At 65.3% G+C, this 50,768-nt stretch carries 60 protein-coding genes, 1 tRNA gene and 1 pseudogene; 51 read left to right on the forward strand and 11 right to left on the reverse strand.

The features are described 5' to 3' along the window. The 36 genes from DT069_RS23375 to DT069_RS23550 form a co-directional block, all read left to right on the forward strand. On the forward strand, positions 1 to 114 hold a 114-nt coding region (locus DT069_RS23375), incomplete at its 5' end, for an EF-Tu C-terminal domain-related protein (protein ID WP_483887794.1). A gap of 120 nt (positions 115 to 234) precedes the next feature. Continuing rightward, positions 235 to 549 (forward strand): 30S ribosomal protein S10, encoded by a 315-nt coding sequence (gene rpsJ / locus DT069_RS23380; RefSeq protein WP_119462763.1) that lies wholly within the window; start codon positions 235 to 237, stop codon positions 547 to 549. A 12-nt stretch (positions 550 to 561) separates the two neighbouring features. Then, entirely contained in the window at positions 562 to 1,296 is a 735-nt protein-coding gene (gene rplC / locus DT069_RS23385) for a 50S ribosomal protein L3 (RefSeq protein WP_119462764.1), read from the forward strand. A gap of 6 nt (positions 1,297 to 1,302) precedes the next feature. Beyond that, positions 1,303 to 1,923: a 50S ribosomal protein L4 gene (rplD, locus tag DT069_RS23390; RefSeq protein ID WP_119462765.1), complete on the forward strand. Its 621-nt coding sequence runs from the start codon at positions 1,303 to 1,305 to the stop codon at positions 1,921 to 1,923. After that, on the forward strand, positions 1,920 to 2,252 hold the full coding sequence (locus DT069_RS23395; RefSeq protein WP_119462766.1) for a 50S ribosomal protein L23: 333 nt from the start codon (positions 1,920 to 1,922) through the stop codon (positions 2,250 to 2,252). Before rplD ends, DT069_RS23395 begins: the two co-directional genes overlap by 4 nt. 3 nt (positions 2,253 to 2,255) lie before the next feature. Then, entirely contained in the window at positions 2,256 to 3,083 is an 828-nt protein-coding gene (rplB, locus tag DT069_RS23400) for a 50S ribosomal protein L2 (RefSeq protein WP_119462767.1), read from the forward strand. 19 nt (positions 3,084 to 3,102) lie between these two features. Further along, on the forward strand, positions 3,103 to 3,381 hold the full coding sequence (gene rpsS, locus DT069_RS23405; RefSeq protein WP_119462768.1) for a 30S ribosomal protein S19: 279 nt from the start codon (positions 3,103 to 3,105) through the stop codon (positions 3,379 to 3,381). A 2-nt stretch (positions 3,382 to 3,383) separates the two neighbouring features. Next, on the forward strand, positions 3,384 to 3,764 hold the full coding sequence (gene rplV, locus DT069_RS23410; protein ID WP_119462769.1) for a 50S ribosomal protein L22: 381 nt from the start codon (positions 3,384 to 3,386) through the stop codon (positions 3,762 to 3,764). Beyond that, entirely contained in the window at positions 3,764 to 4,441 is a 678-nt protein-coding gene (gene rpsC, locus DT069_RS23415; RefSeq protein WP_119462770.1) for a 30S ribosomal protein S3, read from the forward strand. Before rplV ends, rpsC begins: the two co-directional genes overlap by 1 nt. A 34-nt stretch (positions 4,442 to 4,475) precedes the next feature. After that, positions 4,476 to 4,895 (forward strand): 50S ribosomal protein L16, encoded by a 420-nt coding sequence (gene rplP / locus DT069_RS23420; protein ID WP_119462771.1) that lies wholly within the window; start codon positions 4,476 to 4,478, stop codon positions 4,893 to 4,895. A gap of 3 nt (positions 4,896 to 4,898) precedes the next feature. After that, complete coding sequence (gene rpmC / locus DT069_RS23425; RefSeq protein WP_119462772.1) at positions 4,899 to 5,096, forward strand: 50S ribosomal protein L29; 198 nt, start codon at positions 4,899 to 4,901, stop codon at positions 5,094 to 5,096. A 12-nt stretch (positions 5,097 to 5,108) separates the two neighbouring features. Beyond that, positions 5,109 to 5,372 (forward strand): 30S ribosomal protein S17, encoded by a 264-nt coding sequence (rpsQ, locus tag DT069_RS23430; RefSeq protein WP_119462773.1) that lies wholly within the window; start codon positions 5,109 to 5,111, stop codon positions 5,370 to 5,372. Beyond that, positions 5,369 to 5,737, forward strand: a complete 369-nt coding sequence (gene rplN / locus DT069_RS23435) for a 50S ribosomal protein L14 (protein ID WP_119462774.1) — start codon at positions 5,369 to 5,371, stop codon at positions 5,735 to 5,737. The genes rpsQ and rplN overlap by 4 nt, the downstream gene beginning before the upstream one ends. A gap of 27 nt (positions 5,738 to 5,764) precedes the next feature. Further along, positions 5,765 to 6,088, forward strand: coding sequence for a 50S ribosomal protein L24 (gene rplX / locus DT069_RS23440; RefSeq protein ID WP_119462775.1), 324 nt, complete (start codon positions 5,765 to 5,767; stop codon positions 6,086 to 6,088). A gap of 11 nt (positions 6,089 to 6,099) precedes the next feature. Next, positions 6,100 to 6,639 (forward strand): 50S ribosomal protein L5, encoded by a 540-nt coding sequence (gene rplE, locus DT069_RS23445; RefSeq protein WP_119462776.1) that lies wholly within the window; start codon positions 6,100 to 6,102, stop codon positions 6,637 to 6,639. A gap of 24 nt (positions 6,640 to 6,663) precedes the next feature. After that, on the forward strand, positions 6,664 to 6,969 hold the full coding sequence (gene rpsN / locus DT069_RS23450) for a 30S ribosomal protein S14 (protein WP_119462777.1): 306 nt from the start codon (positions 6,664 to 6,666) through the stop codon (positions 6,967 to 6,969). Between the two features lie 15 nt (positions 6,970 to 6,984). After that, positions 6,985 to 7,383 (forward strand): 30S ribosomal protein S8, encoded by a 399-nt coding sequence (gene rpsH / locus DT069_RS23455; RefSeq protein ID WP_119462778.1) that lies wholly within the window; start codon positions 6,985 to 6,987, stop codon positions 7,381 to 7,383. A 10-nt stretch (positions 7,384 to 7,393) separates the two neighbouring features. Further along, on the forward strand, positions 7,394 to 7,927 hold the full coding sequence (gene rplF, locus DT069_RS23460; RefSeq protein ID WP_119462779.1) for a 50S ribosomal protein L6: 534 nt from the start codon (positions 7,394 to 7,396) through the stop codon (positions 7,925 to 7,927). A gap of 10 nt (positions 7,928 to 7,937) precedes the next feature. Next, the gene (gene rplR, locus DT069_RS23465) at positions 7,938 to 8,300 is read left to right on the forward strand and encodes a 50S ribosomal protein L18 (RefSeq protein WP_119462780.1); all 363 of its coding nucleotides are present in this window, start codon (positions 7,938 to 7,940) and stop codon (positions 8,298 to 8,300) included. An 8-nt stretch (positions 8,301 to 8,308) separates the two neighbouring features. Continuing rightward, positions 8,309 to 8,872 carry a 30S ribosomal protein S5 gene (gene rpsE / locus DT069_RS23470; RefSeq protein WP_119462781.1) on the forward strand — a complete coding sequence of 188 codons (564 nt, stop codon included), beginning with the start codon at positions 8,309 to 8,311 and terminating at the stop codon, positions 8,870 to 8,872. 3 nt (positions 8,873 to 8,875) lie between these two features. Continuing rightward, positions 8,876 to 9,073, forward strand: coding sequence for a 50S ribosomal protein L30 (rpmD, locus tag DT069_RS23475; protein WP_119462782.1), 198 nt, complete (start codon positions 8,876 to 8,878; stop codon positions 9,071 to 9,073). A gap of 71 nt (positions 9,074 to 9,144) precedes the next feature. After that, the gene (gene rplO / locus DT069_RS23480; protein ID WP_119462819.1) at positions 9,145 to 9,633 is read left to right on the forward strand and encodes a 50S ribosomal protein L15; all 489 of its coding nucleotides are present in this window, start codon (positions 9,145 to 9,147) and stop codon (positions 9,631 to 9,633) included. Positions 9,634 to 9,668: 35 nt separating this feature from the next. Then, positions 9,669 to 11,012 (forward strand): preprotein translocase subunit SecY, encoded by a 1,344-nt coding sequence (gene secY / locus DT069_RS23485; RefSeq protein ID WP_119462783.1) that lies wholly within the window; start codon positions 9,669 to 9,671, stop codon positions 11,010 to 11,012. A gap of 3 nt (positions 11,013 to 11,015) precedes the next feature. After that, positions 11,016 to 11,666: an adenylate kinase gene (locus DT069_RS23490; RefSeq protein WP_119462784.1), complete on the forward strand. Its 651-nt coding sequence runs from the start codon at positions 11,016 to 11,018 to the stop codon at positions 11,664 to 11,666. A gap of 102 nt (positions 11,667 to 11,768) precedes the next feature. Further along, complete coding sequence (rpsM, locus tag DT069_RS23495; RefSeq protein WP_119462785.1) at positions 11,769 to 12,137, forward strand: 30S ribosomal protein S13; 369 nt, start codon at positions 11,769 to 11,771, stop codon at positions 12,135 to 12,137. Between the two features lie 30 nt (positions 12,138 to 12,167). Further along, the gene (gene rpsK / locus DT069_RS23500) at positions 12,168 to 12,560 is read left to right on the forward strand and encodes a 30S ribosomal protein S11 (RefSeq protein ID WP_119462786.1); all 393 of its coding nucleotides are present in this window, start codon (positions 12,168 to 12,170) and stop codon (positions 12,558 to 12,560) included. A gap of 169 nt (positions 12,561 to 12,729) precedes the next feature. After that, positions 12,730 to 13,746 (forward strand): DNA-directed RNA polymerase subunit alpha, encoded by a 1,017-nt coding sequence (locus DT069_RS23505; protein WP_119462820.1) that lies wholly within the window; start codon positions 12,730 to 12,732, stop codon positions 13,744 to 13,746. 127 nt (positions 13,747 to 13,873) lie between these two features. Continuing rightward, entirely contained in the window at positions 13,874 to 14,296 is a 423-nt protein-coding gene (rplQ, locus tag DT069_RS23510) for a 50S ribosomal protein L17 (protein ID WP_119462787.1), read from the forward strand. A gap of 82 nt (positions 14,297 to 14,378) precedes the next feature. Further along, on the forward strand, positions 14,379 to 15,818 hold the full coding sequence (locus DT069_RS23515) for a DegQ family serine endoprotease (protein WP_119462788.1): 1,440 nt from the start codon (positions 14,379 to 14,381) through the stop codon (positions 15,816 to 15,818). 37 nt (positions 15,819 to 15,855) lie between these two features. After that, positions 15,856 to 17,187, forward strand: coding sequence for a replication-associated recombination protein A (locus tag DT069_RS23520; RefSeq protein ID WP_119462789.1), 1,332 nt, complete (start codon positions 15,856 to 15,858; stop codon positions 17,185 to 17,187). 10 nt (positions 17,188 to 17,197) lie between these two features. Further along, positions 17,198 to 17,578 carry a fluoride efflux transporter CrcB gene (crcB, locus tag DT069_RS23525; RefSeq protein WP_119462790.1) on the forward strand — a complete coding sequence of 127 codons (381 nt, stop codon included), beginning with the start codon at positions 17,198 to 17,200 and terminating at the stop codon, positions 17,576 to 17,578. Next, the gene (locus DT069_RS23530) at positions 17,575 to 18,588 is read left to right on the forward strand and encodes an RluA family pseudouridine synthase (protein WP_119462791.1); all 1,014 of its coding nucleotides are present in this window, start codon (positions 17,575 to 17,577) and stop codon (positions 18,586 to 18,588) included. The genes crcB and DT069_RS23530 overlap by 4 nt, the downstream gene beginning before the upstream one ends. A gap of 42 nt (positions 18,589 to 18,630) precedes the next feature. Beyond that, positions 18,631 to 19,347 carry an ATP12 family chaperone protein gene (locus DT069_RS23535; protein WP_119462792.1) on the forward strand — a complete coding sequence of 239 codons (717 nt, stop codon included), beginning with the start codon at positions 18,631 to 18,633 and terminating at the stop codon, positions 19,345 to 19,347. 187 nt (positions 19,348 to 19,534) lie between these two features. Further along, positions 19,535 to 21,067 carry an acyl-CoA carboxylase subunit beta gene (locus DT069_RS23540; protein WP_119462821.1) on the forward strand — a complete coding sequence of 511 codons (1,533 nt, stop codon included), beginning with the start codon at positions 19,535 to 19,537 and terminating at the stop codon, positions 21,065 to 21,067. A 287-nt stretch (positions 21,068 to 21,354) separates the two neighbouring features. Continuing rightward, a complete protein-coding gene (accC, locus tag DT069_RS23545; RefSeq protein ID WP_119462793.1) occupies positions 21,355 to 23,352 on the forward strand; it encodes an acetyl-CoA carboxylase biotin carboxylase subunit in 1,998 nt (665 codons plus the stop codon). 11 nt (positions 23,353 to 23,363) lie between these two features. Further along, on the forward strand, positions 23,364 to 23,657 hold the full coding sequence (locus DT069_RS23550; RefSeq protein WP_119462794.1) for an acylphosphatase: 294 nt from the start codon (positions 23,364 to 23,366) through the stop codon (positions 23,655 to 23,657). A 54-nt stretch (positions 23,658 to 23,711) separates the two neighbouring features. Here DT069_RS23550 and DT069_RS23555 read toward each other — a convergent pair whose 3' ends face one another. The 6 genes and pseudogenes from DT069_RS23555 to lipB form a co-directional block, all read right to left on the reverse strand. Then, positions 23,712 to 25,127 carry a tetratricopeptide repeat protein gene (locus DT069_RS23555; RefSeq protein WP_119462795.1) on the reverse strand — a complete coding sequence of 472 codons (1,416 nt, stop codon included), beginning with the start codon at positions 25,125 to 25,127 and terminating at the stop codon, positions 23,712 to 23,714. Positions 25,128 to 25,226: 99 nt separating this feature from the next. Further along, positions 25,227 to 25,442, reverse strand: a complete 216-nt coding sequence (locus DT069_RS23560) for a DUF1127 domain-containing protein (protein ID WP_119462796.1) — start codon at positions 25,440 to 25,442, stop codon at positions 25,227 to 25,229. A 146-nt stretch (positions 25,443 to 25,588) separates the two neighbouring features. Further along, positions 25,589 to 27,868 carry a CHASE2 domain-containing protein gene (locus tag DT069_RS23565; protein ID WP_119462797.1) on the reverse strand — a complete coding sequence of 760 codons (2,280 nt, stop codon included), beginning with the start codon at positions 27,866 to 27,868 and terminating at the stop codon, positions 25,589 to 25,591. Positions 27,869 to 27,939: 71 nt separating this feature from the next. Continuing rightward, positions 27,940 to 28,125, reverse strand: coding sequence for a hypothetical protein (locus DT069_RS25115; RefSeq protein WP_425450505.1), 186 nt, complete (start codon positions 28,123 to 28,125; stop codon positions 27,940 to 27,942). Positions 28,126 to 28,549: 424 nt separating this feature from the next. Then, positions 28,550 to 29,002, reverse strand: a pseudogene (locus DT069_RS25120) (FecR domain-containing protein); the annotation flags it as partial. Between the two features lie 319 nt (positions 29,003 to 29,321). Further along, positions 29,322 to 30,044 (reverse strand): lipoyl(octanoyl) transferase LipB, encoded by a 723-nt coding sequence (lipB, locus tag DT069_RS23575; RefSeq protein ID WP_119462799.1) that lies wholly within the window; start codon positions 30,042 to 30,044, stop codon positions 29,322 to 29,324. Between the two features lie 114 nt (positions 30,045 to 30,158). Here lipB and DT069_RS23580 point away from each other — a divergent pair. From DT069_RS23580 to mgtE, 3 genes are all read left to right on the forward strand, one after another. Continuing rightward, positions 30,159 to 30,245: transfer RNA gene (locus tag DT069_RS23580), tRNA-Leu, on the forward strand. Positions 30,246 to 30,489: 244 nt separating this feature from the next. Continuing rightward, positions 30,490 to 32,802 carry an NADP-dependent malic enzyme gene (locus DT069_RS23585; protein ID WP_119462800.1) on the forward strand — a complete coding sequence of 771 codons (2,313 nt, stop codon included), beginning with the start codon at positions 30,490 to 30,492 and terminating at the stop codon, positions 32,800 to 32,802. A gap of 21 nt (positions 32,803 to 32,823) precedes the next feature. Then, on the forward strand, positions 32,824 to 34,227 hold the full coding sequence (gene mgtE, locus DT069_RS23590; RefSeq protein WP_119462801.1) for a magnesium transporter: 1,404 nt from the start codon (positions 32,824 to 32,826) through the stop codon (positions 34,225 to 34,227). Between the two features lie 6 nt (positions 34,228 to 34,233). Here mgtE and DT069_RS23595 read toward each other — a convergent pair whose 3' ends face one another. Continuing rightward, positions 34,234 to 34,926, reverse strand: coding sequence for an outer membrane protein (locus tag DT069_RS23595; protein WP_119462802.1), 693 nt, complete (start codon positions 34,924 to 34,926; stop codon positions 34,234 to 34,236). A 188-nt stretch (positions 34,927 to 35,114) separates the two neighbouring features. Between DT069_RS23595 and DT069_RS23600 the strand changes: the two genes are divergently transcribed. Continuing rightward, positions 35,115 to 36,287, forward strand: a complete 1,173-nt coding sequence (locus DT069_RS23600; protein WP_119462803.1) for an isovaleryl-CoA dehydrogenase — start codon at positions 35,115 to 35,117, stop codon at positions 36,285 to 36,287. A 24-nt stretch (positions 36,288 to 36,311) separates the two neighbouring features. On the opposite strand, the gene DT069_RS23605 is transcribed toward DT069_RS23600, so the two are convergent. After that, positions 36,312 to 36,599, reverse strand: a complete 288-nt coding sequence (locus tag DT069_RS23605) for an antibiotic biosynthesis monooxygenase family protein (RefSeq protein ID WP_119462804.1) — start codon at positions 36,597 to 36,599, stop codon at positions 36,312 to 36,314. A gap of 116 nt (positions 36,600 to 36,715) precedes the next feature. Between DT069_RS23605 and DT069_RS23610 the strand changes: the two genes are divergently transcribed. After that, positions 36,716 to 36,901, forward strand: coding sequence for a DUF1272 domain-containing protein (locus tag DT069_RS23610; RefSeq protein ID WP_425450504.1), 186 nt, complete (start codon positions 36,716 to 36,718; stop codon positions 36,899 to 36,901). A gap of 36 nt (positions 36,902 to 36,937) precedes the next feature. After that, on the forward strand, positions 36,938 to 37,618 hold the full coding sequence (locus tag DT069_RS23615) for an SDR family oxidoreductase (RefSeq protein ID WP_119462806.1): 681 nt from the start codon (positions 36,938 to 36,940) through the stop codon (positions 37,616 to 37,618). Positions 37,619 to 37,645: 27 nt separating this feature from the next. Here DT069_RS23615 and DT069_RS23620 read toward each other — a convergent pair whose 3' ends face one another. After that, positions 37,646 to 38,032 (reverse strand): response regulator, encoded by a 387-nt coding sequence (locus tag DT069_RS23620; RefSeq protein ID WP_119462807.1) that lies wholly within the window; start codon positions 38,030 to 38,032, stop codon positions 37,646 to 37,648. A gap of 141 nt (positions 38,033 to 38,173) precedes the next feature. Here DT069_RS23620 and DT069_RS23625 point away from each other — a divergent pair, with 141 nt between their 5' ends. The 4 genes from DT069_RS23625 (at position 38,174) to DT069_RS23640 (ending at position 42,599) form a co-directional block, all read left to right on the forward strand. Continuing rightward, a complete protein-coding gene (locus DT069_RS23625) occupies positions 38,174 to 38,965 on the forward strand; it encodes a TIGR01458 family HAD-type hydrolase (protein WP_119462808.1) in 792 nt (263 codons plus the stop codon). Positions 38,966 to 39,068: 103 nt separating this feature from the next. Continuing rightward, the gene (locus DT069_RS23630) at positions 39,069 to 40,646 is read left to right on the forward strand and encodes a DegQ family serine endoprotease (RefSeq protein ID WP_425450503.1); all 1,578 of its coding nucleotides are present in this window, start codon (positions 39,069 to 39,071) and stop codon (positions 40,644 to 40,646) included. A gap of 31 nt (positions 40,647 to 40,677) precedes the next feature. After that, positions 40,678 to 41,763 carry a S1C family serine protease gene (locus tag DT069_RS23635; RefSeq protein ID WP_119462810.1) on the forward strand — a complete coding sequence of 362 codons (1,086 nt, stop codon included), beginning with the start codon at positions 40,678 to 40,680 and terminating at the stop codon, positions 41,761 to 41,763. 233 nt (positions 41,764 to 41,996) lie between these two features. Next, a complete protein-coding gene (locus DT069_RS23640) occupies positions 41,997 to 42,599 on the forward strand; it encodes a 2-hydroxychromene-2-carboxylate isomerase (protein ID WP_119462811.1) in 603 nt (200 codons plus the stop codon). A gap of 14 nt (positions 42,600 to 42,613) precedes the next feature. Here DT069_RS23640 and DT069_RS23645 read toward each other — a convergent pair whose 3' ends face one another. Together DT069_RS23645 and DT069_RS23650 are read right to left on the reverse strand one after the other, a co-directional pair. Beyond that, on the reverse strand, positions 42,614 to 43,417 hold the full coding sequence (locus DT069_RS23645; RefSeq protein ID WP_119462812.1) for an SDR family oxidoreductase: 804 nt from the start codon (positions 43,415 to 43,417) through the stop codon (positions 42,614 to 42,616). Positions 43,418 to 43,552: 135 nt separating this feature from the next. Further along, positions 43,553 to 44,509, reverse strand: a complete 957-nt coding sequence (locus tag DT069_RS23650) for a threonine dehydratase (RefSeq protein WP_119462813.1) — start codon at positions 44,507 to 44,509, stop codon at positions 43,553 to 43,555. Between the two features lie 158 nt (positions 44,510 to 44,667). On the opposite strand from DT069_RS23650, the gene DT069_RS23655 reads away from it, so the two are divergent. From DT069_RS23655 to DT069_RS23675, 5 genes are read left to right on the forward strand one after another with little or no spacing between them, the layout of a single operon-like run. Beyond that, positions 44,668 to 46,275: a carboxyl transferase domain-containing protein gene (locus DT069_RS23655; protein ID WP_119462814.1), complete on the forward strand. Its 1,608-nt coding sequence runs from the start codon at positions 44,668 to 44,670 to the stop codon at positions 46,273 to 46,275. Between the two features lie 5 nt (positions 46,276 to 46,280). Further along, the gene (locus DT069_RS23660) at positions 46,281 to 47,075 is read left to right on the forward strand and encodes an enoyl-CoA hydratase/isomerase family protein (RefSeq protein ID WP_119462815.1); all 795 of its coding nucleotides are present in this window, start codon (positions 46,281 to 46,283) and stop codon (positions 47,073 to 47,075) included. Between the two features lie 4 nt (positions 47,076 to 47,079). Continuing rightward, positions 47,080 to 49,089: an acetyl/propionyl/methylcrotonyl-CoA carboxylase subunit alpha gene (locus DT069_RS23665; RefSeq protein ID WP_119462816.1), complete on the forward strand. Its 2,010-nt coding sequence runs from the start codon at positions 47,080 to 47,082 to the stop codon at positions 49,087 to 49,089. Beyond that, positions 49,086 to 49,994 carry a hydroxymethylglutaryl-CoA lyase gene (locus DT069_RS23670; RefSeq protein ID WP_119462817.1) on the forward strand — a complete coding sequence of 303 codons (909 nt, stop codon included), beginning with the start codon at positions 49,086 to 49,088 and terminating at the stop codon, positions 49,992 to 49,994. Before DT069_RS23665 ends, DT069_RS23670 begins: the two co-directional genes overlap by 4 nt. 39 nt (positions 49,995 to 50,033) lie before the next feature. Then, positions 50,034 to 50,486, forward strand: coding sequence for a DUF1489 family protein (locus DT069_RS23675; protein WP_119462818.1), 453 nt, complete (start codon positions 50,034 to 50,036; stop codon positions 50,484 to 50,486). Positions 50,487 to 50,768: the final 282 nt, after the last annotated feature.

The following is a 50,768-nucleotide window of genomic DNA, read 5'->3' on the forward strand; positions in this document are numbered from 1 at the left end:
TCGATGGAGGTCCAGCTGATCGCCCCGATCGCGATGGACGAGGGCCTGCGCTTCGCCATCCGCGAGGGCGGCCGCACCGTCGGCGCCGGCGTCGTCGCCCAGATCATCGAGTAAGGCGAAGCCGACAGTACAAGAACTTAGGCAAGGCAAACGGAGCCGAAGCCGCAACATCGACCATAACATCGGCCACCGGCGTTCTCGACAGAGACGCCGGTCGCCCAACGGACGTTGACCATGGAGAGCCAGAATATCCGCATACGCCTGAAGGCGTTTGACCATCGCGTGCTCGACCAGTCGACGGGCGAGATCGTGAACACGGCGAAGCGAACCGGTGCTCAGGTGCGGGGACCGATCCCGTTGCCGACCCGGATCGAGAAGTTCACGGTTCTGCGCTCGCCGCACATCGACAAGAAGAGCCGCGAGCAGTTCGAGATTCGTACCCACAAGCGCCTGCTCGACATCGTCGACCCGACGCCGCAGACGGTGGATGCGCTGATGAAGCTCGATCTCGCCTCCGGTGTCGACGTCGAGATCAAACTGAAGAGCTAAGGAGTAGGATCGATGCGAGCCGGTCTCATCGCCCGCAAGGTGGGCATGACTCGCCTCTTCACGGAAGAGGGGGAGCATGTTCCGGTGACGGTGCTGCAGGTCGATAATTGTCAGGTGGTCGCCGTCCGTACGGCGGAGCACGACGGTTATACGGCGGTGCAGCTAGGCGTCGGTGCGGCGAAGGTCAAGAACGTATCCAAGGCGATGCGCGGCCATTTCGCCAAGGCCAAGGTCGAGCCGAAGCGCAAGGTAACGGAGTTCCGGGTCAGCCCGGATGCGCTCCTCGAGGTCGGCGCGGAGCTGACGGCGGATCATTTCGTCGCCGGGCAGTTCGTCGACGTCGTCGGAACCAGCATCGGCAAGGGCTTCGCCGGGGCGATGAAGCGCCACAATTTCGGCGGCTTGCGCGCCTCGCACGGTGTCTCGGTAACGCACCGCAGCCATGGTTCGACCGGTCAGCGGCAGGACCCGGGCAAGGTCTTCAAGGGCAAGAAGATGGCCGGGCACCTGGGTGATCGCCGCGTCACCGTGCAGAATCTCAAGATCGTCTCGACCGATGTGGATCGGGGACTGATCATGGTGAAGGGTGCAGTGCCCGGGGCCGATGGCGGCTTCGTGCTGGTGCACGACGCGGCCAAGCGCAAAGCGCCGGAGGGCGTGCCCTTCCCGGCTGCGCTGCGTGGCGGTGCCGCGGCCGAGGGAGCGGCGGAGGCCGGTGCCGAAGCCCCGGCAGAGCAGAAGGAATAACCGACGATGAAGTGCCCGGTAACGGACCTCGACAACAAGACGGTCGGCGAGATCGACCTCGACGAGGCGGTTTTCGGTCTGCCGGTCCGCAAGGACATTCTGGCGCGTATGGTGAACTGGCAGCTTGCGAAGCGGCGCGCCGGGACACACAAGACGAAGGGCGTCAGCGAGGTCAGCGGTACGACGCGCAAGCCGTACAAGCAGAAAGGCACCGGCCGCGCCCGCCAGGGCAGCTTGCGGTCGCCGCAGTTCCGCGGTGGTGCGACGATTTTCGGCCCGGTAGTCCGCAGCCACGCGCATGACCTGCCGAAGAAGGTCCGGAAGCTGGCCCTGAAGACTGCGCTGTCGAGCAAGCAGGCGGAGGGCAAGCTCGTCGTGCTGGAGGCCGCGAAGAGCGACAGCGGCAAGACGAAGGAGCTGGCCGGGCGGTTGGGCAAGTTCGGCTGGCAGTCGGTCCTGGTCATCGACGGTTCGGCGGTCGACGACGGATTCCGGCGGGCCGCGGCGAATATTCCGGGGCTCGACCTGCTGCCGCAGCAGGGCGCCAATGTCTACGATATCCTCCGCCGCGACGTTCTCGTCCTCACCAAGGACGCGGTAGAGCATCTGGAGGCACGACTGAAATGAGCAGCGGGGCACGACCGAAGAGTCAGCCGGTGAAGCTGAGCCAGGGGCGGATGTACGACATCATCCGGGCGCCCGTGGTGACCGAAAAGTCGACCATGGGGTCGGAGCACAACCAGGTAACCTTCCGCGTTCCGCTGGACGCGACCAAGCCGGAGATCAAGGCAGCGGTCGAGGGCGTGTTCAAGGTCAAGGTCAAGGCCGTCAACACGCTGCGTCAGGATGGCAAGGTGAAGCGGTTCCGCGGCCGGCCCGGAAGGCGGCCCGATTACAAAAAGGCGATGGTCACCCTGGCCGAGGGCAATTCCATCGACGTGACGACTGGGGTCTAAAGGATGGCACTGAAGCAATATAAGCCGACGACGCCGGGCCAGCGCCAGCTGGTCATCGTCGACCGCGCGGAGCTCCACAAGGGCAAGCCGGTCAAGGCGTTGACCGAGGGGTTGCACAAATCTGGTGGCCGCAACCATCACGGCCGCGTCACGGCCCGGCGCATGGGCGGCGGTCACAAGCGGCGCTATCGGCTGGTTGATTTCAAGCGGCGCAAGTTCGATGTGCCGGCGACCGTCGAGCGGCTGGAGTACGACCCCAACCGCACCGCATTCATCGCGCTGCTTCGCTATGACGACGGGGAGCTTGCCTATATCCTGGCGCCGCAGCGGCTGAAGGCGGGCGACAAGATTATCTCGGGCGAGCGCGCCGATATCAAACCGGGCAATGCGATGCCGCTGAAGAGCATCCCGGTCGGAACGATCGTGCACAATGTCGAGCTGAAGGCCGGCCGCGGCGGTCAGCTTGCCCGTGCCGCTGGGACCTATGTCCAGCTCGTCGGCCGCGACGCCGGCTATGCCTTGCTGCGGCTTGGTTCCGGGGAGGTCCGCATGGTTCGGACCGAGTGCATGGCGACTATCGGCGCCGTGTCGAACCCGGACCAACAGAACATCAGCCTTGGCAAGGCAGGTCGCCACCGCTGGCTCGGCAAGCGGCCGTCCGTCCGCGGCGTGGCGATGAACCCGATCGACCATCCGCACGGCGGCGGCGAGGGACGGACCTCGGGCGGCCGCCACCCGGTGACCCCCTGGGGCAAATCGACCAAGGGGAAGAAGACCCGCAGCAACAAGAAGACCGACCGGATGATCGTACGCCGGCGGCCCGCGAAGTAGATCGAGGAGGGCGACTAGAGTGTCCCGCTCTGTATGGAAAGGTCCGTTCATCGACGGCTATCTGCTGAAGAAGGCAGAAACCAGTCGCGCATCGGGCCGCAATGAAGTGATTAAGACCTGGTCCCGGCGCTCGACGATCCTACCGCAGTTCGTCGGCCTGACCTTCGGCGTCCATAACGGGCAGAAGTTCCTGCCCGTGCTGGTGACGGAGAACATGATCGGTCACAAGTTCGGCGAGTTTGCGCCGACGCGGACCTTTCATGGTCATGCCGCCGACAAGAAGGCGAAGAGAGGCTGATCATGAGCAAACCGGCAACGCCGCGTCGTCTCGCGGAGAACGAAGCCAAGGCGGTCGCCCGCATGTTGCGGGTCAGCCCGCGTAAGCTGAACCTGATCGCCGAGATGATTCGCGGCGAGAGCGCGCAGCCGGCGCTGGCGCAGCTCACCTTCTCGAAGCGGCGCATTGCCGGCGACGTGAAGAAGGTGCTGCAGGCGGCGATCGCCAATGCCGAGAACAACCATCAGCTCGACGTCGACCGGCTCTATATCTCTGAGGCGACGGTCGGCCGGAGCTTCGTGATGAAGCGCTTCCACGCCCGGGCCCGAGGCCGGGGCGCGCGGATCCTGAAGCCCTGGAGCAACATCACCATCGTCGTGCGCGAACGCGAGGAGACGGTCTAATGGGCCAGAAAGTCAATCCGATCGGACTGCGGGTCGGTATCAACCGGACCTGGGACTCGCGGTGGTATGCCGACGACGGCTATGCGTCGATGCTGCACGAGGACCTGCGGCTGAAGCGGTATCTGCAGAATCGCCTGGGCCAGGCCGGCATCAGCCGGATCGTGGTTGAGCGGCCGGCCAAGAAGGCGCGGATCACGATCCATACCGCGCGGCCCGGCGTCGTCATCGGCAAGAAGGGCGCGGACATCGAGAAGCTGCGTGGCGATTTGGCGAAGATGACGGGCGGCGAGGTGCATCTCAACATCGTCGAGATCCGCAAGCCTGAGATCGAGGCGAAGCTGGTGGCCGAGAACATCGCCCAGCAGCTCGAGCGTCGGGTGGCGTTCCGCCGGGCGATGAAGCGGGCCGTGCAGTCGGCGATGCGGCTGGGCGCGCAGGGCATCCGCATCAATTGCGGCGGTCGTCTCGGCGGCGCCGAGATCGCCCGCATGGAGTGGTACCGCGAGGGCCGGGTGCCGCTGCACACCTTGCGTGCCGACATCGATTACGGCGAGGCGACGGCGAAGACGACTTACGGCACCTGCGGCGTGAAGGTCTGGATCTTCAAGGGTGAGATTCTGGCGCACGATCCGATGGCTCAGGACAAGCGGGCTCAGGAACAGCAGGTCGGCCGCTAGGCGGACCGATTGATCCGGGCAAGGAAGACGAAAGATGCTGGCACCGAAGCGTACGAAATATCGCAAGGCCCATAAGGGCCGCATTCACGGCACCGCCAAGGGCGGGACCATGCTCAACTTCGGCACATACGGGCTGAAGGCGACGGAGCCGGGCCGTGTCACCGCGCGTCAGATCGAGGCGGCACGCCGCGCGGTCACGCGCCACATGAAGCGTGTCGGCAAGGTGTGGATCCGGATCTTCCCGGACGTGCCGGTCAGCAGCAAGCCGGCCGAAGTGCGCATGGGCAGCGGCAAGGGCTCGCCCGAGTTCTGGGCGGCGCGCGTGCATCCCGGCCGGATCATGTTCGAGATCGACGGCGTCCCGCGGGACACGGCGAAACGCGCCTTCGAGCTGGCGGCGGCGAAGCTGCCAATCAAGACGCGGTTCGTGGTCCGCGTGGGCGAGGAGGGCTGAGCTATGAAAGCTGAGGATCTACTGAACAAGACGCCGGACGAGCTGACGAGCGAGCTGGTGGCGTTGAAAAAGGAGGCGTTCAACCTGCGCTTTCAGCGGGCCAGCGGTCAGCTGGAGAACACCGCGCGGGTGCGCCAGGTGCGTCGCGACATCGCGCGCATCATGACGTTCATGAATCAGATGGCGCGCGCCGCGTCGTAGGAGAAGAAGACAATGCCGAGGCGCATCCTGCAGGGTACCGTGGTCAGCGACAAATCGGACAAGACCGTAATTGTCCGTGTCGAGCGACGGGTCACGCATCCGCTGTACAAGAAGATCATCCGCCGCTCGAAGAAGTATGCGGCGCATGACGAGAACAACGCCTACAAGGCGGGGGATATGGTGGCGATTCGCGAGTGCGCGCCCATTTCCAAGCGCAAGTGCTGGGAAGTGATCGGCACGGCGGAGGCTGGTGACCGCGAGGGTGCGCAGCCATGATCCAGATGCAGACCAACCTGGAAGTCGCCGACAATTCCGGTGCCCGTCGGGTTCAGTGCATCAAGGTGCTGGGCGGCTCGAAGCGGCGTTTCGCTTCGGTGGGCGATATCATCGTCGTCTCGGTCAAGGAGGCGATTCCGCGAGGCCGCGTCAAGAAGGGCGACGTACATCAGGCGGTGATCGTCCGCACGGCCAAGGAGATCCGTCGGCCGGATGGTAGCGCCATCCGTTTCGACCGGAACGCGGCGGTGCTGATCAACAAGCAGGGCGAACCGATCGGCACCCGCATCTTCGGCCCGGTGACACGCGAGCTTCGGGCTAAGAAGTTCATGAAAATCATTTCGTTGGCCCCGGAAGTTCTCTAAGGGCTTCAGGGAAGCAGGTGTTTTGAGATGGCGACGAAGTTCAAGATCAAGAAGGGCGACAAGGTGGTCGTGACGACCGGCCGCGACAAAGGCAAGTCCGGCGAGGTTCTGCGCGTGATCCGCGACGAGGATCGCGTCCTGGTTCAGGGCGTCAACCTGGTGAAGCGGCACATGCGGCAGTCGGCCCAGTCGGCCGGCGGCATCCTCGAGAAGGAGGCGCCTGTCCACATTTCCAACGTCGCGCATATCGACCCGAAGACCGATAAACCCACTCGTGTCGGATACCGGATTCTGGATGACGGCCGCAAGGTCCGCTTCGCCCGCCGGTCCGGCGAATCGATAGACCGATAGGCGGTGCAACAATGACCCGCTTGCAAGAGCAATACGCGAACGTCGTGCGGCCGGCGCTGATGGCCGAGTTCAACTACGGAAACCCGATGGAGGTCCCGCGTCTCGAGAAGATCGTCGTCAATATGGGCGTCGGCGAGGCGGTGCAGGACAGCAAGAAGCTGAACTCCGCGGTGAACGAGTTAGCGGTGATCACCGGCCAGAAGCCGATCGTCACCAAGGCGCGAAAGTCCATCGCCACCTTCAAGCTGCGCGAGGGGATGAGCATCGGCTGCAAGGTGACGCTGCGCGGCCAACGGATGTACGAGTTCCTAGACCGGCTGGTGACGATCGCGCTGCCGCGGGTTCGCGACTTCCGCGGTGTGCCGAGTTCGAGCTTCGATGGGCGGGGAAACTACGCCCTCGGCCTCAAGGAGCAGATCGTGTTCCCGGAGATCGACTACGACAAGATCGACAATGTGCGCGGCATGGATATCGCGATCGTGACCACAGCGAAGACGGATGCCGAAGCTAAGGCCCTGCTGAAGGGCTTCGACATGCCCTTCGTCAATTGACAGGGCGTTGGAGGATTAGAAGACATGGCTAAGAAAAGCGCCATAGAGCGGAACAAGAAGCGCCAGCGGATGGCGAAGCAGACGGCTGGCCGTCGTGAGCGGCTGAAGGCCGTGGCCGCCGACGAATCGCTGCCGATGGAGGAGCGCTTCACGGCACGGCTGAAGCTGGCGGAGATGCCGCGCAACGCATCGCCGGTGCGTCAGCGGAACCGCTGTGCCCTGACGGGCCGGCCGCGCGCCGTCTATCGCAAATTCATGCTGTCGCGGATCGCCTTGCGCGAACTCGCGTCGACCGGGCAAATTCCCGGCATGGTCAAGTCGAGCTGGTAGAGGAGGATTGCGTCCATGTCGATGAGCGATCCCTTGGGGGATATGCTGACCCGGATCCGCAACGCCCAGAGGGCCGGCAAGCAGGCCGTGTCGAGTCCGGCGTCGAAATTGCGAGCAAACGTGCTCGAAGTACTGAAGCGGGAAGGTTATATTCGCGGCTATACGCGTGGCGATGGTCAGGAAGGCGGCGCGGAGCTCAAGATCGAGCTCAAGTATCACGAGGGCGAGCCCGTGATCCGCGAGATCAGCCGGATTTCCAAGCCCGGTCGTCGCGTCTATTCGAAGATCGCCGACCTGTCGCGCGTTTATAACGGCCTCGGGATCTCGATCCTGTCGACGCCGCGCGGCGTGATGTCGGACAGCGAAGCCCGCGTCGCCAATGTCGGCGGCGAGGTGCTGTGCCGCGTATTCTGAGGAAAGAAGCATGTCTCGCATTGGTAAGAACCCCGTTGCCGTGCCAAGCGGCGTTACGGTCGAGATCGCCGGGCGCCAGCTCACGGCGAAAGGCAAGCTGGGCGAGTTGAGCCTTGTGCTCAATGACAATGTCGAGGCGCGGGTCGAGGATGGCAGCGTCTCGGTCAAGCCGGTCGACGACAGCAAGCAGGCCCGGATGATGTGGGGGACGACCCGCAATCTGGTGCGGAACATGGTGACCGGCGTCTCGCAGGGCTACACTCGGACGCTGGAAATCAACGGCGTCGGCTATCGTGCTGCGGTTCAGGGCAAGAACCTGCAGCTTCAGCTTGGCTTCAGCCATGACGTGATCTATCCCATTCCGGAGGGGATCACGATCAAGTGCGAGCGGCCGACGTTGGTTGCGGTGTCGGGCAACGACAAGCAGCGTGTCGGCCAGGTTGCCGCCGAAATTCGTGCCTTCCGCCCGCCGGAGCCCTATAAGGGCAAGGGCATCAAATATGACGACGAAACGATCCTCCGCAAGGAAGGCAAGAAGAAGTAGGACTGGAGCCATGTCGATAGCGCAAGAGCGTCGAAACCGCCGCCAGCGGCGGGTTCGCCTGCAGATCCGCCGCAAAGCCGCCGGTCGCCCGCGTCTTTCGGTGTTCCGATCGAGCAAGCATATCTATGCCCAGATCATCGATGACGGAAGCGGTGTCACCGTCGCCGCGGCCTCGACGATCGATCAGGGGATGAAGGGCAAGCTCAAGACCGGGGCCGACGTCGCCGCCGCCCAGGAAGTGGGTAAGCTGATCGCCGAGCGCGCGCTTGCCGCCGGCGTGAAGGAGGTCGTCTTCGACCGCGGCGGTTACCTGTTCCACGGCCGGGTCAAGGCCCTGGCCGACGCCGCCCGCGAAGGCGGCCTCTCGTTTTAGAGGAAGACATGGCAAGATCTCCAAAATCCGATCGTCGGGACCGTGACCGCTCCCGCGAGGAGAGCGAACTCGTCGAGAAGCTGGTCAGCATCAATCGTGTCGCAAAGGTGGTGAAAGGCGGCCGTCGGTTCGGCTTCGCCGCCCTGGTGGTCGTCGGCGACGGCAAGGGACGGGTCGGCCATGGTGCCGGCAAGGCGCGCGAGGTTCCCGAAGCGATCCGCAAGGCGACCGAGCAGGCCAAGCGCGGCATGATTCGTGTGCCGCTCCGCGAGGGCCGTACGCTGCATCATGACGTTCTCGGCCATTTCGGCGCGGGCCGGATCGTTCTCCGGGCGGCCGAGGCAGGGACCGGGATCATCGCAGGCGGGCCGATCCGTGCGATCTTCGAGGCGCTCGGAGTGCAGGACGTCGTCAGCAAGTCGGTCGGAACATCGAATCCGCATAACATGATCAAGGCCGCGTTCGACGGGCTCCGCCACAGCAGCTCGCCGCGAAGCGTCGCCGCACGTCGCGGCAAGAAGGTCGGCGATCTGATCGGGCGCCGCGAAGTCACCGCCGAGGCGCGGGAGTAGGTCATGGCTGAAGCGAAGAAATCGACGGTTCGGGTAGTGCAGATCGCGAGCCCCATCGGCCGCAAGAAGGATCAGCGGCAGACCCTGATGGGGCTCGGCCTCAACAAGCTGCACCGTAGCCGGGAGCTCGAGGATACGCCCGCCGTGCGCGGTATGATCGCCAAGGTCAGTCACCTGGTGCGGATCGAGCCGGCGGAGTGAGCCTGATCTCGGAAAACAGTTAGGACAGACGATATTTGCGTCTGGCAACGGCGGAACGAAGGACCTATCTCATGAGATTGAACCAGCTCTCCGACAACCCGGGAGCGCGCAAGGCGCGGATGCGGGTCGGTCGCGGCATCGGCTCCGGTAAGGGCAAGACGGGCGGCCGTGGCGTCAAGGGTCAGACCTCACGCACCGGCGTCGCGCTCAACGGCTATGAGGGCGGGCAGATGCCGCTGCATCGGCGCCTGCCGAAGCGCGGCTTCAACAACATCTTTCGCCGGGAGTATGTGGTGGTGAATCTCGGCCGCCTGCAGAGCGCCATCGACGCCGGCAAGATCGATGTCAAGAAGCCGGTCGATAGCGATGCCTTGCGTGCCGCGGGCCTCATCAACCGGGTGCGGGACGGTGTGCGTCTGCTGGCCAAGGGAGAGTTGAAGGCGAAGCTGACGATCGAGGTCGCCGGTGCCTCCAAGGCGGCGATCGCCGCCGTCGAGAAGGCCGGCGGCGCCGTCACAGTGACCGCTTCGAAGGCTGCTGCGGAAGCTCAGGGTGTCTGATTCGGCACCCGATTTCTCCGAGTAAGGACTGCTGAATGGCCTCTGCCGCCGAACAACTCGCTGCCAATATCAATTTCGGCGCCTTTTCGAAGGCGACCGAACTGAAGAATCGGATTTGGTTTACGCTGGGTGCGCTGATCGTCTACCGGCTGGGCACCTATATCCCGCTGCCGGGAATCGATCCGGTCATCCTGGATCAGATCTTCCAGCAGAATGCCGGCGGCATCATCGGCATGTTCGACATGTTCTCGGGCGGCGCGCTCGGCCGCATGTCGATCTTCGCCCTCAACATCATGCCGTACATCTCGGCCTCCATCATTATGCAGCTGATGACGAGCGTCTCGCCGACGCTCGATGCACTCAAGAAGGAGGGCGAGTCGGGGCGGAAGAAGATCAACCAGTACACCCGGATGGGCACGGTCCTTCTCGCCGCGGTGCAGGCCTACGGAATCTCGGTCGGGTTGGAGGGAATGCAGGCGGGCGGCGCGTCGGCGGTGATCGATCCGGGACTGTTCTTCCGTCTCACGGCCGTGATCACCCTCACTGGCGGGACGATCTTCCTGATGTGGCTCGGCGAGCAGATTACCGCGCGCGGAGTCGGCAACGGCATTTCTCTGATCATCTTCGCCGGCATCGTCGCGAACCTGCCGGCGGCTTTGGCCGGAACTCTGGAACTCGGGCGGACTGGCGCGCTCTCGACGCTGCTGATCATCGGGCTGCTGGTGATGGCGATCCTGGTGATCGCCGGCATCGTGTTCTTCGAGCGCGCCCAGCGGCGGATCATCGTCCAGTATCCGAAGCGGCAGGTCGGCAACAAGATGTTCGGCGGAGAGAGCTCGCACCTGCCGCTGAAGCTGAACAGCTCCGGTGTGATTCCGCCGATCTTCGCGAGTTCGCTTTTGCTTCTGCCGCTGACCATTGCCGGATTCTCAGGCAGTCAGGGGCCGGATTGGCTGCAGACGATCATCGCCAGCCTGGGGCATGGGCAGCCGCTCTATATCGCCTTTTATGTCGCGCTGATCATCTTCTTCGCGTTCTTCTACACGGCGATCGTGTTCAATCCGGCTGATACCGCGGACAATCTGAAGAAATATGGCGGGTTCATTCCCGGCATCCGGCCAGGCAAGAATACCGCCGAATATCTCGATTATGTCCTGACCCGGCTCACGGCAGTCGGTGCGCTCTATCTGGCCGTGGTTTGCATCCTGCCGGAGATCCTGATCTCCGAATACTCGCTGCCGTTCTATTTCGGCGGCACCAGCCTGCTGATCGTCGTATCGGTGACGATGGATACGGTGGCGCAGATCCATTCGCATCTTCTGGCCCATCAGTATGAGGGGTTGATCAAGAAGGCCAAGCTCAAGGGCCGCAGGGGCTAGGGAATGAATCTGGTTCTTCTTGGCCCGCCTGGCGCCGGCAAGGGCACGCAAGCCAAACGGCTCGAGGAGGCGCACAACCTGAAGCAGCTCTCGACCGGGGACATGCTGCGGGCGGCCGTCGCTGCGGGTGGCCCCCTCGGGCAGCAGGCCAAGGCGGTGATGGAAGCCGGCCAGTTGATGCCGGATGCGATCATTATCAAGATGATCGCCGAGCGGATCGAGCAGCCGGACTGCCGGAACGGGTTCATCCTGGACGGGTTCCCGCGCACCGTCGGCCAGGCCGAGGCGCTGGACGCGATGTTGGCGGAGAAGAAGGAGCGGCTCGACGCGGTGATCGAGATTGCCGTGGACGAGGCGGCGCTGGTCGAGCGGATCGCCGGTCGCTTCAGCTGCGCCAAATGCGGTGCCGGTTACCACGACAAGTTCCGGCGGCCGAAGACGGATGGGGTCTGCGACGTTTGCGGCGGGACCGAGTTCACCCGTCGAAAGGACGACAATGAGGAGACGGTTCGCGCCCGGCTGAAGGCCTACCGGGATCAGACGGCGCCGATTCTCCCCTATTACGAGGCGAAAGGCCTGCTTCGGCGGGTCGACGGCATGGCCGATATGGACAATGTGACAAAGCAGATCGAGGCAGTGTTAAAATCGGCTTAATCGGTTGACTTGAGGGCGACGGTTCCTATAATGCGCGCCCTCGGCCTCGCGTTGCGACCGAGCCATTTGGCCTGTTCCATTGAAACTTGAGGAGTTTTCGACGTGGCGCGTATTGCTGGCGTCAATATCCCGACGCAGAAACGGGTCGAAATCGGCCTGACCTATATTCACGGAATCGGCCGGACCAAGGCGAAGGAAATCTGCGACAAGGTCGGAATTCCAGAGGATCGGCGTGTCAACCAGCTGACCGACGACGAAGTGGTGCGGGTTCGCGAGATCATCGACCGCGATTATCGCGTCGAGGGTGACCTGCGCCGCGAAGTGGCGATGAACATCAAGCGATTGATGGATCTCGGCAGCTATCGCGGGCTGCGCCATCGCAAGGGGCTGCCGGTCCATGGCCAGCGCACCCACACCAACGCGCGTACGCGCAAGGGTCCGGCCCGGCCGATCGCCGGGAAGAAGAAGTAAGGCAGCAGCCTCTAGACAGCGGGATCGATAATGGCCAAACCAGCTTCGCCGCGTCTGCGGCGCCGGGAGCGGAAGAATATCACCTCCGGCGTGGCGCATGTGAACGCGAGCTTCAACAACACGATGATCACCATCACCGACGCCCAGGGCAACACCATCTCCTGGGCGTCTTCGGGAAGCCAGGGCTTCAAGGGATCGCGGAAGTCGACGCCCTATGCCGCGCAGATGGCGGCCGACAACGCGGCCCGCAAGGCGGCGGAGCATGGCGTGAAGATCCTTGAGGTCGAGGTGAAGGGGCCCGGTTCCGGACGCGAATCCGCGTTGCGCGCCCTTCAAGCGGCCGGATTTACCATTACTTCTATCAAGGATGTGACGCCGATCCCGCATAACGGTTGCCGTCCGCCGAAGCGTCGGCGGGTCTGATCGCATCTGTCGCTTTTATGCGGTGGGCGCCGCTCGACGGCGCCTTCAACCGCCACGTTGAGTTTTTTCGGGAGTTTTTCGGCCGGGCGCTGCGACATCCGGCGCGATGCCTAACCAGCAAGCCTGAGCGGATGAGAGAGCCGCGGAGAGAGCCATGAGATCACATGCCGTGATTCAGAAGAACTGGACCCAACTGATTAAGCCGAGCAAGCTGAACATCGACCCCGGGGCCGATGGGCGGCGCGAGGCCTTGGTCGTCGCCGAGCCGCTGGAGCGCGGCTTCGGCCTGACGCTTGGCAACGCGCTGCGCCGTGTGCTGCTGTCCTCTCTGCAGGGCGCCGCGGTCACGTCTGTTCAGATCGACGGCGTGCTGCACGAGTTCTCGTCGATTCCGGGCGTGCTCGAAGATGTGACGGACATCGTCCTCAACATCAAGTCGATCGCCCTGCGAATGCACGGCGAGGGACCGAAGCGGATGCGTCTTCGGGCCGAAGGGCCGGGCGAAGTCACGGCTGGGATGATCGAAACCGGTCACGACATCGAAATCATGAATCCCGATCTGGCGCTTTGCACGCTCGATGACGGCGCCAAGGTCAACATGGAGTTCACGGTCGAGACCGGCAAGGGTTACGTCGCCGCGTCGCAGAACCGTCCGGAGGACGCGCCGATCGGCCTCATTCCGGTGGATGCGTTGTTCAGCCCGGTCCGCAAGGTCACTTACAAGATCGACAACAGCCGTGTCGGGCAGGTTACCGACTACGATAAGCTGTCGATGCAGATCGAGACCAACGGGGCCGTCTCGCCGGATGACGCAGTGGCGCTCGCCGCGCGGATCCTGCAGGACCAGCTGCAGCTCTTCATCAACTTCGAGGAGCCGACGGCGGCGCGGGAAGAGGATCGGGCGGCCGAGCCGCCGTTCAACAAGAACCTGCTGCGCAAGGTGGACGAACTCGAGCTTTCGGTACGCTCCGCCAACTGCCTCAAGAACGACAACATCGTCTATATCGGCGATCTCGTTCAGAAGACCGAGGCGGAGATGCTGCGGACGCCGAACTTCGGCCGCAAGTCCTTGAACGAGATCAAGGAGGTCCTGGCACAGATGGGGCTGCATCTCGGGATGGAAATTCCCAATTGGCCGCCCGAGAACATCGAGGATCTGGCCAAGCGCCTCGACGAGCCGTACTGAGGATCTGAGCGAGCGAGAATAAAGGGTCATTCCGGCCCAACCCGCCGTGCATAGCCGGTGAGCGCTGCGGCGGCGGGACCTGCAATCGGCTTCGCGCGCGAAGCCAGGAGACGAGGAGAAAGGCACCATGCGTCACGGGATGAGCGGCCGCAAGCTGAACCGCACCAGCAGCCACCGCAAGGCGATGTTCGCCAACATGGCGGCGGCGCTGATCAAGCATGAGCAGATTCGCACGACCTTGCCGAAGGCGAAGGATCTGCGCCCGGTGGTCGAGAAGCTGATCACGCTAGGCAAGCGCGGCGATCTGCATGCCCGGCGTCAGGCGCTGTCGGTGCTGAAGGATACCGGCTTGGCCGGCAAGCTCTTCGGGCCCCTGGCTGAACGCTATGCCGACCGTTCGGGCGGCTATACGCGCGTCCTGAAGGCGGGCTTCCGCTATGGCGACGCTGCGCCGATGGCGATCATCGAACTGGTCGATCGCGACCCCACGGCGAAAGGGCAGGATTCCGGTCAGCAGGATACCGAGGAAGAGGCGGAAGCGACGGCTTAACGGGCGCCTCGCCCTCGACTTGACGGCACGGGGGCAGCCTTAAGGGCTGCCTTCGTCGTTCTTGGGGAGCGGTTATCTTCCAATGCGAAGCGCGCAGATCCTCGGACATGGTTTCATTGCCCGCGCCTTGATAGGCGCACTTCTCCTCTGCCTTCTCCTTCCGCCGTTTGCGGCGGGCGCGGAAACCAAGCAGCTCCCGACCTCGGCGACACAGATCGAGCTGTCCTTCGCACCGCTAGTGGAGAAGGTCGCGCCGGCGGTGGTCAATATCTATACCAGCCGTCGGGTGCGGACCCGGCCGTTCTCGCCCTTCTCCGGAGACCCCTTCTTCCAGCGCTTCTTTGGCGACAGCTTCGGCTTCGGACAACCGCGGGAGCGAATCCAGAATTCCCTGGGATCGGGCGTCATCGTCGCGTCGGACGGGCTGATCGTGACCAACTATCACGTCGTCATGGGAAGCGAGGCGATCCGTGTGGTCCTGGCGGACCGCAGAGAGTTCGAGGCATCCTTCGTCGGTGGTGACGAGCACACCGATCTCGCTTTGTTGCGAATCGATACCGGCGGCGAGCCGCTGCCATTCGTCGAACTCGGAAACTCGGACGAGCTCGATGTCGGCGATCTCGTTCTGGCGATCGGCAATCCCTTCGGCGTCGGTCAGACGGTAACCAGCGGAATCGTTTCGGCCCTGGCCAGAACCGGCGTCGGCATCACCGATTACGGCTTCCTGATCCAGACCGATGCGGCGATCAATCCCGGCAACTCCGGCGGTGCTCTCGTCACGATGGACGGCAAACTGGCCGGCATCAATACCGCGATCTTCTCGCGCGACGGCGGCTCGCTCGGCATCGGCTTCGCGATTCCCTCCAACATGGTGGCGGCCGTGATCGCCGCCGAGGACAATGGCGGGCGGTTGGTTCGGCCCTGGATCGGCGCCGCCGGCCAGCCGGTGACGGCGGAACTGGCGCAGGCGATGAGGCTCGAACGGCCCGGCGGCGTCATCATCAGCCAACTCTACCCCGGCGGCCCGGCCCAGCGGAGCGGTCTGGAGGTGGGCGACATCGTCCTTGCGGTGAACGACCGCCCGGTCAACGATCCGGAGGCGCTGCGCTTTCGGCTCGCAACCCAACCGGTCGGCAGCACCGCCGAGCTGTCCATCTTGCGGCGTGGCAAAGCCCTGCGCATCCCGGTGGACCTCGTCCAGGCGCCGGAAGACCCGCCCCGGAACGAAACCCGTCTGACGGGGCGCCATCCGCTTGCCGGCGCCACGGTGGCGAACCTCTCGCCGGCGCTTGCCGAGGAACTCTCGCTGGATCATAACTGGCGCGGCGTGATCATCACCGGGATCGAACACCGCAGTATCGCCGAGCGGGCTCGGTTCGAGCTCGGCGACATCGTGGTCCGGATCAATGATCAGGATGTCGCGACGGTTGGCGAGCTGCGGCAGGTCCTGTCGCAACCCGCGAGCCGCTGGCGCATCACCTATCGCCGGAAGGGCGACGTCCGTACGATCGTCGTAAGCTGAATGTCGGCGCGACGGTTGGAGTAAGGAGGGCCGGAGGCTGACCGGATTATTCGAATCGCAGGCACCGCGCCCTCTGGCGGATCGGCTGCGGCCGACGCAGCTGGACGAGGTCGTCGGGCAGGACCATCTGCTCGGCGCCGACGGGCCGATCGGCCGCATGATCGCGGGCGGGCGCCTCTCCTCGATGATTCTTTGGGGACCGCCGGGCTGCGGCAAGACCACGCTTGCGCGGCTGCTGGCCGATCAGACCGACCTCCAGTTCGAGCCGCTGTCGGCGGTGTTCTCCGGAGTCGCCGATCTGCGCAAGGTGTTCGAGGCGGCGAAGGGGCGCCGCGCCGGCGGACGCGGTACGCTGCTGTTCATCGACGAGATTCACCGCTTCAACCGAGCGCAGCAGGACGGGTTCCTGCCTTATGTCGAGGACGGTACCGTGGTTCTCGTCGGCGCCACGACCGAGAATCCGTCCTTCGAGCTGAATGCCGCGCTGCTGTCGCGCTGCCAGGTCTTCGTGCTGAACCGGCTTGACGATGCGGCCATGGAGACGCTGCTGCAGCGGGCCGAGCAGGCCGACGGCCGCCCGTTGCCGCTCGACGAGGATGCCCGCCGCGCGTTGCGGGCCATGGCTGACGGTGATGGGCGCTATCTTCTGAACATGGCGGAAGCGCTGTTCGCCCTGCCAGCACCATCGGACGGGAGCCCGCTGCGGCTCGACACGGCGGCGCTGGCTGAAGCGGTGCAGCGGCGGCTGCCCCTCTACGACAAGGCGCAGGAAGGCCATTACAACCTGATCAGCGCGCTTCACAAATCGCTGCGCGGCTCGGATACCGACGCCGCGCTCTACTGGTTCGCGCGCATGCTGACGGCCGGCGAGGATCCCCTTTATATCGCGCGGCGCCTGGTCCGGTTCGCGGTCGAGGATATCGGCCTCGCCGATCCCGACGCCCTGCCGCAGGCGCTCGCCGCCTGGGATACCTACAAGCGCCTCGGCTCGCCGGAGGGCGAGCTGGCGCTGGCGCAATGCGTGATCTATCTGGGGACCGCGCCGAAGTCGAACGCGGCCTACAGAGCGCTCGGCGCCGCGACGAAGGCGGCGAAGGCGAGCGGCTCGCTGATGCCGCCCAAGCATATCCTGAACGCGCCGACGCGGTTGATGAAGGATATCGGCTACGGCAAGGGCTATGCCTACGATCACGATGCGGCCGATGGCTTCTCCGGCCAGGATTATTTCCCGGACGGGATGGCGCGGAAGAGCTTCTACGAACCGGTCGACCGGGGCTTCGAGCGCGAGATCCGCAAGCGCCTGGACTACTGGGCGAAGCTGCGCCAGCAACGGAGTGGCGGGGACGGACCCGCATCAGCGGGGGAGTGAGGGGACCGCCATGAAAATGGTAATTGCCGTTGCCGCCGGCGGCGCCATGGGCGCCGCTGGCCGCTATGTGGTCATGGTGCAGATCGGCCGATGGTTCGGCACCGGATTTCCGTGGGGGACGCTGGCCGTCAATATCGTCGGCTGCTTCGTCATGGGTGTGCTGATCGAGGCGATGGCGCTCGTCTGGTCGCCCAGTCCGGAGCTTCGCGCGCTGCTGACGGTGGGCGTGCTGGGCGGCTTCACCACCTTTTCGACCTTTTCCCTGGATTTTGCCTTTCTGCTCCAGCGCGGCGAGGTCTTGGCGTCGGGCGCCTATGTCCTCGCCTCTGTGGCGCTCTGCCTGATCGGCATCTATGCCGGGCTGCACCTTGCCCGATTGGTGCTTGCATGACCGGCGTCCAGACCGTCGCCGTGACCGCCGAGGAGGCGGATCTCCGCCTCGACCGCTGGTTCCGGCGGCACTTCCCGGCACTCGGCCATGGCCGGCTGGAAAAGCTGCTGCGCACCGGCCAGGTCCGGGTCGACGGCAAGCGGGCGCGTTCGAATGCCCGCCTCAGCCCGGGACAGATGATCCGAGTCCCGCCGCTGGATGCCGAGTCGCCGCCAGGCAGGCCGGCTCAACGGACGCCGCCACGGAAGGACAAGACCTGGGAGCGCGATGTCGAGGCGCTCCGCCGCGCCATGCTCTATCGCGATGCCGACGTTCTGGCGATCGACAAGCCGGCCGGGCTGGCCGTCCAGGGTGGAACCGGCACCCACCGCCACCTCGACGCCTTGCTCGACGGCCTTCGCTTCGATGCCGCCGAGCGGCCGCGTCTCGTGCACCGCCTCGACAAGGATACCAGCGGCGTCCTGCTGCTGGCCCGGAATGCCCGGTCCGCGGCCGAACTCACCGAGGCCTTCCGGCACAAGGATGTTCGCAAGCTCTACTGGGCCGTGGTGGTCGGCGTCCCGAAGCTGGAGCGGGGCCGCATCGATCTGGACTTGAGCAAGCAGCCGGGCAGCGCCGGCGAACGGGTCGCCCCTGATCTCGAGGGCCAGGGGAACGGCAAACGGGCCATTACCTTCTACCGCGTTGTCGAGCATATCGGGAAGCAGGCGGCCTGGCTCGCTTTGATGCCGCTCACCGGCCGGACCCATCAACTCCGCGCCCATTGCGCCGCGATCGGCACGCCGATTCTCGGCGACGGCAAATATGGCGGGGCGGACGCCTTCCTGCCGGGCAAGGCGTTGCCGCGGCAGCTCCATTTGCACGCCCGGGCCATCGAGCTGCCGCGGCCCGGTCGCAAGCCCATCCGGGTCACCGCGCCGCTGCCGCCCCATATGGCGGAGACCTGGCGCTTCTTCGGGTTCGAATCGGATCCGGGGATGGAGCCCTTGACCGAACTCGACTTGGCATGAGCCACCACTGCACAGCCTCACAGCAGCGCCTATATTACCGACATGAAACGCTTTTATAAGAAGGTCCGCACTGCAGCGGTGGAGGATGGCTTCCAGGTGCTGCTCGATGAACGACCGGTCCGGACGCCGGGTCGGGCGCCGCTGGTCGTGCCGACGCAGCCCGTCGCCGAGGCGATCGCCACCGAATGGCAGGCGCAGGGCGAGGCGGTGAAGCCGCTGACTATGCCGCTGACGCGGCTGGCGACCACCGCGATCGACCGCGTGACGGCGCATCGCGAGGGCGTGATCGACGAGGTCGCCAGCTATGCCGCGACCGATCTGCTCTGCTATCGGGCCGATCAGCCTGCCGAACTGGTGGCGCGCCAGAATGCCCTGTGGCAGCCCCTGCTGGATTGGGCGACGCTGCGCTACGACGCGCCCCTGACCGTCACCACCGGCGTCCTGCCGCAGCCCCAGCCCGCGGGCAGCCTGGTCGCGCTGCGCGCGGCGGTCGCCGCGCTCGGGACGCTGAAGCTGACGGCGCTCCATGCCGCCACCACGGCCTGCGGCTCCGTGATTATCGCGCTGGCGCTGCTCGAGGACCGGATCGACGCCGTGGGCGCCTGGGAAACCTCCCAGCTCGACGAGACATTCCAGATCGAAGTCTGGGGCGAGGATGCCGAGGCGGCGGCGCGGCGCGAGGCGCTCCGCCAGGACATCGAGGCCACCGCCCGCTTCATGGCGCTGCTGCGGGGGCATACCAACGGCCCGAAAGATTGACTCGTTCTCTGGCATGGTAGAGGTGGGTTTCAAACCCGCCCCTACAGCGGAGATTCTTCCTCATCCCGAGCCTGTCGAGGGGTGAGGGCCGGGGCGGGGGTGGCGCGGCGCCGACTTTGGTGCTATCTGCATGCGCGGCGTTTCGCGCCTGCAATAATCACGTCATCTCGCGGTCATGGGGGCGACGATGCAGGATATCCTGCGGCAACTCGAGGCAAAGCGGGCGGCGGCCCGGGCCGGCGGCGGCACCCGCCGGATCGAGGCGCAGCACGCCAAGGGCCGGCTGACGGCGCGCGAGCGCGTCGAGCTCCTGCTCGATCCCGACTCCTTCGAGGAGTGGGATATGTTCGTCGAGCATCGCTGCAACGATTTCGGCATGGCCGAGCAGAAGATCCCGAGCGACGGCGTCGTCACTGGCTATGGCACCGTCAACGGCCGCCTCGTCTTCGTGTTCAGCCAGGATTTCACGGTCTTCGGCGGGTCGCTGAGCGAGGCGCATGCCGAGAAGATCTGCAAGGTGATGGACCAGGCGATGCGCGTCGGGGCGCCGGTCATCGGGCTCAATGATTCCGGCGGCGCCCGCATCCAGGAGGGCGTCGCCTCGCTTGCCGGCTATGCCGAGGTCTTCCAGCGCAACGTGCTGGCTTCGGGCGTGGTGCCGCAGATCTCGCTGATCATGGGGCCATGCGCCGGCGGCGCGGTCTATTCGCCGGCGATGACCGACTTCATCTTCATGGTGAAGGACTCCTCCTACATGTTCGTGACCGGCCCCGACGTGGTGAAGACCGTAACCCACGAGGCGGTGACGCACGAGCAGCTCGGTGGCGCGATGACCCATGCGGCGACCTCCGGCGTTGCCGACCTCGCCTTCGAGGACGATGTCGAGGCGCTGCTCCAACTCCGCCGCTTCATCGATTTCCTGCCGGCTTCGAACCGGGAGGGGCCGCCCACGCGTCCGACCGCCGATCCGGGCGACCGGGTCGATTTGTCGCTCGACACGCTGGTGCCGCCGAACCCGAACAAGCCCTACGACATGAAGGAGCTGATCCAGAAGGTCGTCGACGAGGGCGATTTCTTCGAACTGCAGCCCGACTATGCCCGCAACATCCTGATCGGCTTCGGCCGGGTCGAGGGGGCGACAGTCGGTATCGTCGCCAACCAGCCGATGGTGCTGGCGGGGTGTCTCGACATCGATTCTTCGCGCAAGGCGGCGCGCTTCGTGCGCTTCTGCGACTGCTTCAACATCCCGATCCTGACCTTCGTCGACGTGCCGGGCTTCCTGCCCGGGACCGCCCAGGAATATGGCGGCATCATCAAGCATGGGGCAAAGCTTCTGTTCGCCTTCGCCGAGGCCACGGTGCCGAAGATCACGGTGATCACGCGAAAGGCCTATGGCGGTGCCTACGACGTCATGAGTTCCAAGCACTTGCGGGGTGATCTTAACTATGCTTGGCCGAGCGCGGAGATCGCGGTCATGGGGCCGAAGGGTGCCGTCGAGATCATCTTCCGCGCCGATATCGGTGATGCCGACAAAATCGCCGCCCGCACCGAGGAGTATCGGCAGAAGTTCGCAAATCCGTTCGTGGCCGGCTCGCGCGGCTTCATCGATGACGTGATCGCGCCGCACAGCACGCGTCGGCGCATTGCCCGGGGGCTTGCCATGCTGCGCGACAAGCAAACCGAGAATCCGTGGAAAAAGCACGATAATATTCCGCTTTAAGGCGGGGAAGGACGTCGGATCAGGGCGATGCGCGCCCGGTGCGCGCCCTCGGATGAGGATAAAGTTAAGGATGGTTAACATCGAGAATCGCCATTGGAGCCGGACTTTTACGTAAGATCTAAGGTGAAGCAGTCATAACGTTCGTGTCATTGCTGGGCTTGATCCGGCAATCCAGGCCCTGAGACGCTCCGACGGTTGCCCTGGATACCCGGTCAAGCCTGGGCATGACATCGAAGAAAACAGGGCGGGAAGAAGACCGTGGTGAGGAACGGGGCGTTACCGAAAACATGTTCTCCAAGATCCTGATTGCCAACCGGGGCGAGATCGCCTGCCGGGTGATTCGCACGGCGCGCGCCATGGGGATCAAGACCGTCGCCGTTTATTCGGAGGCCGATGCCGACGCGCTGCATGTGCGCGAGGCGGACGAGGCGGTGCCGATCGGGCCCGCGCCGGCGGCGCAGAGCTACCTGGCCGTCGACCGGATCCTGGAGGCGATCGAGCGCACCGGCGCGGAGGCGGTGCATCCGGGCTATGGCTTCCTGTCGGAGAACCGGGCCTTTGCCGAGGCCCTGGAGCGCGCCGGGGTCCGGTTCATCGGCCCGGGGCCGCGGGCGATCGCGGCGATGGGCGACAAGATCCAATCGAAGAAGCTGGCGCAGGCCGCCGGGGTCAACACAGTGCCCGGCTATCTCGGCGTCATCCAGGATGCCGACGAGGCGGTGACTATCGCCCGCGAGATCGGCTATCCCGTGATGATCAAGGCCTCGGCCGGCGGCGGCGGCAAGGGCATGCGCGTCGCGGCCAGCGACGAGGCGGTGCGGGACGGCTTCCGCGGCGCGACCAACGAGGCGCGGGCGAGCTTCGCCGATGATCGGGTGTTCATCGAGAAGTTCATCGAGGAGCCGCGCCACATCGAGATCCAGGTCCTTGCCGACAGCCACGGCAACATCATCCATCTCGGCGAGCGCGAATGTTCGATTCAGCGGCGCCATCAGAAGGTCGTCGAGGAGGCGCCGAGTCCCTTTCTCGACCCGGCGACGCGGGCCGCCATGGGCGCGCAGGCCGTGGCGCTCGCCCGCGCCGTCGACTACCGGTCCGCGGGGACGGTGGAGTTCATCGTCGATGCGAGCCGGAACTTCTATTTCCTTGAAATGAACACCCGTCTCCAGGTGGAGCATCCGGTCACGGAACTAGTGACGGGCCTCGACCTGGTCGAGCAGATGATCCGGATCGCCGCCGGTGAAAGGCTGACGGTCGCGCAGGACGACGTCGCCTTGAAGGGCTGGGCGCTCGAGGTGCGGATCTATGCCGAGGACCCGGTGCGCAATTTCCTGCCGTCGACCGGTCGCCTGACGCGCTATCGCGAACCAACGGGGCCGCTCGTGCGCGTCGACAGCGGCGTCTATGAGGGGGCGGAGATCAGCGTCTTCTATGACCCGATGATCGCCAAGCTGATCACCTATGGCGCCGACCGCGACCAGGCGATCGCGACGATGCGCACCGCGCTCGACAGCTATTACATCCGCGGCGTCGGCCATAATCTGAGTTTCCTCGCCGCCCTGGTGCGCCATCCGCGCTTCGCAGAGGGCCGACTGTCGACTAACTTCATCGCCGAGGAGTTCCCCGACGGCTTCGCCGGAGCGGCGCTCGATGCCGATGAAAGGAGACGGCTGGTTGCCGTCGCCGCAGCCATTCACCACCAGTATCAGGCGCGCGACGCCCAGATCAGCGGTCAATTGCAGCCGGCAGCGCGGAACGACGCGGGTGGGATTTCGTCTGATTTAATCGTCATGCTCGGGGCGGACGATCGCCACCGGGTGACGGTCTCGGAAACGGTCGGCGGCCATGCGGTGGACGATGGCGAGGTCCATCACGAGCTGGTCAGCGATTGGCAGGTCGGCGAGCCGCTCTATCAAGGGAGCATCGACGGGCGAACGGTCTCGGTGCAGATCGATCGCCGGGGCATCGGCTACCGCCTGTCTTCGGCCGGCGCCGAGATCGATCTTCGGGTCCTTCATCCGCGCGCGGCGGAACTGGCCGCCCTGATGCCCGTTAAACAGCCACCGGACCTGTCCAAGTTCCTTCTGTCGCCGATGCCGGGGCTGCTCGTATCGCTGGCGGTGAGCGAAGGCGAGGAGGTCAAGGCCGGGCAGGAGCTTGCCGTCGTGGAGGCGATGAAGATGGAGAACCTGCTGCGGGCGGAGCGCGACGGCCGGGTGGCGCTACTTCATGCCGCGCCCGGCGACAGCCTGGCCGTTGATCAGGCGATCCTGGAGTTCGAGTGAGCGAGGCCGGAATGTCGTCGGCGTCCGCAGAGAAAGCCGTCCGCGTGAGCGTTCGCGGCCGCGTTCAAGGGGTTTGGTTTCGTGCCTGGACGACTGAGGAGGCGAGCCGGCGCGGCTTGCGCGGGTGGGTCCGCAACCGGCGCGACGGCAGCGTCGAGGCGCTGTTCGCCGGCACTGCCGCCGCGGTCGATGAAATGGTCGCCGCTTGCCGGCAGGGACCGCCGCTCGCCAAGGTCGAGGCGGTCGAGCAGGCGCCGGCGGGGGATGTCGCCGAGAACGAATTCCGGCAACTCCCTACGGCGTAGGGCGAGGATCTCTCCCCCGCGACTCGCGGGGGAGGGCCAGGATAGGGCAGCGCCTCAAGCCATAACCACGTTGACGGACTCGGAGGCCTGTCGGGGCAACAGGGCCGCCGCCTTAGCATTGGCCCTGTTCGCTTCAATCCGATGGCCGAGCAGATCCAGCGCCCGGGCCGTAGTCAGCCAGTTGTAAGGGCTGGTCGGCTTCAGGTCGGTGCGCTCCGCCATCAAGGCGCGGGCCAAGCGGCCCTGATTGTCGCGCAACGCCGCCTCGATCAGGGTCTGGCTGAGGACATCCCGCTGGGCGTGGCTGCCGCCGAAGCGGTGGGCGATGGTGCGGACCAGCAGGAGCAGATCGACCGTGGTCGCATAGTCGCCCTTGCCAAAAGCCTGGATCGCGCGGCAGACCGGTAGGCCCACCTCCCGCGTCATCACCCCGTTCGTGCCACCGCCGGTGATCCGCCGTTCGAGCGCCGCCAGCAGCCGCTTCGCCGCCTCCTCCCGTCCATCAGCGACGAAGGCCATCATCGCGTGCATGTCGTTGAAGGTGTAGTAGGCGTCCTCTGCCATCGGCTCATAGGTATCCGCCAGCTCCGCCCAGCGATTGCCCACGTCGACGCCCCTGAGATGGAGGCGCCAGAGCAGCGCCGCGGCATCCAACATCTCCAGCGCGACGGCCGAGTGTTTCGGCCGGATCGCCTCGTCATAGAGCTGCAGGACGCGGTCGGTCTGCCCGAGATCCAGATGATAGAGGGCGAGATGCCACCAATTGTGAAAGGCAAACATGTTCTCGGGCGCCCAATCGTCGGTGCGGGACGTCAGCCATTCGATTCCGTCGGCCAGGCGCCCTTGCATCTCCATGACATGGGCGACAGCGTGGACCGCCCAGGGGTCCCTCGGCATCAGCGCCAGGGCGCGCCGGCCGGTGGCCTCCGCCCGGCCATACTGATTGCTTTCCTCCAGGCCGAAGGCGTGCATTCCGAGGACGTAGCCGAAGCCGGGCACGGCCTCGTCCCAGTCGGGCAGCACCCGCGCGACCCGGTCGCGCAGCATTACGGATTGGCCGAGGAAGAAGTCGCCCAGATGCGCCATCTGAAGCGCGAAAATATCGCGCGGGTGGTCGATCAGGACGCTGGAGTAGCGCTCCACAGCTTCGTGGAAGTCGCCTTCGAGCCAAGCCCGCGCTGCGGCCATATGGCCGCGCTCGCGATCGTTTGCCTTGCGCGCCAGGGCCTCCGCCGCCTCAAGGGATCGACGCAGCTCGGGCTCGGCGCCCCTCTCCGAGGAGATCAGGAACAGACCGGCGCGGAAGCAGTGGCCCATGACGAAGGCCGGATTCTCCGCAAGTGCCTCGTCGATCGCGGCCAGCGGATCGGCGAAGTAGCCCAGAAGCAGTTCCGTCGCCGTCTCGAGCCGGTCGAGCGACTCGCGGCTTTCGGTGGAAACGGGAACACCTCGCTTATCGTGCAATGCCATACGTAATGCCTCCAATAAAAATGTTGTCCTCAGCGGGACCGAAACTGCTCGTCTGCCGGAGCCAACGCCTTTGGTTGCTGAGCGTTGGCCGCCGGAGCACTAGGGGTGCCAGAAGGGCTTACTGGCCTCGGCCTCGATCATCGACCGGGTCAGGCCGATGTCTCGCAGCAGGCGGTCGTCCATGTGGGCGAGCGAGCGGCGCCGGCGAGCGCGCTCCTGCCATTCCACGAGCGTATGCAGCAGGAGCGCGAACAGGCCCCTGCGACGGTACGCGACGGCGACGCCGCTGGCGGCGTGCGTCGGGTTAGTCGACATCGCTTGCACTCCTCAAATGTTCGAGTCGCAGCGATGTTAGGCCAGTCCGCGCGGCGGCGCTGTGAACCGGATCTCAGTAAGCGGCGAAAAATTGCGTCAGGGGCCGGTCGGTGGGGCTGGTCGTGCGGCGTCGGATGCCCAGGACGTCAGCCGGTCTGCGCGTGGACGACCGAGAGGGGGCGCTGCGGCTCCCTTGCATCATGCACGACCTTTGTCCGCAGGGGCGGGAAGCTCGCGGTCGCCGTCGTGCCAACGCTCACTTGGCTGTGCAGTGCGAACGCGCCGCCATGTGCCTCGACAAGGAACTTGACCAAGGGCAGGCCCAAACCCGTCCCCTCATAACGCCGATCAAGGCCCGTCGAGGCCTGTTCGAACGGCTTCAGGACTCTTGCAAGGTCTGCTTCGGCAATGCCGATGCCGGTATCAATGATCGAGATATCCAAGCCGCCGTCGGTCGCCAGGGCCGCGCGAATCGTCACCTGTCCGCCCGGCTCGGTGAACTTGATAGCATTCGACAGCAGATTGCTGAGGATCTGCTTGAACAGGCGGGGGTCGGCCCGCAGTAACGGCAGGTGATCGGGCGCGTCCGCGACGATCGTAACGCGGCCCTCTGCGGCACGCTCCTTGACGAGCGTGACCGCACGGTCGATCGCCGCCGACAGCGCAATGTCCTCGTCCTGCAGATCGAGCTTCCCGGCCTCGATCTTCGCCAGGTCGAGGATGTCGTTGATGATTTGAAGCAGGTGGCCCGCGCTGTCATGGATATCCTCCAGATAGCCCAAGTAAGCGGGCGTCCCGATCGGGCCCAGGAGTTCGCCCTTCATGATCTCCGCGAACCCGAGCACCGCGTTCAACGGCGTGCGCAACTCATGGCTCATATTGGCCAGAAACTCGGTCTTCGCCTTGTTCGCGAGTTCGGCCTGTTCCTTGGCCTTCCTGAGATCCCTGATTGCGTGGAGGAGTTGCTGCTGAGCTTCTTCTGCCCGCCGCTCCGCTTCCTTCCGATCAGAAATATCTCGGATCGTTAGAAGGTAGCTCAACGCGTCCTCGCATCGCATCTCGGTGATCACGAGGTCTATCGGAAAAACCTGTTGATCCTTCCGGCATGCGAGGACTTCCCGCAGGAGTCCAGCCTCGCCGAGGAGGCTCGGCAAACCCGACGCCGTCTCCGGATGGCCGCTTCCGGTGTCGGCTACGAACCGGGCAAAGGGTTGACCTATCGCTTCCTTTGCGGGGATCACGAAGATCCTCTCCGCAGCCGGGTTGAAGGAACGGATAATACCGGCCGCATCGGTCACGATCAGCCCATCGAACGTGCTCTCGACAACACGGCGCATGCGCGCGTCCTGCCGGCGCAGCATGAAGCCCTGGGCCAGAAGCCGGAGGGCCTGCTCGTCGAGCCGGCTCACAAGGGCCGCACCGAAGCTGAGAAGGCAGGCCAGTAGGTAGGGTGCCGTATCGGGCAGAATCGGCCAGTAGGCTTGCAGCGGCACGGGCAGGACGAGGATGATCGCGTTGATCCCGATCAACGCGACGAGGCTGCGTCGCCATGGCCATCGGGAAAAGACCGGCGCCGTGGCCAGCAGAAGGAATCCTGTTCCGGCCAGCACTAGCCAGGCCGGCAACCGCTGAAGCGTCCGCCCTTGAAGAATCGACTCCGTAGCCAGTGCTTGGACAAGCGGTCCGGGCAACGCCAACCATAGCGGGGCGGGTGTCATGTCGCCAAGCTCGATGGCGCCTGCCCCGACGATGACCCGTTTGCCGGCCACCAACGCCCGGTCGAAATGCTCCTCCAGGACGTCGACATACGAGATCTGCGGTATCGTATCGGGTCGGATACCGTAGTCGACATAGAAGGCATCGGGAATCCGGGCGGGGACACCAGCAAGGACGACCGGCAGGGTTGCGATCGGATCCTCCCGCCAGGGTGCGCCCACCGCCATGCGGCGCACCAGCCCGTCCGACTCGGGCCGCACATTGACCGAGGCGAGATCGGCATTGACGCGAAGGTCGGACAGCGGCTCGGTGAAGAAGAGCCGCGGCTCTTGACCATCGATGCCGGGCTGGACAAAGACGGGGAGAATAACGCTGCCGTCGACCTCGGCGATGGCCCGTGCCAGCTCGCGATCCTCCTCATCCGTCGACCGAGAGCTGAAGTCGATATCCAGCGCGACCCGGCCGGCGCCGGCCGCCGCCAGCGCATCCAGCAGGCGTGCATGATAGCTGCGCGGCCAAGGCCAAGGGCCGAGCGCCTTGAGGGAGGCTGCGTCGATCAGGACCACGACCACCTCACCGGTCGCGGCGCGTTCCGCGAGCTGGAAGCGCGCGTCAACGAGGCGATGCTCGATGAACTCGAGCCTGCCGGAGAGATAAAGCGCCGCAACCACGAGGAAAATCAGGGCATGCGCCCAGCCGACGGTCCTCATGCCCGATCAGCCCGGCCGGATCATCGCTGCCGCGATTGCCGTTCCGGTCGGAGTGTCCAATGGCGGCTGGTTCATCGGGCCACCGCGATTTGCGCGTTTTCCCTTCTTGCCATTATCGCCCTTTCCGTGGCCGCTCTTTCCGCCGCCATCACTGGCGCCGCCGGCGCCAGCACCGTCGGCACCTCCGCCAGCACCTCCGCTAGCATCGCTTCCGCCAGCACTTCCGCCACCGCCAGCACCGCTACCGGCACCGCCATTGCTGGCGCCGCCACCGGCACTGCTACCGCTGCCGGCTGCCCCGACCGCCTTGCCGCTTCCCGTACCGCTGCTGGTGCTTCGACTGGCCTTGGATCCGACGCTACGGCCAGTGGCATCGGGCGCCCCGGCCGCGACGCCCAAGCCTTTCTTGCCCGAGTTGCTTGCATCCGGGCCGACCTCGGTGGCCGACCCGCTCATGGCGTCCGGGGCCGACGTGCTTGCCGGTGCCGCCGGGGCAGCGCCGGCCGGCGCGGCCGCAGCGGCACTGCTGACGGAGACGTCGCTGGCGGCCTTGGACGACACGCTGGCCGTCTGCCCGGCATTCACGTCAGCGCTCTTGCCGCTCGCCTTGGCGGAGACGCCGACGGTGCCTTCCGACACCGACACGCTGGCGTCCGTCTCGGAAACGTTGATCCCGAATGCCGTGCCTTTGACGACCGTCACCAAGAAGGGCGTGGTCACCTTGAAGGTTCTGGCGGGGCGCTTGTCGACACCGAAGAATGCCTCGCCGAAGCTCTGGATGATTTCCGTGGCCGTTGTCCCGTGCCCCTCGGCCGGTAAAGAGATGCGCGAACCTGGCAGGATATGAATGATGTCGCCGCCGCGCGTAATGGTGAGTCGTCCGTCGTCTCCGGTCCTGATCTCGGACGGCGCGAAGATTCGATCGTTCGCGCCAAGCTGCTGCCACGCACCGGAAGCGTCTCGCCCCGAGCGGACGCGAATGTCGCCGTTCGCTTGGAAGACGCTCCAAGGAGCGGACGAGGTCGCTGGCTCCTCTGCAAGGCCGGGCGAGATCGCGCCCGGAACGTCCAAGATCAGAACGAGAGAAACAAAAAGGAAAGATCGCGCTGCGTTCTTAAGAGATTGGGTTTGCATTAAAATCACCCACACTCTTGGTTGATTCGTTAAAGGTCTGGGAAGATTTTTTCTGACAGAAGTTTTGTATATATGGAATAAGGAGGCAATTTATATCTATGGTTATCTGACAATTTTATTAATGGCGAATTTTGTACTTATGCCATGCATTGCGGCGGGAAAATCATGTCTGGCACCCGAAACCGTCGATGACCGAGCTGATTCCATCGGCGGCGCCGCGCCGGAGTTCACGGCGCGGAGTGCCGTAGAGGCATTCACCCCATCATGTTCGATATCACGCGGGCGAACTGGCCGCATGCCCGGCGCGCCAGCTTCCCGGTTAGGTCCGTTCACCGGTGGAGGCGGTATCGGATACCCTCGTCGCCGTTTTCTGGAACGGCTCGCGATGCGGGGCCGGTTCATCAAAGACCTCGCGGAACGCCGCCGCCAGCGCCGCGTCGAGTTCGGGCATGCTGACCAGGATTCCGAGGTCGTGGAGCGATGTGACTCCGAACTGGGGCGCCTGGACGCCGCAGGGAACGATCCCGGAGAAATGCTCGAGCTCGGGATCGAGGTTGAGCGCGACCCCATGGAAGGTGACCCACTGCCGCACCCGGACACCGATCGCGGCGATCTTGTCCTCGCGGCTGCCGCGGGCGACCCAGATGCCCACCCGTCCGGGACGTCGCTCGCCGCGGACGTTGAAGCGGGCAAGCGTGCGGATCAGCCATTCCTCAAGGTCGTGGACGAACCGGCGGATGTCGGGGCCGCGCCGCTTGAGGTCCAGCATCACATAGCCGACGCGCTGGCCCGGCCCATGATAGGTGTATTGGCCGCCTCGGCCGGTCGCATGGACTGGAAACCGGTCCGGCCGCAGGAGATCGCCGGCGCGGGCGCTGGTGCCGGCTGTATAGAGCGGCGGATGCTCGAGCAGCCAAACCATTTCCGGCGCGGTTCCGGCTCGAACCGCTGCCACCCGCTCCTCCATCGCCGCAATCGCGGCGGGATAGGGAACCGGGGCGTCGCTGGCCCGCCACTCGATGGGAGGATTTGCCGATACCATAAGTAATCCGTGTTATGCGGGCCGGGACGGATGGTCGTGCTTGATCCCGCCTCAATGATTTGGTATTCCCCCGCATCACTCGATGGCAAGCCCGAAAGGACCTGCCGTCCGGTTGCGGTCGTGGCGGAACTGGTAGACGCGCAGCGTTGAGGTCGCTGTGGGAGAGATCCCGTGGAAGTTCGAGTCTTCTCGACCGCACCATCCCTGTAAGGAGCTCATGTCGGGCTCCATTTCTTTCTATCATCGTCGGATCTGCCCTCGAACCTGATCCGGGCGATCCGGGGCTGCCCGGACCGGCGGTTCGGGTCCCGCATGCGCGCGTCGGGCCGGCGCATGATCTCGAATAGTAAATGTCCTTAATTTTCTCTCCGTTACGCTCTGCGGCCATGGCGTAAGACCGGCTAAGGGATATAATCCGGCCGCCAAGTCGTTCCGGGAGATTATGATGGCCGATGATTTGCGCGAAAGCGCGCTCGAATACCACCGTTTTCCGACGCCGGGAAAGCTCGCCGTCGTCGCGACGAAACCTCTGGCCAACCAGCGCGACTTGGCGCTGGCCTACTCGCCCGGCGTGGCGGCTGCCTGCGACGCTATCGTCGCCGACCCGGCCGAAGCGGCGACGCTGACCCGGCGGGCCAATCTGGTCGCCGTCGTCACCAACGGCACGGCGGTGCTGGGGTTGGGAGCGATCGGTCCGCTCGCCGCCAAACCGGTGATGGAGGGCAAGGCGGTCCTGTTCAAGACCTTCGCCGGCATCGACGTCTTCGACATCGAAATCAACGAGGGCGACCCGGAGAAGCTGGCGGATATCGTCACCAGCCTGGAGCCGACCTTCGGCGGGATCAATCTCGAGGATATCAAGGCGCCGGAGTGCTTCGAAGTCGAGCGCCGGGTGCGCGACCGGATGCGGATTCCGGTGTTCCACGACGACCAGCACGGCACCGCGATCATCGTCGCCGCCGCGATCATCAACGGGCTGCGGGTGGTCGAGAAGCCGATCGAGCGCGTCAAGCTGGTCTGCTGCGGTGCGGGTGCTGCCGCGCTCGCCTGCCTCGACCTGTTGGTCAGCCTGGGCTTGCCCCGCGAGAACATCACGGTCGTCGATATCGCCGGCGTGGTCTATGAGGGCCGCACGGAGATGATGGATCCTTACAAGGCGCGCTATGCCGTCGCGACCAAGGCGCGAACCTTGGGCGATGTCATCGGCGGCGTGGACATCTTCCTCGGCCTGTCGGCGCCCGGGGTGCTGACACCCGAGATGGTGAAGGGCATGGCCGATCGGCCGTTGATCATGGCGCTCGCCAATCCGGTGCCGGAGATCATGCCGGAAGTAGCGCGGGAGGTCCGCCCCGACGCCGTGATCGCGACCGGCCGATCGGACTATCCGAACCAAGTCAACAATGTTCTCTGCTTTCCCTTCATCTTCCGCGGCGCGCTGGACGTTGGCGCGACGGCGATCAACGAGGAGATGAAGATCGCTTGCGTTCACGCGCTCGCCAATCTGGCCCATGCGGAGACCTCGGATATCGTCGCCGCGGCCTATGGCGGCCAGTCCTTCAGTTTCGGCCCCGACTATCTGATTCCGCGGCCGTTCGACCCGCGGCTGATCGTCGAGCTGGCGCCGGCGGTAGCGAAGGCGGCGATGGACAGCGGCGTCGCGACTCGGCCGATCGAAGACTTCGCCGCCTATCGCGAGCAGCTGAGCCAGTTCGTCTTCCGCTCCGCCCTGGTGATGAAGCCACTGTTCGAAAGTGCGCGGCGCGATCCGCGCCGGCTGGTCTATGCCGAGGGGGAAGAGGAGCGCGTGCTGCGGGCCGCGCAGACGGTGATCGACGAGAAACTGGCCAGACCCATCCTGATCGGCCGCCGCGACGTGGTGAGCCAGCGGATCGAGCGGTTCAAGCTGCGGCTGCGGCCGGACAAGGATTTCGATCTGGTCGACCCGCAGGGCGATCCGCGCTTCAACGAATATTGGACGCTCTACCACAGCCTGATGGAGCGGAAGGGTGTGACGCGGGACTATGCGCGCACCGTCGTGCGCACCCGTAACACGGTGATCGCCGCGCTGATGGTGAAGCGGGGTGAGGCGGACGCGATGATCTGCGGCACCATCGGCCGGTCGGAGCGGCATCTTCGCTATGTGCTCGACGTGATCGGGCTGCGGCCGGGCGTGCAGCATGCCGCGGCCCTGAACGTGCTGATCCTGTCGCGCGGCGCCTTCTTCATCTGCGACACGCAGGTCACGCCGGACCCGACGGCAAACGAGATCGCGGAGATGACCCTGCTGTCGGCCGACGTGGTGCGGCATTTCGGGATCGCGCCTAAGGTGGCGCTGCTGTCGCATTCGAATTTCGGGACCGCGGACACCCCGTCCGCGCGGAAGATGCGTGATGCTCTCGCCCTGATCGGTGAGCGGGCGCCCGAGCTCGAGATCGAGGGCGAGATGCACGGCGATTCGGCTATCGTGGAGGAAATCCGCCTGAAGCAGTTCCCGAGCTCGCGGCTCAAAGGCCAGGCGAACCTTCTCGTCATGCCGACGCTCGACGCGGCCAATATCTCCCTCGATCTGCTGCGTGCGCTGAGCGACGGGCTGTCGCTCGGGCCAATCCTACTGGGTATGGCCCAGCCCGTGCATATTCTCACGCCGACGGTCAGCGTCCGCGGAATCGTCAATATGAGCGCGCTCGCCGTCGTCGAGGCGCAGGCTGCGATGCGGCGGAAGGATGACTGGGTGCCGGTCGCGTCGGTGAAGGGCTGAAGGCGCGGAAAGACCAAGCGCATGGGAGAAACCGCGCCCGAGGATAAGCCGCCTGAGGACTCGGCGGCGGAACCCGAGGAGCTCTACGGCGTCTCCTCCGAGTGCGTTCGCGCGACGCGGGATGCGCTGGAGACGGAGGACGCGGCACGGGTCCAGGAGCTGATCGAGCCGCTGCACCCCGCCGACCTCGCCGACCTGCTGGAGCGCTTGAGCAGCGACGAGCGCGAACGGTTCATCGCGGCCACGCGGCACCGGATCGAGCCAGAGACGCTGAGCCACCTCGACGAGCGGGTGCGCGAGGAGGTGATCGAGCTGCTCGGCCCGCAACGGATCGCCGCCGCCCTGTCGGAGCTCGACAGCGACGACGCCGTCGATCTGCTCGAGGATCTAGACGAGGAGTCGAAGCGGCGGATCCTTGAGAGCATTCCCGCCGAGGAACGGGCGATCCTTGAGGAGGGGCTGACCTATCCCGAGGACAGCGCCGGCCGGATGATGCAGCGCGAGCTGGTGGCGGTCCCGTCCTTCTGGACCGTTGGCCAGACGATCGACTTCCTGCGTGCCAGCCACCAGCTGCCCGACGATTTCTATGATCTGTTCATCGTCGATCCGGCCTTTCGGCCGCTCGGCGCCGTGCCGCTCAGCCGGGTGATCCGGGCGAGGCGGGCGGTGAAACTGGCCGATCTGATGGAGACGGACTTGAGGACCGTCCCCGTGACGATGGACCAGGAGGCGGTGGCGCACCTGTTTCGCCAATATGGTCTGGTCTCCGCCCCTGTCGTGAGCGAGAGCGGCCGGCTCGTCGGCGTGATCACCGTGGACGACGTGGTTCACGTGATCGACGAGGAGGCGGAGGAGGACCTGATGGGTCTCGGCGGCGTCGGCGAGACGGACTTCCACGCGCCGGCAACGGAAACCGCCTGGCGCCGGCTGCGCTGGCTGCTCGTCACCCTGGTCAACACCGTGATCGCGTCGATTGTGATTTCGCAGTTCGAAGCGACCATCGAGGCGATCGTCGCGGTCGCGGTCCTGATGCCCATCGTCGCCGCGATGGGCGGCAATGCCGGGATGCAGGTGGTCACCGTGACGGTGCGGGCGCTGGCAACCCGTGACATGTCCCCGAAGGGCAATGTGTGGCGCCCCATCGCCAAGGAGCTGTTCGTCGCGATGATGAACGCGACGGTCTTCGCCGCCATCATGGGCAGCATTGCCGCCCTTTGGTTTGCGAGCATTCCGCTTGGAATCGTGCTCGGCGCGGCGATGATCTTCAACATGCTGTGGGCCGGGCTCGCCGGCACCGTCATTCCGGTGGTGCTGGCGCGTCTCGGGATGGATCCGGCGGTCAGCGCCGGCCCGTTCCTGACGACCACGACCGACGTGCTCGGCTTCTTCGTCTTTCTCGGCCTCGCCACCCTGTTCCTGCTCTGAGCGATATCAGAACGAGAGGCCCAGCTTGACCCCGGCGGCGAGTTCGCGGACGACCTCGTCTCGACCGAACAGGCGGGTGTCGATGGTGAAGTACCGCGCCGCGGCGCCGACATAGATCCTCTTTGTCACGTCGTAGTCGAGGCCGATTGCGACCTGCACCGCCGGCGCATAGTTGGAGTCGGAGAAACGGACCTCGCCGGTTTCGGACATAGGGGCGCCTGTAGTTATCTCGCTGTCGACTTCGCCTGCCGCTCGCGCAGCGCCGATGCCGAGCGCGGCATAGGGGTGGATGGCTCCGCCGTTGCGGCGGTAGGCGGCGTTTACCAGAATTGTGGTGATATCGAGCTCGAAATCGGCATCGACGGCCACGGATTGATCCGGGCCGCGGGCCGCGAGAGCGAGATCCGCCGAGTTCTCGATCCGCAGATATTCGAGCCCGAGCGAAAGATTTTCGTGGATCAGGCCATCGGCCCAGAACCCGATCGTGATTGTCGGCCCGGATCCGTTCACCGTGGAGACCGATTTTATCGACAGGCCGAACCTTTCGACGCTTTCGGAGAAGGTGACGTCATGGTCCCCATGCGCGATGCCGATACTCGTTTCGATACGGTAATCGGCGACAGCGGGAACGGAAGACACCAATAAACCGAGACAGACCGTTCCGGCGGAGAAGGAGAGGCGTCGGTATCCCATAGCCATTCCTCTTCAGCGGTTCCAATTCCGACTGCAGGTTTCACCTGATTTAGAAAAATTGGTGTCGCATATTATTTATCAAGGTTAATGGTTATTTTATTAGTTTATAATTCATTAATTAAATCATCATCTCTTCGTTTTCGCAATCAACGTCTGTAACCTATCGGTCTGACAATCGAACGGGATCGTCGCCCATGGCCGCCAACCGTTTCTCATCCCTCGACTTTGGACTCGGCGAGACCGCCGACATGCTGCGCGAAACGGTGCGGAGCTTCGCCGCCGCTGAGATCGCGCCGCGGGCGGCCGAGATCGATCGCAGCAATGCCTTCCCGATGGATCTGTGGCCGAAGCTCGGCGCTCTTGGCCTGCTCGGCATCACCGTGGAGGACGCCTATGGCGGTGCCGGCATGGGCTATCTCGAGCATGTCGTGACGATGGAGGAGATCAGCCGCGCCTCGGCCAGCGTGGGTTTAAGCTACGGTGCCCATTCGAACCTCTGCGTGAATCAGATTCGCCGCAACGGCACGGAGGCGCAGAAGCAGTGCTATCTGCCCGGGCTGATCGCCGGCACGCAGGTCGGTGCGCTGGCGATGAGCGAAACCGGCGCCGGCTCCGACGTGGTCGGCATGCGTACGCGCGCCGAGCGGCGCGGCGACCGCTTCATCCTCGATGGCGGCAAGATGTGGATCACCAACGGGCCCGACGCGGACGTGCTAGTGGTCTACGCCAAGACCGATCCCGCCGCCGGCGCGCGCGGCATCAGCGCCTTCATCCTTGAGAAGGGCATGGCGGGGTTCACCACCGCGCAGAAGCTCGACAAGCTCGGCATGCGCGGCTCCAACACCTGCGAGTTGGTGTTCGAGGCGTGCGAGGTGCCCGAAGCGAACCTGCTCGGCGCGGAGGGGGAGGGCGTGCGGGTGCTGATGAGCGGCCTCGACTACGAGCGGGCGGTGCTCGCCGGCGGGCCGCTCGGCATCATGCAGGCCTGCCTCGACACAGTGCTGCCCTACATTCACGAGCGCAAGCAGTTCGGCCAGCCGATCGGCGAGTTCCAGCTGATGCAGGCCAAGGTCGCCGACATGTACACGGTGATGAACGCGGCCAAGGCCTATGTCTATGCGGTGGCCAAGGCCTGCGACCGGGGCGAGACGACGCGCAAGGATGCTGCTGGCGCCATCCTGTTCGCCGCCGAGAAGGCGACCTGGATGGCGCTCGAGGCGATCCAAGCGCTGGGCGGCAACGGCTATATCAACGACTATCCGACCGGCCGGCTGTTGCGCGACGCCAAGCTCTATGAGATCGGCGCCGGCACCTCCGAGATCCGCCGCATGCTGATCGGCCGCGAGCTGTTCGCCGAGACGGCGTAGCTCGGATCCCGTCGGATACCACCCTCAGACCGGATGGTAATGCTCTACCGTCGGGAACGGGTCGTAGAAGTGATGCAGGAGCGCCTTCCATTCCTGATATTGCGGCGACCCGCGAAAGCCGACGGTATGGTCCTCCAGCCGCTGCCAGCGGATCAGCAGGATATAGCGGTTGGACCACTCCAGGCACCGTTGCAGCTCGTGCCCCTCATATCCCGGCATGCTGGCGATGATCGCCGATGCCTCGGCGAAGGCGGTCTCGAACGTCTCTGAGAGACCGGCCTTCACATCGAGTATCGCGACTTCGAGAATCATCGGGCGTTTCCTTCGCAGGGGTAAGGGGCAGCACATATCATAGCCCGCTTGTCATCCGCGGTCGCTGGTGTAGGCTCAGCCCGAGCGTCTTGAGGGAGGCTGTCATGGCTTTGGAAATGCGGGCGAATTGCGAGAAATGTCAGAGGGTGTTGCCGCCTGACGAAGGAGCCTATATCTGCAGCTATGAATGTACTTTCTGCTCCGACTGCAGCCTGCATATGGACCTCAGCTGCCCGAACTGCGGAGGCGAACTCGTTGCGCGACCGCGACGGGCGGTTCAGCAAATCCGTGATCGGCCGTAGCGAGACGTATTTCCAGAACTTGTGAGGGATTCCGCGATGCCAACCGTCCTGGTGACCGGCGCGAACCGCGGCATCGGCCTGGAGTTCGCCCGGCAATATGCGGCAGAAGGCTGGCGTGTCCACGCGACGGCCCGCCGTCCCGAAGAGGCCGGCGAGCTCGAGGTGGCCGCCGGCGACGTTCAGCTTTACAAGCTCGATGTCGCCGATGCGGCGCAGATCGCCGCTCTGGCGCAGCGGCTCGCGGGCGAGGCGGTGGATGTTCTGATCAATAATGCGGGCACGATCGGCTCGCGCGCCGGCTTCGGAGACACCGACGTCGAGCTATGGCTCGATGCCTTTCGAACGAACACGATCGCGCCGCTGAAGATGGCGGAGCACTTCATCGAGCATCTGGAGCGGGGTGGCCAGAAGCGGATCATAAGCCTGACCAGCCGAATGGGTAGCATCGCCGACAATACCGGCGGCGGGTACTACGTCTACCGGTCGAGCAAGGCGGGGCTGAACGCCGTCACCAAGAGCCTTGCGATCGACCTGGCCCCACGCGGCATCGTTGCCATCGTCTTTCATCCCGGCTGGGTACAGACGGAGATGGGCGGGTCGGGCGCGACACTGTCGCCGGCGGACAGCGTCCGCGCGATGCGCGCCAAGATCGCCGGCCTCCGACCGGAGGATAGCGGCTCCTTCTTCAACTACGATGGCAGCTATATTCCGTGGTGAATTGTCGAAATTGCTTTTTTCGCCCGATCAGGAGCGGCCGACTACTCGGGTCATGAGCTCGAGGAGATCCTTCTCGTCGTAAGGCTTCTCGAGGCAAGGGAGGCCGCGGAACCGCTCAGGGAACAGCGAGAGATCGTTGTAGCCGGTCGACAGGATGAAGGGGATGCCGCGTGCCAGAAGCTCGTCGGCGACCGGAAACACCTCGACACCGCCGAGGTTCACATCGAGCACGGCCCCGTCGACGGGCTGCGTCTGCAGGGCCTCGAGCGCCTGTTCCAGCTTGCCGACCGGGCCGACGACCTCGCATCCGAATCCCTGCAGCGACGCCTCGATCTCGAGGGCGACGATTCCCTCATCCTCGGCGACAAGAATGCGCAGGTTCTTTAGATCGTTGACGGCAGACTTGCCGGACATCTCAATTCTCTCACTAGCCTTCATCCATTATTACCGCATAAGGGCCGCAGGAGGGTGTTAAATTTGGGCAGAAGCGCATTTTGCCGCATGTTCGACCCGGCCCGAACGTAATAGCCGCGGGAGTGGAGACGAGCAAGGGCGATGACCGGAATTCGTGGCGTATTGTTGGATCTCGACGGCGTTCTTTATGTCGGCAATGATCTGCTTCCCGGCGCGCGCGAGGCCCTGGCGCGTCTCCGCGAGCGGCGGCTTCCTGTCCAGTTCGTCACCAACTCCACCCGCCGGCCGCGCCGCGCGATTCAGGCCGGTCTGTCGGCGATGGGGTTGAACCTGGGCGATGACGAGTTGGTTACGCCGGCGCGAGCGGCCTGCACCTGGCTGGGTGAGCGGCGCCTGTCGCCGCATCTGCTGATCCACCCGGATTTGCGGGAGGATTTCAACGGCCTTTCGTCGCCGGATGCGGAGGAGCCGGTGGATCGCCCAGCGAATCGTGCGGTGGTGGTCGGCGATGCCGGGGAGGGGTTTACCTATGAGGCCCTCAACCGGGCCTTCCGCCTGCTGATGGAGGGTGCGCCGTTTCTGGCCCTGGCCAAGAACCGCTATTTCCGGGAGGTGGACGGGCTCAGTCTCGATGCCGGGCCATTCGTAGCAGCGCTTGAGTTCGCCGGCGGGGTCACTGCCGAGGTGGTCGGCAAGCCGGCACCCGGCTTCTTTCATGCCGCGGTTACCGCGCTGGGTTGCGAGCCCGCGGAGGCTGTGATGGTCGGGGACGATGTCGAGGCTGACGTCGGCGGCGCCATCGCGGCTGGGCTTCAGGGCATTCTGGTCGAGACGGGCAAGTTCCGGGTGGAGGACAGGGCGCGGCTCCACCGGCACGGCGTGCTCGTCCGCGACATCGGCGCCGCGATCGACCGGATTCTCGCAGCCGCCTGATCGCTCTTGCCGCCGAATTCCATGACCTCGACGTTCTGAGCGGAACCGCGGCCGCGGCGCGCCGTTTATCAGGCATGGCGCTGTATTCCCTGAGGAGGAACCCGTGACAGCACATCTTTGGCGAGGGATGCGGGCGGCCGTCGATGCGGCGATCGCGGCCGACATCGCAAGGCGGGCCGGCTGTATTGCCCTGTTGGCGACCTTGACCCTCGGCGGGGGCTCCCCGGCGCCGGCGCAGACCGCGGCCGGGCCGGAGAGCTTCGCTGACCTTGTCGAGGCGAAGCTTCCTGCCGTGGTCAATGTCGCCGCGACCCAGAGCTCGGATGTGGCGGAAGGGGAGTCGGGAATGCCGCAGCTTCCACCGGGATCGCCATTCGAGGAGTTCTTCCGGGAGTTCTTCGGCGATCGGTTCGGCCAAGGTCAACGGCCAGGACCGGGACCAGGACCGGGACCAGGACCGGCGCCAGGACCAGGGCCCATGCCGCCATTCGGCGATCTGACGGCGGTGGGCTCCGGCTTCATCATCGACCCCGAAGGCTACATCGTGACGAACAACCATGTGGTCGCTGGCGCGGAGAGCGTGGTGGTCACCCTGCAGGACGAGACTGAGTTGGCGGCCGAGGTCGTCGGCCGCGACCCGCGGACCGATTTGGCGCTCCTGAAGGTCGAAGCCGAGGAGTCGCTGCCGGCGGTCGAATGGGGCGATTCGGACGCCATTCAGGTGGGTGACTGGGTCATGGCCGTCGGCAATCCCTTCGGCCTCGGCGGCACCGTCACCACCGGAATCATCTCGGCGCGCGCGCGGGACATCAATGCGGGCCCCTATGACGACTTCCTGCAGACCGACGCGTCGATCAACCAAGGCAACTCGGGCGGGCCGCTGTTCAGCATGGACGGCCGGGTGGTCGGCGTGAATACCGTGATCTTCTCGCCCTCGGGCGGCAATGTCGGGATCGGCTTCGCGGTGCCGTCCGCCATGGCCCAGCAGGTGATCGAGGAGTTGCGAGAGACCGGGACCGTTCGCCGCGGCTGGCTGGGGGTGCAGATTCAGCCCGTGACCGAGGACATTGCCGAAGCGATCGGACTCCAGGAGGAGCGCGGCGCCCTTGTGACGGATGTGCTCGAAGACAGCCCGGCATCGAAAGCCGGCTTCGAAGCGGGCGATGTGATCCTGACCTTCAACAATCAGGAAGTCGAGGATCCCCGCGAACTGCAACGGATCGTCGCTGAGACGCCGGTCGACGCGACCGTCGATATCGAAGTCTGGCGCAATGGCGAGCGGCAGACGCTGGACACGCAGATAGCCTTGCTGGAGGAGCAGGAGCAGCAGTTCGCGGCGACCGAAAGCGACCAGCCGAGCGAGCCCGAAGCCAAAACCGGCGCACTCGGGCTGTCGCTCGCCGAGCTCTCGCCGGAGCTGCGAGAGGAATTCGGCATCGCGCAGGAGACGAGGGGCGTTCTCGTGCTTGATGTCGACCGCAACAGCCCTGCTGCCGAGGAGAATATAGCCCCCGGTGATGTCATTACCAAAGTCGGCCGACGGGAGGTTTCGGAACCCAATGAGGTTGTCGCGGCAATCGAGGAGGCACGGCAGGCCCGGCAGGGATCCGTCCTTCTCCTTCGCGAACGCGATGGCAACCCGGCATTCGTCGCATTACCGACCGAGCCGGAGCGGGGCTGACGACGGGTATCGTTCGTAGAAGAGGATCTGGATGAGTCGGTTAGAGCGGGTGGTCCTCGTCTGGATCGCTCTGTTGGCGACGGTCTGGGTCGGCTACGACACTCTGCGTACCCAATGGTTGACTGCGGACGAGCCGCGTCCGATCAGCCCGCGTGCCACATTGTCGGAAATGGAGGAGACGGCGACGGAGATCTTTCAGCGGATATCGCCGTCCGTCGCCTATATCGTGACCCAGACCGCCGGCGGCCTCTTCCTGCCGCCCAGTACCGAGGCTCTCGGGGCCGGTTCCGGGTTTATCTGGGATGCGGCGGGCCACATCGTCACCAATCATCATGTCATTGCCGGCGCCGATCAGGTCGGCGTTCGGCTTGGCGGCGAAGAACTGTTGCGGGCGGAGGTGGTCGGGTCGACGGCCGACTACGATCTGGCGGTCCTGAGGCTGGTCGACAATCACCAGTCCCTGCAACCGATTCCGATCGGCAGTTCGGCCGACCTCCGGGTGGGGCAGACGACCTTCGCGATCGGTTCGCCCTACGGTCTCAGCCGCACACTGACGACAGGCGTGATCAGTGCGCTCGATCGGCGCCTGCCGGCCGGCGTGAACCGAGAGATCCGCGGCGTCATCCAAACCGACGCGGCGATCAATCCGGGCAATTCCGGTGGCCCCCTGCTCGATTCGGCGGGGCGGCTCATCGGCGTCAATACGGCGATCCTCTCCCAATCGGGTGCGTTCGCCGGGATCGGCTTTGCCGTGCCCGTCGACATCGTCAACCGGATCGTGCCGCAGATCATCAGGGACGGCTATGTTCCGCGGCCGGGTATCGGCATCACGACGCTGCCCGAAGAGCTTGCCGCACAGGTCGACGTGCAAGGCGTCGTAGTCGCCGGCGTGAGTTCGGGATCACCGGCACAGGAGGCCGGGCTGCAGGGGATCGACCAGGCCACCGGACAACTCGGTGACGTCATCACCCACATCAACGGCAAGCGCGTCCTGACCGTGCCCGATCTCGTCGCAGAGCTGACCGACATCGGCGTCGGAAACGAGGCGAGGCTCACCGTCCGGCGCGACGGGGAATCGCGCGAAGTGACGCTGACGGTTATGGACATCAGCGCCTAACTCAGGGGCGGTTGGATGTTGCCGGCGCCGTGCGTCCTTCGAGACGCCCGTTTCGCAGGTTCCTCAGGATGAGGAACGCTGTGTCAAACCCAATCGTCCTCATGCCGAGCTTGTCGAAGCATGAGCTTCCTCACCCTGAGTTCGCCGAATGCGATAGTCCTGCGGGGAGTAGCGCATATTGCGCTGCGGTGGCGAATGGCCGAGACTGCCGACACCTACGCTGGAGATTGTGAATGGCCTCGCCGATCGATTTCTATTTCGACTTTTCTTCGCCTTATGGCTATCTCGCCTCGACGCGGATCGAGGATATCGCGGAGCGGCATGGGCGGACAGTCCAGTGGCGACCTTTCCTGCTCGGCGCCGCGTTCAAGACCACGGGACAGAGCCCGCTCACGGAGCAGCCGCTGCGCGGTGCCTACCACCGCCGCGATTTCGCCCGGTCGGCCCGGCTGTTGGGTGTGCCGTTCCGGTTGCCGGATCCGTTCCCCTTTGCGGCCGTAGCACCGTCGCGTGCCTTCTATTGGCTGGCGGACCGCGATCCGGATACGGCAAAGGCCTTGGCGCATGCGGTGTTCGAGGCGGCTTTCGTAAAAGGCCGGGCCGTCACTTCGGCTGAATTCGTGGCCGAGCTCGGTGCTTCCATCGGTATCGAGCGGGCGGCGTTGCATGTGGCGCTCGATGATCCGGCGGTGAAGGCACGACTCCGATCCGAAACCGATGCCGCACTGGCTTCAGGAGCCTTCGGGTCGCCTTTCATCTTCGTCGACGGCGAGCCGTTCTGGGGTAGCGACCGCCTCGACCAGGTCGATCGCTGGCTCGCGACCGGTGGCTGGTAAACTCCCCAGGAGCGCTATCCGTTATCCCGGAACCCGGGATAAAGCATCATTCCGCCGTCGATATAGAGCGTGGTTCCGGTGATGTAATCCGCTTCGTCCGAGGCGAGCCAGACGGCGGCCTTGGCGACGTCCTCGACCTCGCCGACCCGACCGTAGGGAATGAGCTTGAGGAGTTTCTGCTCCGCCTTCGAGGTCGACCAAGCGGCCCTGTTAATCGCCGTCCTGATGGCACCCGGCGCGATGGCGTTGACCCGAATCCGGTGGTGCGCCACCTCCTGCGCCAGACTCTTCATCATCATCTGAATGCCGCCTTTCGAGGCCGCGTAATTGATGTGCCCGGCCCAGGGAATCACATCATGGACGGAGCTGATGCAGATGATCTTGCCGGTCGCCCGCGAGACCTCCGGCACCGATCCGCGCCGCAGGAACTCGGCAACCGCCCGCTTGGCGCAGAGGAACTGGCCACCCAGATTCACCTCCAGGACCTTCCGCCAGTCGGCCAGGCTCATCTCGGCGAGCGGGGCATCCTTCTGAATCCCGGCGTTGGCGACGAGGATATCCAGGGTGCCGAAATTCGCGATGGACTGGCCGAACAGGCGCTCGACCTCCTCTTCCTTCGAGACGTCGGCCTTGAGCGCGATTGCCTCGCCGCCGGCCGTACGAATCGTCTCGGCGAGTTCCTCCGCCTCGTCCCGCTCGGAGTGATAGTTGATCGCCACCGCCGCTCCGGCATCCGCCATGGCCCGTGCAATCCCGTATCCTATGCCGGAGCTGGCACCGGTCACGAGGGCCTTCTGCCCGACCAGAAGCTCTCCCATCGAATTCCTCTTCTGTCGTCCGGTTGCTCGGAGGTTGATCAGCGAGGGGCCTCGCGCATCGGCGACAGACCTACTACGATAACTCGGCACCCCGCAGGTCTGTTCCCAAGGCCGATGCTCCGGGAGTCAGGCCGCTTAACCCTCGTTCAGCACCGCCGCATAGAGCGGCCTATCGATGTTTCCGCCCGATAGCACAAGGCCGACACGCTTGCCCGCCATCGTGTCGCGTTCCTTGAGCAGCGCAGCGAGCGGCGCCGCACCGGCGCCTTCGGCCAGATTGTGCGTGTCGGTGAAGTAGGCGCGCATCGCCGCCTTGATCTCGCCCTCGCTCACCGTGACGATGCGTTCGGCGCCGCGAAGGATCGCGTCCAGCGCTTCCGGAACGGGCACGCGGCAGGCCATGCCGTCCGCGATCGTGTCGGCGGCGTTCGTCGAGACCGGTGTCCCACGCTCGAAGGAGAGTGCATAGGCGGCGGCGTTCTCGGCGGCGACGCCGACGATCTTGGTCTTGCTGCCAAGTGCGTCGCGGGCCGCGATAGTCGCGCAGATCCCCGATCCCAGCCCAATCGGGACATAGACCGTGTCCAGATCCGGCGCGTCGCCCAGGAATTCCAGGCCATAGCTTGCGACGCCGCGAACCAGCCAGGGGTGGAACGAGCGGAGCGGGTGCAGGCGACGCTCCTCGGCAAGCGCCATCGCATATTCATACGCGGCCTGGAAGTCATGCCCATGCTCGATCAGCTCGACGCCCAGCGCCCGCATGGCCCGGTTCTTCTCGACGCTGTTGCCGTGCGGCACGACGATGACCGCCGGAACGCCCGCGCGCCGCGCCGCGAAGCCGACGCTCTGCCCGTGATTGCCGCGCGTCGCGGTGATCACGCTAGCAATGTCCGGCTCCCGGCGCGCCAGCTCGGCCATGTAGGTCAGACCGCCGCGGATCTTGAAGGCGCCGATCGGCGTGTGGTTCTCATGCTTGACCCAGACTTCGGCTCCGGCCCGCTCGCTGAGCAGCGGCCAGCAGATCTGCGGGGTCGGCGGCATCACCGCGTGCACGATTTCCGCGGCTGCTTCGAGATCGGACAGGTTGGACATGTCACCTTCCCCATGGCGTGGATTGGGCTGGATGTGATGAATGCATTCTCGGCAAGCTCCGCCGCGGCACAAGATCGAAGATGTCGCCATACAATCGACGGCAATGCTACGATCGATGGTGGAACTGGAGATGGGTGCTGCTTGGGGGCGAAGGCGGAATGGGTGTTTTGCAGACGACCGTCGATCGGCATGGCGAGGAATTCCGTCGGAATGCGGCGGCGATGTCGAGCCTCGTGGCGGACCTGAAGGAGTCGGTCGCGACGATTCGCGAAGGCGGCGGCGCGGCCGCGCGCGAGCGGCATTTGGCGCGCGGCAAGCTGCTGCCCCGCGAGCGCGTGCGCCTGCTTCTCGACGGCGGATCGCCCTTCCTCGAGCTGTCCCAGCTCGCGGCGTTCGGACTTTATGGCGGCGAGGTGCCGGCGGCCGGTATCATTACCGGCATCGGCCAGGTGAGCGGCCGGGAATGCATGATCGTCGCGAACGATGCGACCGTGAAGGGCGGCACCTATTTTCCGATCACCGTGAAGAAGCATCTGCGGGCACAGGAGATCGCCGAGCAGAACCGTCTGCCCTGCATCTATCTGGTCGATTCGGGCGGTGCCAACCTGCCGAACCAGGACGAGGTCTTTCCCGACCGCGACCATTTCGGCCGTATCTTCTTCAATCAGGCGCGGATGTCGGGGAAGGGAATTCCACAGATCGCCGCAGTGATGGGTTCCTGCACGGCGGGCGGCGCCTATGTCCCGGCGATGTCGGATGAGAGCATCATCGTCGCCAATCAGGGCACGATCTTCCTCGGCGGGCCGCCGCTGGTGAAGGCGGCGACGGGCGAGGTGGTGAGCGCCGAAGAGCTCGGCGGAGCGGAAGTTCACAGCCGCACCTCCGGCGTGGCGGACCATTATGCGCATGACGATGCGCATGCGCTGGCGATCGTCCGGCGCATCGTCGCCAATTTGAACATCGTGAAGCAGCCCGCGCTCGACCTTCAGCCGTCGCGTGACCCTGGCTACGATCCGGCGGAAATTTATGGGATCGTTCCAGCCGATCCGCGCAAACCTTACGATGTTCGCGAGGTGATCGCGCGGATCGTCGACGGCAGCGAGTTCGACGAGTTCAAGCGGCTTTATGGCGCCACGCTCGTCTGCGGCTTCGCCCGAGTCTTCGGATATCCCGTCGGCATCGTCGCGAACAACGGAATCCTGTTTTCCGAGTCGGCGCTCAAGGGCGCGCATTTCATCGAGCTCTGCGCGCAGCGCGGCATTCCTCTGGTCTTTCTGCAGAATATCACCGGCTTCATGGTCGGACGGAAATACGAGGCTGGGGGCATCGCGAAGGACGGGGCGAAGATGGTCACGGCCGTCGCCTGCGCGGCCGTTCCGAAGCTCACGCTGCTGATCGGCGGCAGCTTCGGGGCGGGCAATTACGGCATGTGCGGCCGCGCCTTCTCACCTCGTTTTCTATGGATGTGGCCGAATGCGCGGATCTCGGTGATGGGCGGCGAGCAGGCGGCAAACGTCCTCGCGCAGGTGAAGCGGGACAATTTGGAGGCTCGCGGCGAGGCTTGGTCCGCAGAGGCCGAGGAAGCCTTCAAGGCGCCGATTCGCGAACAATATGAGAAGCAGGGCCATCCTTACTATGCCAGCGCCCGGCTGTGGGACGACGGCGTCATCGATCCCGCGGAGAGCCGCATGGTCCTCGGCCTGGGCCTCTCCGCCGCGCTGAACGCGCCGATCGAGAAGACAGCGTTCGGCCTGTTCCGGATGTAGCGGCTATGGCAGAACCGATGCTCCTACGGGACAGGGCGGCCAACGGTGTTGCGACGCTGCGACTGAACCGGCCGGAGGTTCACAACGCCTTCAACGGTGCGCTGATCGCCGAACTGACGGAGGCGCTGCGGGAACTCGATGCCGATGCCGCGGTCCGCGCGGTCGTGCTCGCCGCGAACGGGCCGAGCTTTTCGGCCGGCGCCGACCTGCAGTGGATGCGGCGCATGGCCGGCTATTCGACCCTTGAGAACGAGGCCGATGCCCGTGCGCTCGCCGACCTCATGCGGACGCTGGACCGGCTGGCCAAGCCGACGGTGGCGGTGGTGCAGGGGGCGGCTTTCGGCGGTGGCGTCGGCCTCGTTGCCTGCTGCGACATCGCGCTCGCCGCCGATCATGCGACCTTCGCCCTCTCCGAGGTCCGGCTGGGACTCATTCCGGCGGTGATCTCACCCTATGTGATGGGGGCGATTGGCGCGCGCGCAGCGCGGCGCTACTTTCTGACCGGGGAGCGCTTCGACGCGGCCGAGGCGCGGCGGCTCGGACTCGTGCAGGAGGTCGTGCCCGCGGTCGATCTGCCGCAGACATTGGGCCGGATCCTGACGATGCTGGCCCAGGGCGGGCCGGTCGCGCAGGCGGCGGCGAAGCGGCTCATTGCCGATCTGGCAGGCCGGCCGCTCGATGACGGCTTGGTCGAGGACACGGCAAAACGCATCGCCCGCATCCGTGCCGGCGAGGAAGGTCGGGACGGGGTCTCGGCCTTTCTCGAGAAGCGCAAACCGGGCTGGATCCCGCGGGAGTAGGGCCTTGTTCGAGAAGATTCTGATCGCCAATCGCGGCGAGATCGCCTGCCGGATCATCCGAACGGCCCGGCGCCTCGGCATCCGAACCGTCGCGGTCTATTCGGAGGCCGATGCGCAGGCGCCGCATGTCGCCATGGCCGACGAGGCCGTCCTGCTCGGTCCGGCCGCGGCACGCGAGAGTTACCTCCGCATCGACCGCATCATCGAGGCGGCGCGGCGCACCGGGGCGGAGGCCGTGCATCCCGGCTATGGCTTCCTGTCGGAGAACGCCGATTTTGCCGAGGCCTGCGCCGCGGCGAGGCTGATATTCATCGGGCCGCCTGCCTCGGCCATCCGCGCGATGGGATCGAAGCAGGAGGCGAAGGCGCTCATGGAGCAGGCCGGCGTGCCTATCGTGCCCGGCTATCACGGGGCCGATCAGGATGAAGGAACGCTGCTGAGGGCGGCGAAGGAGATTGGTTTCCCGGTCCTGATCAAGGCCTCCGCGGGCGGCGGCGGAAAGGGCATGCGGCGCGTCGACCGGGCCTCGGCCTTTGCGGCGGAACTCGCCGCGGCCAAGCGCGAGGCGCTCTCGGCCTTCGGCGACGACCGGGTGCTGATCGAGAAGTTCATCGCGCAGCCGCGGCATATCGAAGTGCAGATCTTCGCCGACGGTCAGGGCAACCTGGTGCATCTGTTCGAGCGCGACTGTTCGATACAGCGCCGCTATCAGAAGGTGGTGGAGGAGGCGCCGGCCTTCGGCCTGACTCCCGAACAGCGCCGCGAGATCGGGGCGACCGCAATTGCTGCTGCGCGCGCGGTCGGATATGTCGGCGCTGGAACGGTCGAGTTCATTGTCGGCGAGTCCGGCAGCGTCTATTTCATGGAAATGAATACGCGCCTGCAAGTCGAGCACCCCGTGACAGAAATGGTGACCGGCCAGGATCTGGTCGAATGGCAGCTTCGGGTGGCCGCCGGCGAGGTTCTGCCGCTGACCCAGGATCGAATCGTCCTCGCCGGCCATGCGATCGAGGCCCGGCTCTATGCGGAGGATCCGGCGCGCGGCTTTCTGCCTTCGGTCGGGCGCCTCGTCCACTTCCATCTGCCGCCGGAGAGCTTCAATCTGCGCACCGACAGCGGCGTGCGGCAGGGTGACGAGGTGTCGATCCACTATGATGCGATGCTGGCGAAGATCGTCGTCTGGGACGAGAATCGGCCGGCGGCGGTACGCCGCCTGCGCAAGACTCTGTCGTCCTGCGAAATCATCGGGGTTGCCAGCAATCTCGATTGGCTCGCCGCGCTGACGCGCCATCCGCGATTCGAGGAGGGCGCGGTCGATACCGGCTTCATCGAGCGCCACGAAACCGAGATCGCCGCTCCGCCGGCGCCACCGATCGACATCGTCCTGGCGCTCGCGAGCCTTCATGTCCTGCTGCGACGAGAGGAGGACGCGAAGGCGCGCGCCCGGCGGGTCGTCGATTCCTGGTCGCCGTGGCACTCCGCGACCGGATGGCGGCTCAACGGCGACGCGCGAAGCGTTCTACGCTTCCGCCGCGGAGATGTGGAGTTCGAGATCGCCGCGATCGCGCAACCCGACGGCGTTCGCCTGACGCTGCCCAAGGGATCGATTACGGTATGGGGCGCGTTGGAGGAAGCAGGCGAACTCCGCGCCGATCTCGATGGTCGACGGTTGACCGCCACGGTCGTGCGGCAGGCGAATCTCCTGACCGTTCTGCTCGACGGCGCGAGCGATCGGCTCGAACTGCTGGACCCGCTGGCCCTGACCGCCGTGGCGGAAGCCCCGTCCGGCCGGCTGACTGCGCCGATGCCGGGACGGATCGTCGAAGTTCTTGCCAGGCCGGGTGAGACGGTGAAGCGGGGCGCCGCGCTGATCGTGCTCGAGGCGATGAAGATGGAGCATACGATCGGCGCTCCATCCGATGGTGCCGTGGCCGAGCTGCATTATTCGGTCGGCGATCTGGTCGAGGAGGGGACGACGCTGCTCTCCTTCACCGTCGCGGAGGCCGGCCAATGAATCGCTTTCCCGCCCGGGTCAAGATGGTCGAGGTGGGTCCGCGCGACGGGCTGCAGAACGAAGCCGCCTTCCTGCCCACTGCGACCAAGATCGAGCTGATCGATCGGCTGGCGGCGACCGGGCTGCAGGTCGTCGAAGCGACCAGCTTCGTCTCGCCGCGCCGCGTTCCGCAGATGGCCGACAGCCGGGAGGTGATGGCGGGCATCGCGCGGCGGCCCGGCGTCAGTTATCCGGTGCTCGTGCCGAACATGCAAGGCTTCGAGGCGGCGATGGCGGCGGACGTGCGCGAGATCGCCATCTTCGGTGCCGCGTCGGAAAGCTTCTCGCAACGGAACATCAACTGTTCGATCGAGGAAAGCCTAGCGCGCTTCGCTCCAGTCTGTGCCGCGGCGGCGAAGGGTGGGATCCGCGTGCGCGGCTATGTCTCCTGCGTGCTCGGCTGCCCTTATGAAGGCGCGGTGGCGCCGCAGCAGGTCGCGGCGGTCGCGGCGCGCTTGCTGGAGCTGAGCTGTTACGAGATTTCCCTCGGCGATACGATCGGCGTCGGGACGCCGGGCAAGGCCATGGCGATGATCGAGGCCGTGGCCGAACGCGTGCCGCGCGACCGGCTGGCCGTTCATTTCCACGACACCTACGGCCAGGCGTTGGCGAACATCCTGGCGGCGCTGGAATGCGGCGTCGCTACCGTCGACAGCTCGGTGGCCGGACTCGGCGGATGCCCTTATGCTGTAGGCGCAACCGGCAATGTGGCGAGCGAGGACGTGCTCTACATGCTTTCGGGACTGGAGATCGAGACGGGTGTCGATCTGCCGTCGCTCGTCGCTGCCGGGCGTTTCATCGCGCAGGCGCTGGGGCGACCACCGGCATCGAAAGTATCCCTGGCTTTGGCGGGGCGGGCGCCGTAAAGCTGGTGTGACGCGCCGGATTGCAAGGGCCGGGAGATCATGACCGTTCATCTCGTCAAGCTTTGCGTCGGAACTGACAGCATCGAGAGCCTGCGCCAGTGGCAGGAGGAGCGCCTGGCCGACCTGCGTCGGCAGGGCAAGCAGCCGCTGCTGCGGCACTGCACCCGAAGCATGCCGAAGCGGCGCGAGGAGGTGCTTGCGGGCGGCTCCCTCTACTGGGTCATCAAGGGATGGGTCCGGGTCCGGCAGCCTATTGTCGGGCTGGAGGCATCGCTGGACGAGGAGGGGCGGTCCTGTTGCGCGATCCAGTACGATACGACGCTCGTGCCGACCATTCCGCGGGCGTGGCGGCCGTTTCAGGGATGGCGCTATCTCGAATGCGCCGATGCGCCGCCGGATCTGGACGGCGGAGCCGAAAGTGCGTGGGGTGCCGGCGATCAAGACCCGCCGGTCGAGATGCTGGCGGAGCTGCGATCGCTGGGGCTCCTCTGACGGCCTGTCTTTCTCCCGCCGGCCCGAAGGGCGGGCGGCATAAAGGGGCAACAGGCGCCTTGAAAAGCGTTCGATAGAGGGTTATTTAAGGGTGTACCGAGGCGGTTGCGGCGGTGGCCGCATGTTGGAGCGTCGGCTCTGGGCTTCGGTTCAAATAAATTGCTAAAAGCGTTTGACACATTCTGTGTGAGGGGCGTATAAGCCCGCTCCGCGACACGGTGGGCCGGCTTGATCGGCGGCGGTGTCGCCGGGACAGGAGCCTGGTTGCAACTGGGTGTTTCG

This window comes from Virgifigura deserti (assembly GCA_003576685.1).
In the GTDB taxonomy this organism is placed as follows: Bacteria; Pseudomonadota; Alphaproteobacteria; order Dongiales; family Dongiaceae; genus Virgifigura; species Virgifigura deserti.

Bases quoted from the DNA above. Each gene is read 5' to 3' on its own strand.
- rpsJ (WP_119462763.1), top strand. From the start codon at position 235: ATGGAGAGCCAGAATATCCGCATACGCCTGAAGGCGTTTGACCATCGC.
- rplC (WP_119462764.1), top strand. From the start codon at position 562: ATGCGAGCCGGTCTCATCGCCCGCAAGGTGGGCATGACTCGCCTCTTC.
- rplD (WP_119462765.1), top strand. From the start codon at position 1,303: ATGAAGTGCCCGGTAACGGACCTCGACAACAAGACGGTCGGCGAGATC.
- DT069_RS23395 (WP_119462766.1), top strand. From the start codon at position 1,920: ATGAGCAGCGGGGCACGACCGAAGAGTCAGCCGGTGAAGCTGAGCCAG.
- rplB (WP_119462767.1), top strand. From the start codon at position 2,256: ATGGCACTGAAGCAATATAAGCCGACGACGCCGGGCCAGCGCCAGCTG.
- rplV (WP_119462769.1), top strand. From the start codon at position 3,384: ATGAGCAAACCGGCAACGCCGCGTCGTCTCGCGGAGAACGAAGCCAAG.
- rpsC (WP_119462770.1), top strand. From the start codon at position 3,764: ATGGGCCAGAAAGTCAATCCGATCGGACTGCGGGTCGGTATCAACCGG.
- rplP (WP_119462771.1), top strand. From the start codon at position 4,476: ATGCTGGCACCGAAGCGTACGAAATATCGCAAGGCCCATAAGGGCCGC.
- rpmC (WP_119462772.1), top strand. From the start codon at position 4,899: ATGAAAGCTGAGGATCTACTGAACAAGACGCCGGACGAGCTGACGAGC.
- rpsQ (WP_119462773.1), top strand. From the start codon at position 5,109: ATGCCGAGGCGCATCCTGCAGGGTACCGTGGTCAGCGACAAATCGGAC.
- rplN (WP_119462774.1), top strand. From the start codon at position 5,369: ATGATCCAGATGCAGACCAACCTGGAAGTCGCCGACAATTCCGGTGCC.
- rplX (WP_119462775.1), top strand. From the start codon at position 5,765: ATGGCGACGAAGTTCAAGATCAAGAAGGGCGACAAGGTGGTCGTGACG.
- rplE (WP_119462776.1), top strand. From the start codon at position 6,100: ATGACCCGCTTGCAAGAGCAATACGCGAACGTCGTGCGGCCGGCGCTG.
- rpsN (WP_119462777.1), top strand. From the start codon at position 6,664: ATGGCTAAGAAAAGCGCCATAGAGCGGAACAAGAAGCGCCAGCGGATG.
- rpsH (WP_119462778.1), top strand. From the start codon at position 6,985: ATGTCGATGAGCGATCCCTTGGGGGATATGCTGACCCGGATCCGCAAC.
- rplF (WP_119462779.1), top strand. From the start codon at position 7,394: ATGTCTCGCATTGGTAAGAACCCCGTTGCCGTGCCAAGCGGCGTTACG.
- rplR (WP_119462780.1), top strand. From the start codon at position 7,938: ATGTCGATAGCGCAAGAGCGTCGAAACCGCCGCCAGCGGCGGGTTCGC.
- rpsE (WP_119462781.1), top strand. From the start codon at position 8,309: ATGGCAAGATCTCCAAAATCCGATCGTCGGGACCGTGACCGCTCCCGC.
- rpmD (WP_119462782.1), top strand. From the start codon at position 8,876: ATGGCTGAAGCGAAGAAATCGACGGTTCGGGTAGTGCAGATCGCGAGC.
- rplO (WP_119462819.1), top strand. From the start codon at position 9,145: ATGAGATTGAACCAGCTCTCCGACAACCCGGGAGCGCGCAAGGCGCGG.
- secY (WP_119462783.1), top strand. From the start codon at position 9,669: ATGGCCTCTGCCGCCGAACAACTCGCTGCCAATATCAATTTCGGCGCC.
- DT069_RS23490 (WP_119462784.1), top strand. From the start codon at position 11,016: ATGAATCTGGTTCTTCTTGGCCCGCCTGGCGCCGGCAAGGGCACGCAA.
- rpsK (WP_119462786.1), top strand. From the start codon at position 12,168: ATGGCCAAACCAGCTTCGCCGCGTCTGCGGCGCCGGGAGCGGAAGAAT.
- rplQ (WP_119462787.1), top strand. From the start codon at position 13,874: ATGCGTCACGGGATGAGCGGCCGCAAGCTGAACCGCACCAGCAGCCAC.
- DT069_RS23515 (WP_119462788.1), top strand. From the start codon at position 14,379: ATGCGAAGCGCGCAGATCCTCGGACATGGTTTCATTGCCCGCGCCTTG.
- crcB (WP_119462790.1), top strand. From the start codon at position 17,198: ATGAAAATGGTAATTGCCGTTGCCGCCGGCGGCGCCATGGGCGCCGCT.
- DT069_RS23530 (WP_119462791.1), top strand. From the start codon at position 17,575: ATGACCGGCGTCCAGACCGTCGCCGTGACCGCCGAGGAGGCGGATCTC.
- DT069_RS23535 (WP_119462792.1), top strand. From the start codon at position 18,631: ATGAAACGCTTTTATAAGAAGGTCCGCACTGCAGCGGTGGAGGATGGC.
- DT069_RS23540 (WP_119462821.1), top strand. From the start codon at position 19,535: ATGCAGGATATCCTGCGGCAACTCGAGGCAAAGCGGGCGGCGGCCCGG.
- accC (WP_119462793.1), top strand. From the start codon at position 21,355: ATGTTCTCCAAGATCCTGATTGCCAACCGGGGCGAGATCGCCTGCCGG.
- DT069_RS23550 (WP_119462794.1), top strand. From the start codon at position 23,364: ATGTCGTCGGCGTCCGCAGAGAAAGCCGTCCGCGTGAGCGTTCGCGGC.
- DT069_RS23555 (WP_119462795.1), bottom strand. From the start codon at position 25,127: ATGGCATTGCACGATAAGCGAGGTGTTCCCGTTTCCACCGAAAGCCGC.
- DT069_RS23560 (WP_119462796.1), bottom strand. From the start codon at position 25,442: ATGTCGACTAACCCGACGCACGCCGCCAGCGGCGTCGCCGTCGCGTAC.
- DT069_RS23565 (WP_119462797.1), bottom strand. From the start codon at position 27,868: ATGAGGACCGTCGGCTGGGCGCATGCCCTGATTTTCCTCGTGGTTGCG.
- DT069_RS25115 (WP_425450505.1), bottom strand. From the start codon at position 28,125: ATGGCGGTGCCGGTAGCGGTGCTGGCGGTGGCGGAAGTGCTGGCGGAA.
- lipB (WP_119462799.1), bottom strand. From the start codon at position 30,044: ATGGTATCGGCAAATCCTCCCATCGAGTGGCGGGCCAGCGACGCCCCG.
- DT069_RS23585 (WP_119462800.1), top strand. From the start codon at position 30,490: ATGGCCGATGATTTGCGCGAAAGCGCGCTCGAATACCACCGTTTTCCG.
- mgtE (WP_119462801.1), top strand. From the start codon at position 32,824: ATGGGAGAAACCGCGCCCGAGGATAAGCCGCCTGAGGACTCGGCGGCG.
- DT069_RS23595 (WP_119462802.1), bottom strand. From the start codon at position 34,926: ATGGCTATGGGATACCGACGCCTCTCCTTCTCCGCCGGAACGGTCTGT.
- DT069_RS23600 (WP_119462803.1), top strand. From the start codon at position 35,115: ATGGCCGCCAACCGTTTCTCATCCCTCGACTTTGGACTCGGCGAGACC.
- DT069_RS23605 (WP_119462804.1), bottom strand. From the start codon at position 36,599: ATGATTCTCGAAGTCGCGATACTCGATGTGAAGGCCGGTCTCTCAGAG.
- DT069_RS23610 (WP_425450504.1), top strand. From the start codon at position 36,716: ATGCGGGCGAATTGCGAGAAATGTCAGAGGGTGTTGCCGCCTGACGAA.
- DT069_RS23615 (WP_119462806.1), top strand. From the start codon at position 36,938: ATGCCAACCGTCCTGGTGACCGGCGCGAACCGCGGCATCGGCCTGGAG.
- DT069_RS23620 (WP_119462807.1), bottom strand. From the start codon at position 38,032: ATGTCCGGCAAGTCTGCCGTCAACGATCTAAAGAACCTGCGCATTCTT.
- DT069_RS23625 (WP_119462808.1), top strand. From the start codon at position 38,174: ATGACCGGAATTCGTGGCGTATTGTTGGATCTCGACGGCGTTCTTTAT.
- DT069_RS23635 (WP_119462810.1), top strand. From the start codon at position 40,678: ATGAGTCGGTTAGAGCGGGTGGTCCTCGTCTGGATCGCTCTGTTGGCG.
- DT069_RS23640 (WP_119462811.1), top strand. From the start codon at position 41,997: ATGGCCTCGCCGATCGATTTCTATTTCGACTTTTCTTCGCCTTATGGC.
- DT069_RS23645 (WP_119462812.1), bottom strand. From the start codon at position 43,417: ATGGGAGAGCTTCTGGTCGGGCAGAAGGCCCTCGTGACCGGTGCCAGC.
- DT069_RS23650 (WP_119462813.1), bottom strand. From the start codon at position 44,509: ATGTCCAACCTGTCCGATCTCGAAGCAGCCGCGGAAATCGTGCACGCG.
- DT069_RS23655 (WP_119462814.1), top strand. From the start codon at position 44,668: ATGGGTGTTTTGCAGACGACCGTCGATCGGCATGGCGAGGAATTCCGT.
- DT069_RS23660 (WP_119462815.1), top strand. From the start codon at position 46,281: ATGGCAGAACCGATGCTCCTACGGGACAGGGCGGCCAACGGTGTTGCG.
- DT069_RS23670 (WP_119462817.1), top strand. From the start codon at position 49,086: ATGAATCGCTTTCCCGCCCGGGTCAAGATGGTCGAGGTGGGTCCGCGC.
- DT069_RS23675 (WP_119462818.1), top strand. From the start codon at position 50,034: ATGACCGTTCATCTCGTCAAGCTTTGCGTCGGAACTGACAGCATCGAG.